Here is a 57,671-nt window from a genome sequence, read left to right on the forward strand (position 1 = left end):
TGAAAACAGCCAGTCCGTTCCCGGGGGGCCGACATGGTCTCGCAAAAGTGTAGCGGTATTAGGATCAGCTATTTAGCAAAAGATTTATATCGGCCGGATGAACGGTTCTCAAACGTCAAAATTTAACATAAGACTACTTTCCGGCACCGCCTGAGAGTCACTCAGTGCGATCCTGTGGCCAGAGGGTCGTTTCCGGCACCTTTTTCCGGCCAGAATCCTGAAATACGGCCATGAAGATAACGGTGCATCTGAATTATTATGCGGTGAGATTTACTTTACACCGATTAGTGCTCGCAGATGCTGGAAACGTCCGCTTTTGGCACGGAGCGGGCCGTTATTGTCCAATATCGGACTGTATCAAAAAGCGCACGTTGTAGCTTCAGGGCACGGTACGCTCAGCTGCTGTATTTATAAATAAAGGTATCGTCAATCACTCCAGCGCTGTCCAGTCGATCAGAAGCTAATATGGCTTCTAGTTTGAACCCACACTTTAATGCAACAGACTGACTGCGCACGTTACGTCTTGCAGTACGAATTTCGATTCTTTTAGCGTTAAAAAATTCCGAGGCTATTTTTGTAGCCATCTTGCATGCTTCAGTCATTATGCCTTTTCCCATCGCATCCGTGGCAAGCCAGTAACCGATCTCGAAATAAGGAATAGCCCGATTCCTTATGAATAAGCTAATACAACCCAGTAGTTCCTCTGAGGTACTGTCAATAATTAATAGCTTATACTCTTCTTTGTCATTTAGGAAATTATCTGCTGCATCAAGTATATTATTCCTGACTGAAGAAAGAGAATGAAAGCCTGGAGACCAGAGCAAAAATTCATGATGAAACGGACTAAATTCATTGAGTTTACGTTGCATTTCTTCTGAGCGACTCAGGTCAGGAGTCGTCAGATAAAAACGGACGTGTTGCAATAAACAAGCAGGAATTTCATCAATGCGCATCTTTATCGTTCCATCTATATAGACTTTTTATTTAATTAACACACACCGAAAAAAAATGCATCCATTTTATATAGCTCATGCCCTTAAAAAATGGATTACACAATGACCAATGGGAGCAATGCACAGCTAAAAGTATTACTTAAAACGTTAATCCATGGGTGTTTAACAAGGTCCGCTCCTGGTACATACTTGCCGTTCACCCTTACACATCCTTCCCAAATCCCGGCATGTTGTATTCATCTGTGCAGGCTAATCGTTTCCAGCTTGGCCGGATTTAGATGATGATCCGGGTTCTGGGGTTTTCGGATCTGGCAACGGACAGGGAGAAGGAACGGCCCGGTGAAGCATAAAAAGCAGACATTGAGCAGGATTGTCACCTGAATGCAGACATTCAGCCTGGTCATGTAAAAAATGGCAAAGCGCCGGTTACGGCTTTACTGGTACAGGATACCGGGGACTCACCACTGCGGAGTGAAGGACTGACACAAATTAACTTTCCATTCGTTGAAAAGTACAGAAAAAGGAAACCCCGGTTTAACCCGGGGCATCATATTTTACAGCTATCCGGCATATTTAACTGTTACCACCATCACCGCCATTCCCACCATCACCGCCATTACCACCATCGCTTCCGCCATCCCCTCCGCTTCCGCCGTCACCACCGTTCCCGCCATCCCCTCCGTTGCCACCATCACCGCCATTCCCGCCATTGCTGGCACCATCACCATTACCGCCATTGCCTCCCTCACCACCATTTGCGCCATCTCCTCCCTGACCACCGGGTCCGCCATTTCCGCCAGGGCCACCATTGACGCCAGGGCCGCCATCTCCCCCACGACCACCATTTTCTCCTGGACCGCCGGGCCCACCGGCTCCGCCATTTTCTCCAGGTCCTCCGTTTGTTCCAGGAGTACCATCAACCAGAACCATCCCATGTGAAGGATGTTCAGTTACAGGGGATTTGCTCAACACACTGGCATGAGCGAATGACGTTAACGATAAATATATAAGAGCAGGAAACGCATAAACTATTTTCAGACGCATAACATACCCCTTGTCTTAAATATATATTATCTACACATATTAGGTATTAATCCTGACATGGGGCAGCAGCCCCTCCTTTACCGGCAGCGCCGCCTTTTCCGCCTTTCCCGCCTTTTCCGCCTTTTCCACCATGTCCACTTTTACCATCTTTACCTGGCAACCCATCTTTACCCGGCTGGCCACATTCTACGGTTATAACTTGAGTTGAGATATTCTGATCGGTTAACTTTGCACTTTTAACAAATTGAATATCTGTATTTTCCTGAGTCGTTGCATGTGCTGAACTTAACAGAAACAGTTCAGTCCCGAATAAAAAAATGATCATCTTAACGTTTATTTTCATGAGGTATAATCCTGATTGGTTTAATCACAAGAAACTGCCAGATCTGAGGATCTGGCAGAGAAGATGCTGTCAGTGATTAATCACCGCCATCACCGCCATCACCGCCTCCGTCGCCATTATCACTCCCACTTCCACCGCTGCTTCCATTGCCATTTCCGTCATTGTTTCCGTTGCTACTGCCGTCATTACTGCCGTTTCCGTTTCCATCGTGATTACCGTCGTTGCTGCCGTTTCCGTCGTTACCGCCGTTACCACCATTACCGCCGTTCCCGCCGTTCCCGCCTGTACCTCCGGCACCGCCTGCACCACCTGCACCTCCGTCACCTGTAAGAATAATTAAATGATCAGCAGAAGATACATTCATGTGGTGAAAAGGTTCTGATGCACGAGTAAAACCAGCAAATGCGATCAATATAAATAACGAAATTTTGCTTACCTTCATAACTAAAACCCCATATATAAAAGTTTTCATTTTTGAAAGAAAGAATGCGGAGTATCTCCGCAGTAAAAACATAATCATAAAAAAGTGAATTTGTTTGTTTTGATGTAAGTCATTATTTCTATAGAAACACAAAAGTGATAAATTACATTTTCGTGAACTTTTCATGAAATGACTTTTATTTTCCATTCATATATGTATTCAGATACCCCCCCTGACTTGCCCTTTTTGTAAAGAATTTTTGCACGATTTATTTTTAAATCGCAGTACAATGCACTCAAAATAAAATTCAAATAATAAACTATATTTAATTAAAATAATGGTGGAAGTTTCAGATTCAGATTAGTTAACGGATGACTGGCCTTCAGATAAGTCTTATTAAAAGAATAAGAAAAGTGATCTACTCAAAATAATTCCTATCCCCATGCAGTTAGTAGGTTTTTTTCCTGAACATCTTCTACTGACAGGAACCAGTATTCTCTCAGTCATTTATTTCGCAAACTGCCTTTAAATGACTCAACATTCCAGCGTCTCTGCATAGGCTATCCATCTGCACCGGTGTTTCGGTTCCAGCCCAACCAGATCCAGAGCATGTTCCGGGTTTGACAGAAACCGGATCTGCGGGGTTTAACACACAGGGCAGAATGGAGGATTTCGGATGAAAGGGAGGATTTGAACATGCAGGCGGTATTTCAGCAAAAATCTTCATGGGCGCGCGTCTTGGATTTTAAATGCTCACCGATCGCCAGGCACCCGCCGGCTGCAGCGCGTACTTTGCGCGTTTCCAGCATGGCTTCTTGTCCGCTTTGAGCGAGGAGCAGAGCATTCAGCTTCCGCTCATGAGCAGACAAATGGCTTTAAAAATATGAGGAATCTGAACTCTATATAAAATGCTTTAATTCCTCAGCACTTATGTTAGCCAGCATTGAGGCTTTCAAATGTGAGGATACTGCAAGATACCTGGATATCAGGTTGAACCCTGCGGTATACCCCAGCCATCTTGGCAAATCTCCGGTTCCGAAAAACCAGGCATTATGGTCATAATCAGTGCGCTGCCAGCTGTCGTGCAATTGTGAAGTGCAAGACTGGACTATATCTGAGCTGAGCCTTTCCCAGATTTCAGGTTCACCGCCAAAAAGCTCAAGAGAAAAATGCCCGGCCAGCCCCTCAGAGACTAAAGCCTCCCCTAAAGTTGAGCCATATCCAGGCCCTTGCCATCTTGCAGCATGGTGCAGTTCATGAGCAAACATACGCTCAATAGAGTGCGCATAGTTTTTGCAGAATGCTTTATTTTCAGGATCGACAGTTATATAGACAATGCCAGCTTCAGGACAAAAACCGGCATGCCCTTTTTCAGGGATAACATACTTCCCGGCTTTAACCACCACATCCAGTGAAGGAAGCGGCATCAACATTTTGGCTTTTACGTAGGTACTAGCCAGGGTGGTCTGAAGCCATTCAGAGTGAGCGGTAAGTTGTTTCTGAGCATTCAGTATATGAATGGTTATTTGTGTTATGTCAGCATCACTTAGAATCCACAGTAAACGTCCGTATATTAGCAGAAATATAACGAATGTCATGGTGATGCTCAGCAGTGGCTGGCAGACCAATAATCAGGGGTGCCCGCTTCTGGCACATACTTGCCGTTCACCCTTACACATCCTTCCCGAATCCCGGAATGTTGTATTCATCTGCGCAGGCTAATCGTTTCCAGCTTGACCGGATTTAGATGATGATCCGGGTTCAGGGGTTTTCGGATCTGCGCTGCAAAGAGAGGGGAAGAACAGTGATTTAAAATGAGTCATGCTTAATCAATTCTGATATGATTATTAACAGATAACCTCTAATCACATCAGCAATGATGATTCACAAATGACACTTAAGAATACTATGACAGACAACGCGCCCGGACTGAATATTCACGGCGGACTGCCGGAGACGGCTGAAACTGCACGCCGGACATCGCCCCTGCAGAAACGGATACTTATCGTGCTGGCCGCCCTGAGCCAGAAAAGGCCGGGTCCGGTGGCCATCAGTGATCTGAAGAACATGCTGGAACGTGGTTCCGTTCAGCCCGTGTATGCAAATAACCTGCGTGGTTCCTGCAAACGGATGAACGCCGCAGGCTGGCTGCGTATCCTGCGTGCTCCTAATCTGCAGCTGGCAGTTGAACTCACTGATTCCGGAACTGATGTCGCCTTACCGCTTTTAAACAGCGAGCTGGAAGCCGTGCAGGCACAGCTTCGCGCAGCCGGTGTCCGTGTGCTGCATGAACGGTCGGAGAGCAGTTACCGTCCGGAACATAACATCATGCTCGACGGCAGAGAATATGCCGTGTGGCGGGGCGATTTCGTTGTCCGCCTCGATGGCACGACCTGCCTGCAGCTGTGGCACCGTGACGGCAGGAGAACGGTATTCAACGGCGATCCCGTGCAGGTAGCTGAATGGTATCAGACCTGTTTTGAAGCGGGCCTGCCGGTGAGGTGCCAGGTGAATCAGGGACAATAACGGGGTCCGCTTGGAAAAAGGAAAATATCCTACGCTAAGCCTGTTTTTTGTACAGGCCACTATCTATTGAGCGTAACGAACGGTATTTCCCCAATCCCAGCTTAAGATTGGTTCGCCAGACGTAATCTCCGCTCAGATTGATATGTTCCCATCCCAGCGGCGACAGGTGAGAAATCAGTTGCTCATTAATCGGGATCCCTTTTCGTCTCAGGGAATCAATGGCTCTTTCTATATATACCGTATTCCACAGTGAGATCGCCGCAGTCAGTAACGTCAGACCACTGGCGCGATAGCTCTGATTCTCCAGTCCCCGATCTCTGATTTCACCCAGCCGGTGCATAAAGACCGCTCGCGCAAGGGCATTACGGGCCTCACCTTTATTCAGCCCCGCCTGTACGCGTCGGCGCAGTGATGGATCGCGAAACCAGTCCAGCATAAACAGTGCCCGTTCAATACGCCCGATTTCCCTCAATGCCTTTGCAAGGCCATTTTGTTTAGGGTAACTGGCCAATTTTTTCATCATCAGCGATGCTGTAACTGTCCCCTGTTTTATCGAGCTTGCGAGGCGAAGCACCTCATGCCAGTGCGTCTCAATGTCTTTAAGATTCAGAGGGGTTGTGGATATCACAGACTGAAGTCCAGGATACCGCTCAGCCTTTCCCTGAATAAAAAGCCGCTTGTCGTGAAGATCCCGGATCCTTGGCGCAAAAGCGAACCCCAGCAGATGCATCAGCGCGAAAACATGCTCCGTAAAACCAGCGGTATCAGTGTAATGCTCGGTAATTTCCAGATCACTTTCGTGATATAGCAAACCATCAAGTACGTGAGTTGAGTCCCGCACGCGGCTGATCACTTTGGTGTAAAACGGGCTGTACTGGTCCGAAATATGCGTGTAAATCTGCACGCCTGGCTCCTGACCATATTTCAGATTGACCTGACCAGCATAACGCCCGTGGCTACCTACCCGAAAATTCTGCCCGTCGGACGAAGACGTTGTGCCATCGCCCCAGAATGCCGCCAGATGCCGCTGTTTCTGAGCATTAACCAGCTCAGCCAGTGCTGCTGAATACGTTTCATCCCTGATGTACCAGGCCTGAATCCCCTCGAGTGACGATTTTGTTGTTCCCGGACAGGATTCGGCCATTTTTGTCAGTCCCAAGTTGATCCCATCGGCCAGGATGGTGGTCAGTAACAATTTTCTGTCTTTCGGTCTGACGTTATTATTTTTGAGATGTGTGAAATGGTGGGTAAAACCGGTCCAGCCGTCCACTTCATCCAGCATTTCCGTAATTTTAGGGTGCGGCAACATACCGTAAACCAGATTGGCAAAAGGGGATGCTGCTGAAGGGACACTGTTATCCAGCGGGGTAATTTTCACACCTTTATCCGATATATCAACATCGGGCAAATCACCGGCCAGCGCCATCGCATTCACTTCCTCAAGGCGCGATGCCAGAAGCGTCATGCGGCTCTTGATGTATTCATGGCAATCGGTCGGAATGGCAAGGGGTAACTGATTATCCCGGAGTGATTTTTCAAAATCGCCTGACGGGATCAGATAATCATCGAAATTCCTGTAGCGACGCGACCCCTTTACCCAAATATCGCCAGAACGTAAGGCTCCCTTCAGCTCATTCAGCACGCAAAACTCGTAATATTTGCGGTCAATACCGGAAGGAGTGATCACGACCTTTCGCCAGCTCTCAGGAATGAACCCGGTTGGCGCGGATGGCGGGACTTTTCGGAGCTGTTTCCGATACATCTCCCTGACGGTATCGAGCGCGTCACTGAGCTGTATTGAGGCGGGCGCAGCCCTGAACTGCAACGCTGACAGCATCCGGGGGGCATATTTACGAAGGGTACTGTATTTTTCTGTGATCAGATGAAGCGGGTCGAAGTTATCCTTACGTGACAGAAACCGCGTTTCCTCCACGCTGTTGATGAATTCCTGCCAGGGAAGGACATCTTCTATTGCTGACCAGGGGTCTTCACCGGATTCTCTGGCGTTAAGTAATGCCTGTCCGACGGTAACGTACTGCTTCAGCTTGCTCTGAATAAGCTTTCCCGTTTGCTGAAGTCGTTCGGCCTGCGTGCGTTTTGCCCTGCTGAACAGGCTACCCAGAATACGTTCGTGCAGATCAATAACTTCGTCAGTCAGGGTGGCCCTGGCTTCCGATATGATACAAACCAGCGAGGCATAACGGCGGACATCCGTGAATTTAGCCAGATCCCGGCTACTCATTTTCCTGCCTTCGCGTGCGAGTTTCAGTAGCCGGTTCTGGTGTACGGAAAGCGCAATGCCGTCAGGCAGTGCCAGTGACTCAATCGCATTTAGCCGATCGATATGTTGCAGGACATTTTTACCATTAATTTTCCCCGGAGGCTGGAGCAGCCAGGCCAGCCGTGAAGGTTGTTCACCCTCAGAGACCAGCAGACGGTCCAGTGCCGCTTTATGTCCCGGTTCAAGCTGCGCGGTAAGCGCAGAAAAAACGGCCCTGTCGGCAAGCGTTGTTGCTTCGGCCAGGGTCCGTTCGATGACATCAACAGAAGGGAAAATGACGTTATTATTGTGGAGCCAGGAGAGCATTTCCTCCGCGAGTAAAAAACCTCTGTCAGTTCGCATGGCGTGGGGATAAAGATGGCGAATGCAGGCTTTTTGCAGCGCCCGGTTGAAAGGGGATAATTCCAGGTAGCGGTAGAGTTCAGCCAGATGTTCCCAGCGGGTGACCTCTCTTGATGCATATTCGGCCCATAAATCAGGCTGAAGCTTCAAATGGGCCGCGAGCCGTGAAACTACCCCGTCGTGAGGGGACATATTTTTGTCGGGAGGAAACCCAGGCCCTCGCAAATAGCAGAGTAAAACAGCAAAACCCAGGCGGTTTGCAGGTCTGCGGTGTTTATTAATAAGCGCGAGGTCATGTTCACTCAAAAAACACATTCGCGTCAGAAGAACGTCATCATCCGGCACAACTAACAAATGTTCTTTTTCGTCACTGCTGAGTATTTGTCTCCGTGGCATAAATGCTTCCTATGCATATAGTTTATTTGAGTTATCGCTTTACACTGACCGAAACCGGTCTGTTTCGTACACTCATTTACGAATATGTACGAAAGTAAGTGAAATTAATTTCGGACATGCATTATAATTCGTACATCTATTTCGTACGGAAATTTGCACTATGTCACGGGTTTTTGCTTATTGTCGGGTCTCCACTCTGGAGCAAACAACAGAAAACCAACGCAGAGAAATCGAAACTGCCGGTTTTGCTGTCAGACCTCAGCGAATAATTGAGGAACACATCAGTGGTTCAGTCGCGGCCAGCGAAAGACCAGGATTTATCAGACTGCTTGATCGCATGGAAAATGGTGATGTACTGATTGTCACCAAACTTGACCGTCTTGGTCGTAATGCGATGGATATAAGAAAAACCGTCGAACAACTTGCAGTGTCTGACATTCGGGTACATTGCCTGGCTTTGGGGGGCGTGGACCTGACCAGTCCGGCAGGGAAAATGACCATGCAGGTGATTTCAGCCGTGGCTGAGTTTGAGAGAGATTTGCTGCTAGAGCGTACGCACTCTGGTATTGCGCGGGCAAAAGCAGCCGGAAAGCGGTTTGGACGTCCTTCAGTGCTGAATGAAGAACAGAAAACTACGGTGATTGCACGGATTAACTCCGGGATCAGTATCAGCGCCATTGCGCGTGAATTTAATACCACCCGACAAACCATACTCAGGGTAAAGGCAGGGCAATAATGATCCTGAGTTCACAGCTAGACGATCTGCTATGTGCCAGAAGCAGACTTTTTCTTTAAGTCTGAACTGGCAAAGTTCTTCCAGTATCAAAACCGTTAAGCCGTGTGTGCTGCAAAGCGGTTTTCAGGTAATCCGGGGCTGAAATCAGATTCAGATTTGAGCAGTGCACCGTCATGTTCAGACAGCGCAGTGAGTCCCACAGAAGCCGTGGTGCAATAGAGACGGGTAAAACCCTCACCGGCGAGCGTCGGACAGGTGCTCTGGATTCCAGGTGACGTCAGAATAGCGTCTGTGGTCCCATCCGGGCGGTAACGGACAACACGGTTACCCCCCCATTCAGCATTCCACAAATAGCCCATCGCATCCACGCAGGAGCCATCAGGCGCACCGCTGCCTTCAGTTTTAGTGAACACGCGCTGGTTCTCCAGCGAGGGGTAATCACAGCACATTATCCGACCCTGCATTGAGTCACAGTAATAGAGCGTGAAACCATCGGGGCTGAAACAGAGGCTGTTCGGTATAGCGACATCGGGCAGTGCAAGCGTCTCAACAGTCAGCGTTGCCGCGTTGAGTCGATGAAACTTACCGATGACTTTAACGGGATAACCGTCATCCATCGTCCCGAAGATAAAATTACCGGCACGGTCACATCGTCCATCACCTATGCGGGTGCCGGTGTCTCCCGGTGAAGCGGCCACTGGGGTAATTAACCCGCTGTTGAGATCATAGAAAGCCAGCCTTGACGCGAATCCCATCAGCAGAATGTGAGTTTGTTCAGTCAGTGCAAAGGAGCCAAGGCGCTCAGGCAGCGACCAGCGCATCACAGCATCATTGCCTTCTTCTATGGCGAGCAGTTCACTGGCTTCAATGTCAGTCCAGTAAAGCCTGCGGGTTCTTTCACACCACAGCGGGCACTCTCCGAGCGTATTCCTGGCCTCAGCTGCAATTGAAAACATGATAATCCTCCGGATATAAAAGGTCGTACAGTACGATGGCAAAAGTGGATAACGCAGTTACTGCAGAAAACGTGCAGAGAGCCGATCGCCGAAAAGCATGACGGCAAGTCCGATCAGCATGACAACCATGCCCCCGAGCCTGAGTAACGAAACCGGACGCCGTACAGCGCCCAGCAAGCCAAAATGATCAATCATCTGAGACGAGAGTAACTGTCCGACAATCGCCAGCCCGAGCAGAGCTGAAAATCCAATTTTCGGCGCAAGCACGACATAGCTGAACAGTGCACATGCACCTATCATTCCGCCTGCCAGACTCCAGAGGGGTTGCGACGGGATCGCCGCCAGCGATGTCATCAACCCACCCCGCAGCAGCGCATAAATCCCCAGACTGAACGCACCCGCCGTAAAGGAAAACAGCGCCGCAGTGACCGGGTCGCCGCCCAGTCCGCGTGCCAGCTGGCTGTTCAGGGTCGTTTGCAGGGTGATCCCCAGACCTGCGGCAAAAGCGATTACGTAATAGATCATGCCCATGCTTTTCATCCTGGTCAGTCGGCCTGCATCAGCGGCAGGAAGGCGTCAGCAAAAATGTCAGGCTGGTAGCCAGAGGCTGCAAAAAGGTGCTCACGCGACTCATCAATCGCCGCACGTAGTCGCGCGCTGTCTACGCCCAGCACCTTACCGTTCTGTTTAACGATGCGTCCGCCGATCATGACGGTGTCGATGTTGCTGCGCTCGGCGGCATGAACCACCGTGCCAAAAGCATTGCCGGACGGGTAAAGATTGAGATCACTGACGCTAATCAGCACCAGGTCGGCTTGTTTGCCTGGCGTCAGGCTGCCCACTTTGTCCAGCAGCCCTGCACAGGCAGCGCCATCAAGAGTCGCGGCTTTAAGGAGTTGCGCCGCCGGAAGCGTTTTCAGCGCATGTTCAGAATCGCAGCACTGCTGCTGATGCATGCCCATCACGCGCTGCAGGTAAAAGGCGACGCGCATCTCCATAAACATATCGGTGCTGTACGACGTTTCGTTGTCTACGCTCAGGCCAGGGTTGATGCCATGACGCTGCGCGGCCTCAATGGCGAACATCCCGCTTTCGATTCCATAGTGCGAATCTGAGCGCGGGCAGACGTTCACCCGGACACCGGCCTCCCGCAGAATTTTCCATCCCCGGTCGGGCAGCGCCGTGCAGTGATTGAAAATATTGTCCGGACCCAGCAGCCCCTGCTGATGCAGCGATTCAAGTTCAGACCCCATCTCAGCGCCAAAGAACTCAGTAACAATCGACAGTCCCAGCCTGCGGGCCTCGGCCCACAACTCCGGCTCCAGCTGGGCCATGACGGCGAGAGAAACCAGGCTTTCAGGGTTGTCGGTGAAATACTTATCCTGCAGACGCTGCCAGTTTCCCGGCCAGTGCGCTTTATCCCATTCGCCAGCTACCGGTGCGCCGGAAGCATGAATGGCACGAATGCCGGTATCAAGCAGGGCTTCGACGGCGGCATCGGAATGCGCTGCGGTCCGGCTGTTGTGCGAGTTATCGATCATCGTGGTGATACCCGCGTCTAAAGCGCCCAGCGCCGTCAGCAGGTTGCCAACATAGATATCGGCAGGGCGATAATATTTAGCGAAGGAGAAGTGTGTGGCGTTGCTGTAGTCGTCCAGGCAGGTGGCATTTGGGTTAATGCGGCGCAGCTGTCCTTCCCATGCGTGACGATGAGAATCGACCATTCCCGGCATGGCGATCATGTTGGTGGCATCAATGACATGCGCACCCGGCACATCAAGGTTCTGGCCCACGGCGGTAATCGTTGAGCCGTTGATGAGAATATCGCCGCGCTCAATGTTACCGACGTTCTCGTCCATGCTCAGTATTGTCGCGCCACGAATCAACGTAGCCTGTGAAGTGACATTCTGATTGTTAACAATATTTCGGATGTAGTCGGTCATTAAATCTGCCTCTGTCCTGATTAATGGGGAAACGATACGCCACGTCATTAGCCTGAAAAAGATGCTTAAAGCGTTTTCATAATTCATAATTCGCGAATAATCACACTCACTTTTACCCAGGAGCAGGACGATGGATCGGATTCAGGCTATGCAGGTTTTTATAAGAATTGCTGAAGCCGGAAGCTTTGTGCGCGCGGCAGAGACACTGTCACTGCCAGCGTCCACCGTCACCAGCACGATTAAAAATCTGGAGAAATACCTGCAGGTGCGTCTGCTTAACCGGACGACGAGGCGGGTCAGACTCACTCCTGAAGGCCTGCAGTATCTTGCGCAGTGCCGGGAAATCCTTTCACTGATTGAACACACGGAATCCAGCCTGACCGATTCCGTCAGGCAGCCCCAGGGGCGACTGCGGATAGATATGCCCGGTGGGATCGCCCATTTTATCGTCATGCCGAATCTGAAAGATTTTTACCGGCTCTATCCTGATATTTATCTGATGATTGGCGTCAGCGACCGGCAGGTCGATCTTGTTCAGGAAGGTGTGGATTGCGTCATCAGAACCGGGGAATTAACCGACTCCACGCTGGTTGCCCGACCCCTTGGCCGGTTTCGCTGGGTGACCTGCGCCTCGCCGGACTATCTCAGGGAGTACGGTATCCCTGAGACGCCGGAAGCGTTGTCGCAGCATCGGGCAATCCATTACTTTTCCGGTTCGGGAAGACGGACCAATGAACTGCGTTTTACGCGTGGCACTGAGATGCTTTCCGTTCCGGTAGAAGGAGACGCAGCCGTTAACGAAACGGGACTCTACATCAGACTGTGTCTTGAGGGTTTTGGGCTGGCGCAGCTTGCTGAGAATGTGATTTCGGAGAATCTGCAGCAAGGCAGGCTGGTCGAGGTTCTGGCGGACTGGCAACCACCTTCAGTGCCGGTGACGATGCTCTATCCGCATCAGCGTTTTCTCTCTCCCGCAGTGCGTGCTTTTGCTGACTGGGTCGCCGGGCTTTTTAACGATGGCGCAGGTCAAAAACGGTCTTCTCTGTAAAAGGTTGCCTTAAGTAGCAGGGATATTTATCGGAACGATAATGGAGAGTATCCGCAGCAGGAGAACAGAGCGCTCTCCCGCTGTGTAGGCAAATTCAGCCCGGCTGCAGTGCCGGTTCCAGGTGTGCATTTCGTCCGGCAGCCATTCCTGTGCAGGCACCAGCGACCGCGATCGCTGCGGTCATCAGTAATGGCAGTGTCCAGCCTCCGGACAACTCCTGTACTTTACCCAGCAGCAGCGGACCCATCGCCGCCATCAAATAACCGACGCTCTGCGCCATACCTGACAGCGCGGCGGCGTCACCGGCATTTTTGGTACGCAGCCCGATGAAAGTCAGGCCCAGCATCATGCTGGCACCCGAGCCGAAGCCGAGAAGTGCAGCCCACAGCATCGCCAGATTCGGCAGGTACAGGATGCCGATAAAGGACGCAGCGGTTAACAGGCTGACGCCGGCAGCGGCTGCTTTCTGATCGTTGAGGCGACGCAGCGTAGCCGCCAGAATCAGGCCGGGAATGGCGGTGGTCAGTTGAAGAATGCCGTGTACTTCACCGGCCTGGGCTGAGGAGAGTCCACTGTCCGTTAGAATGGCGGGTAGCCAGCCAACAGCAACATAAAACGGCATCGCATTCAGGCCCATAAACAAGGTGACCTGCCATGCCAGAGGCGAGCGCCAGACCGCGACGGTCGCCGCTTTTTTCTCACCCTCTCCTGGCAACTGATGCTTCATCTTTAACTGGGGCAACCATAAAAGCAACGCAAGCAGCGGTGCAATAACCAGCATGGCTAACGCGATGTTCCAGTCCCAGCTTTGCGTCAGAGGAATAACAACGGCTGAACCAATAGCACCAGCAGCGCCCATGGTGATGGAATACGCCCCCGTTACGGAAGCCACGTTTCCGGAAAAGTCACGTTTGATAAGGCCAGGCAGCAGGACATTGCCGAGGGCTATCCCGATACCTATCAAAATGGTTCCGCCATAAAGCGCCCAGACACTGCCTGTGGAGCGAAGCAGGATGCCCGCTGAAATCACGGCCAGGGCACCAAAAAGGGTGCGTTCCAGACCGAACTTCCTGGAGATAGATGCGCTCAGGGGAGAAAAGGCGGCAAAGGCCAGTAAGGGCAGCGAGTTCAGAAACCCAACGGCAGTCATACTCAGCCCAAAATCATGGCGAATGTGTTCTAAAACGGGTGCGATAGCGGTAAAGGGAGCGCGCAGATTAATGGCAATAAAAAGGATACCGGTCACAAGTATGACTGAAGGCCACTTGTTCGTAGTGTGGGACATAAATTTTGCTTTCTCTGGAAAAAAGAAAGAGTTTAAAGTATGCATGAGTTACAGAATATAGATAACCTGACAACATATAGCTAAATCATGCCAGTTAATAAAAAACCGGTGACCTCACCGGATGAGTTTAATGCCGATGCTTTCAGTCAGGCTGCTATCGCGCTGCATGTATCATCGTCAGGCGAGTATGCCGGGCAGAGCCCGCACGCTCACCGTAAGGGACAGCTTATTCTCTCTTTGCGCGGTGCAGTGAGTTGTGAGGTTCAGGATGCGCTGTGGCTAGTTCCACCGGGACATGCTGTCTGGGTTCCGGGTGAAATCCCCCACAGTTGCCGGGTCACGAAGAATGCAGATACCTGCTTTCTGTTTATCGAACCCGGCGCGGCAGCGATGCCGGAAATCTGTTGTACCCTGGCGATTACTTCTCTGGTCCGCGAGCTTGTTCTGTATCTGGCAGAGCAGGGACAGGCTTATTCTACTGACAGTAAAACTGCCAGGCTCGCAGCGGTGCTGCTGGAGCATATTCCGGATGTGCCGGTTGAAGCGCTCCATCTTCCCGTATCCGATCATCCTAAAATCCGGAATATGGCGGAGGCACTTTTTAATGAGCCTGATGATCGGCGAACGTTAAAGCAGTGGGCTGCACATCTGGTCACCAGCGAACGATCGCTGGCCAGGCTGATAAAAGAGGCGACAGGAATGAGCTTTGGTCGTTGGCGTCAGCAGTTGCATTTAATGATTGCCCTGAGCCATCTGGCTGAAGGTCAGTCCGTGCAGCGGGTAGCCGGAACGCTCGGATATGATTCGGTCAGCGCGTTTATTACGATGTTCAGAAAAGCGCTGGGTAAATCACCTACGCAATATTTTTCTTCCCTGGACTAATGCAATAAAACGCAAATCGGATTTTTACAAAGACAGTCAGCGTCCGCTTCACGCCCTGAGACATTCGACAAGCTTTTTATGGCTTCAGTAAGGGCGAGTGTCGCGCTTCGAGAGCCAGCAAATATTTCGCTTCGTCGTAGCGGGTTCTGGTCTTCCAGCAGCGGTAAATGATCCTTATCCATTTAAACGCTAGAGCCCGGATTGCTGATTGGTGAGATTTTCCTTTTTCTCGCAGTCCCTGATAATAAAGTCTGGCCCAATATGATGAGTTAACCGTCTTGGCAGCCCATTCAACGAAGGTCTGCCTGACGAACTTCGCACATTGCCATCTCCAGTGAACCCAGGATTTCTGGCCACTTCTTTCTGTCACCGGGGCAATACCTGCATAGTTTTGAATTTCTTCAGCGCTGTTAAACCGGTCACGGTTATCACCAAGTGCAGCAAGCATCCGTGGGGCCATACACGGCCCCATGCCCGGAAGGGATTTGAACAGCCCCGCATCTGGCAATGTGTCAAACAGCGTTTCAATTCGTTCGTCATAGGTTTTGATGATTTCACTCACGACTTTAATTTGTGTCGCCAGTGCTGTTGCCATCAAAGCATTAGCCTCTATAACACTCGGGTCAGTCGTCAATGGGATCGCGTTATCAATACTCGCAACACGTTGCTCGGTAAGGGCCATTGCGCGGCCACCTTTGGCATTCAGAAAGTTGCGGATCGTGTCGCGCCTGGCTCGTTTCAGTTGTTGCAGACTGGGCCACCGTATAATCAGTTCACACAACAGTAAGCTACCCCGATGTGAGAACCACTCCAGGGGCTGAGGATAATACTGTTTAAGCGTGTTGATTATCCGGTTCACAAAACGGCGTTTATCCTCAACCAGCTGACGACGCTGCTCAACCAGTAGCTGGAGTAACCGGATATCCGCATTGTCGGGTTCAATGGCTTTTATCTTTTGGGGATAACGCAGCATTAACTCTAGTGCCAGCTCGGCATCCTGCGGGTCATCTTTAGCGCCGCTGGGCGAGAAGGCTTGCCGGTAACGAGCCAGGGACAAAGCGTGGACGGGGAAAACGGTGATAAACGGATATTTCTGAAGAGCATACACCACGGGTCCCTTCTTCAGATCGAGAGCTATAGCGATCCTGCCTTTTACCTTCTGGTGTAACTCGGTAAGCCAGGCATCAAGCGCTTCTGCTGTATGTTCAATCACATGGAATACGCGTTCACCGTTTTTAAACTGAACACAGACATCGTGTTTTTTATCTGCCCAGTCCAGACCTACGTGTGCAGCAAATTGATTAGTCGCAGTCATCACCAACTCCTTTCATCGGGGATTGGTATGCATTCCACGCTCTTCGAAAGAAATATAGCCAGCAGTTTATCTGCATGCCCTGAGTATTCGTTAGCGAACGTGGAGCACCTACTGGTTCGAAAGAAAAGCGGCGATCATCACATGATTCTCGCTCAATATTCGTAACCAGTAAGCGCATACCCTGAATCACTTCAAAGTGTAATTCTCAGGGTGCGAATGACTATATTTCGCTCACAACGGACCGTCATGCCAGCTCAAAAAACAGGCTTAACGTAGGATATTTTCCGTTTTCCAAGCGGACCCCCTATACTGGTTGTCGGGCCTGACCTGTACTGAGCAGAATTTCATCACCAAATCAGGTATGCAGCATTATGCAGCCCGGCATAACGTCATCGTTGTTGTCCCGGATACCAGTCCCCGGGGTAATAATGTCCTGGATGCCGACAGTTACGATCTTGGCCAGGGGGCCGGTTTTTATCTGAACGCGACGGAACAGCCGTGGAATGTTCATTACAGGATGTATGACTATATTCTCAGAGAGCTTCCGGATGTCGTCATGAATCATTTTCCTGCAACGGCAAGAAAATCTATATCCGGTCATTCTATGGGAGGGCTGGGTGCTCTGGTGCTGGCTCTGCGAAATCCTGGTGAATATGTGAGCGTATCAGCATTTTCCCCGATAGTATCGCCTTCTCAGGTGCCATGGGGGCAACAGGCATTTAGCGCTTACCTGGGTGAAAACAGAAAAACGTGGGAAGCCTACGATCCAGTCAGCCTCATTTTAAAGGGTGAAAAATTACCAGAAATCTTCATTGATCAGGGGCTGAGTGACGCCTTTTATGAAGAGCAACTGCGCACCAAAATCCTTGAGAGAGTATGCAATGAGATGAACGTCAATGCGTCGTTCCGATATCATACTGGATACGACCACAGCTATTATTTCATTTCCAGCTTTATTGGTGAGCACATTGCTTACCATGCCAACAGGCTCAGGCTGTCAGCATGAGTTGATTTCCAGCCTCAGAAAATGTGCTTAATTTTCAGGCCTGAACAGGGCCTGAATCCTGCAGACCTGAGATGTACTGTAACCGGTGGCCTCAGCAGTTTCTCTTATGCTCAGTGTATGGAAATATAGGGGCCAATCCAGCCCCGGGGCGACATTTCCGGGAGACAATCAACTGGAAACATTTTAATGTGAGAGTTTATGCAGGTCACAGCGTATGTATTACCACATGCCATTGGAAGAATGATGCATGCTACCTTTGAGTGTGGAATAACCAGAAGCCTATTGCGCCGGAGGATGCCTTGCCATGTTGACCGATCTCAGCAGAGATGAAAGTAAAAAACTTGCGGCAATCGACTTGTTGAAAAATCCTGACAAGGGCCGGGATGATGCGTTAAAAAAATATACTCATCTAATATGCCAATTGCTGAACATGCCGATGGGCTTTGTTTCTGTTCTCGATGAAGAAAAGCAATACATCAAATCAGCCCAAAATGTTGCCGTCACGGAAATCAGCCTGAACGAGGCATTTTGCGTACAGACCCAGGAACAGAGTAAGACATTCATTTGTCATGACACTCATCAGCACCCTACCTTTCGTGACTATCGCGCGGTGAAAGAGGCTCCATTCATTCGCTTTTATGCAGGCTGCCCACTTAAAACCCAGGATGGAGTATCCATAGGTACCTTGTGTATCCTCGATACTCAGCCCAGGGAACTTTCAGACGAGCAGCTCGATCTTTTTGAAAAGATTGCAGGACTTATATCGGATTTTCTGGCCTCGTGGCACTCCGTCGGCTACCTCGATATAGTCACGCTATTACCAAACCGGCAGCGACTACTGAAGGATATAGAGGTTTCAACTGAAGGCGCATTCAGGCTCGTTATTATTGATTGTATTGATATGCCATTAGCCTACGAAATGGCTCGCTCACTCGGTATGACTGCCGTAGAAAATGTACTTCGTAATATGGTCGCAGAGCTGCAGATCCGCCTACCTTTAGAAGGGCCGCTCTACGCTGTGGCAGTTGGACGATTTGCCTTTTTTACCCATAAGGAAAAAACTCGGACATTAGAAGATATATCTCAAAGCCTTCAGGGGATCCAGGCCAGGCTTACCCCTGAAGTTCGCCTTGATCTGGATATTCACATGGGTGACTCCGGGCTTTGCGATAAATCTCTGACATCGAATGAAATTCTGCGCCGTGCAGTCAGCGCATTGCATGAAGGGATAAGTCAGGGGCGCCGGTTTACAGTTTATGATGACGCACTGGATAGCCGTAAGAAGACTGATTTCAGCCTTCTTACTGAAGTTAGACAAGCGCTAAAAGAAAACCAGGGCTTATATCTGGTTTATCAGCCGAAAATCTCACTGGTGACAGGGCGTGTAACCGGAGCCGAAGCTTTGCTTCGATGGAAACATCCTAAAAATGGCGAAGTGTTGCCGGGTGTGTTTATTCCTCTGGTCGAAAAGACCAGCCTGATGCGTGAGCTCACAGCATGGGTTATCGATCACACTATTGTGCAACTGAGTGCCTGGCAAAGCCGTGGACTTTATTTACCTGTGTCGATTAATCTGGCTGCCAGTGATTTTTCAAGACCAGATTTCTGCGATGAGCTGGAACAGAAAATGCTGGACGCGCGTCTGGATCCCGCCCTGCTGGGGGTGGAGTGTCTGGAAACCGAGAAGATGCTGGAAAGCCCCGCTGCACTTATCGGCCTGGACATGCTCAAACAACGCGGATTTAAAATATCTCTGGATGATTTTGGTTCCGGATACAACAACATTAATTACCTGCGACAAATCCCGATGGACATCATCAAGCTTGACCGCTCTATTGTGAGTAAGGTTGCTGGCGACAATGCCAGCCGCATTATTGTTCGCAACGTTATCGCACTCCTCAAGCAGCTCGACTATATCGTTCTGGCCGAAGGAGTCGAGGATGCCAGGAGCGTTGATATTTTAAGAAGGCTGGGCTGCGATGAAGTTCAGGGCTATTATTTTGCCAAACCGATGACCCCTGATGCTTTTGAAACCTGGTATCACGGCAGAGACGAAGCCTTAAAGTGAACGAGTATTAAGTAAATACGTATGCTCACCTGCCCGTAATATATAAATAAGAAGGGAACTGGTCACCCTGACCTGCTCTCCATTGATTATCAGAGGCCGATGTTAGTCATGCATCCGGGTAATCATTACAAATTCTCACTTACGCTTCTAGCTCTTAGCAGTCTTAGAGACTGTCATGGCATATTACCAGGCGTAGAAACCCTGCGAGGGTAGGGTTATTACGCCTTTGCTGTTGAGAAAGGTAGTTTAATTTGCAACCGACTTCACTCCCATTGATTAGTAAGCGTCAACTCAGCACCGTCTGGTTAAATTCGCCTCTCCCTGTAATTTAAGCGTCCACTTATTCTAATTAGGTAGACACCTGATGACTGACTTAAAATTTCTATCACGCCAGCGTTACACATCCGCAGTCGCATCTTGCGGGGTTCAGCGGGGTGTTGCAGGCGGACGCGTACGCCGGGTTCAACGAGCTGTACCGCGAAGGCCATTTAAAGGAAGCGGCGTGCTGGGCGCACGCACGGCGCAAAATCCACGACGTGCACGTGCGGACGCCCTCTGACACCACGACCGAAGCGCTGTGCCGTATCGGCGAGCTGTATGGCATCGAGGCGGGCATCCGGGGCAAAAGCGCGGCGGTACGGCTGGCCATTCGGCAGGAAAAAGCGGTACCGCTGCTGACCGCGCTGGAAGGCTGGCTGCGTGAAAAGCAGAAAACGCTGTCACGGCACTCGGAGCTGTCGAAGGCGTTCGCGTACGCGCTGAACCAGTGGGATGCGCTGAAATACTACGCGAGCGACGGTTGGGCAGAGCCTGACAACAATATCGCGGAAAACGCGCTGCGGACGGTGAGTCTGGGTCGGAAAAATTACCTGTTCTTCGGGTCGGACCACAGTGGCGTTCGTGGTGCGCAGCTGTACGGGTTAATCGGGAGTTGCCGTCTGAACGGCATCGATCCAGAGAGTTATCTTCGTCACGTGCTGTCAGTTATCGCCGACTGGCCGGTCAATCGCGTGGGTGAGTTACTGCCGTGGCGCATCACGCTGCCCGGGGAATGATCTCCAGGCCATCCTGTCAATACGGCGCTCGCTGTACACTTACGGACAACATATTTATCGGATCCGAGAAAAGGCTTTATGATGAGCGCCGTACCACGCCCGGCCGCTGGCTGGGCTGGTACACTTTTAACGTCAGCAAAAAATAAAAGAAAGCGAGGAGTTCACGTCTTTTTATCTGACGGTCGAAGACGGACAGGCCCTGCCTGATTACCGATCGGGACAGTACGTGGCGCTCCCTGTCTTTATCCCTGAACTGGGCTATAGCTTATCCGGCATGCCCGGGGCCGGTTACCTGTATATTTCCGTGAAACGCGAAGATACGCATGCGGAAGGACAGGATCCTAGTTATGTCTCATCAACCCTCCATAATGTCGTCAGTGAAGGCGACACGGTAGACCTGAGCGCGCCGGCGGGTCACTTCTTTTTATTGAACCCCAAATAGTGAAAAAAACAGATACGTAAGTGCGAGCATTACTATAAATGGATGATACTGACATCAGACCATTTTCCTGCCATTTCCCGTGTCGGGGCATGATCAGGCCAGTGTTCATAATCCATTCCACACAATGTACGGGAGAAGTATTTCAGATCGTCCCGTTTTGCGAAACCAGCCAGCTGAGAACGATTATTGAGGCGAACATCCATAATACGTTTCGCTCCTGATTATTTGAGTCGGGTAAAAAGTGTTCCGCAGAAGATTGTGTGAAGCCAATGGTGAATATTCTCATCAGATTATCTTTTACCTGTTCACAACAGTGTTAATAAGCGCCGTATGAAAATCATGATCCCGGCACGCTATTTTGTTATCCATTACTGACAAATTTCTCGTTAGTACAAGTATCACAATAAATATAATATACCTGCGGGAGATTACTGATACAGAACACGCCGGGAATGTGCCGCCATTGAAGCAATGACGACACAGCCCTTTTTAACCGTTCCGTGAGAGTTCCCTGGCAATATACTGTGCGGTACGGCTTTCTTTGACCTGCGATACCTGTTCGGGAGTTCCTGCGGCAACTAGGCGTCCTCCCTCATGTCCCGCTCCAGGACCGATGTCGATAACCTGGTCTGCCTGAGTAACCGCCCGCATATCGTGTTCAATCATTATCACCGTATTTTCTGCATCAACAAGCCGCTGCAGCTGCACAAGGAGACGGTCGGCGTCTGAAGCATGCAGGCCGGTTGTCGGTTCATCTAGGATATACAACGTGTGGCCACGTTGGCTACGTTGTAGTTCGGTTGCCAGCTTGATCCTTTGCGCCTCCCCTCCGGATAACTCGGTTGCTGGTTGTCCCAGACGCAGGTAGCCCAGACCAATTTCACTCAGCAGACGGAGGGGACGAGCCACTGGTTCTTCAGTCGCAAAGAACTGACTGGCTTCATCCACCGTCATATGCAGGACCTCCGCGATATTTTTGTCCTGCCAGCAGATCCTGAGAGTATCCCGGTTATACCGCGCGCCATGGCAGGTCGGGCACGGTGCATACACGCTCGGCATAAACAACAGCTCCACGCTGACGAATCCTTCACCTTCACAGGTTGCACAGCGGCCTTTTGCCACATTGAAAGAGAATTGACCCGCATCGTAATGATGGAGTTTGGCGTCAGTCGTTCCGGCAAAGAGCTTACGAACAGGATCAAACAACCCGGTATATGTCGCCAGGTTTGAACGGGGGGTCCTGCCTATCGGTTTCTGGTCAACCTGAACCAGACGCTTTACCAGTCCGGTATCACCGGTCAGGGTACCGTACGTTTTCTCCGTTACGGATGGCCCCTCAGCGTCGCTGGCTTCGGAAAGCACGTCTTCTGGCTCACCGCCAAGTGAAGAAAGCACCAGTTCCGGTAAGGCCTGGGCAATCAGACTGGATTTACCGGAGCCAGAGACTCCCGTCACGGCTGTCAGCACACCCAGAGGAATATCAACATCGATCCACTTAAGATTGTGGCGATGGATCCCCTGCAGTTTCAGCCACCCGGATGGGATACGGGCAAAAGATTGTGGTGGCCGGACTTCATCAAATAAATAACGCGCGGTACGAGATTGGGTGACGGCTTTCAGATCTTCAGGAATACCACTGTAGAGAACATGTCCCCCCTGTTCACCAGCAGACGGTCCCACATCAACAAGCCATTGCGCCCGTCGCATCAGGTCAAGATCATGTTCAACGACAAACACCGAGTTGCCGGCATCACGAAGGTTCTCAAGCGCATCGTAAAGCGCTTTACTGTCTGAGGGGTGCAGACCCGCAGACGGTTCATCAAGAACATAGACCACACCAAACAGCATCGAACTGAGTTGCGTGGCAAGACGCAGTCGCTGAAGCTCTCCGGCAGATAGAGTTGGGGTTGCTCTGTCCAGAGTAAGATAACCCAGCCCCAGCTTCTGCAACTGATACAACCGGGCCATGACACCACCGGTCAGCCGTTGTGCCGCCAGTCGTTTCTCTTCCGATAACGCCGATGTCCGGCGGACATCGGGTGTCACGGAATGGACCGCTTTTCCGGATGCAGCACGCTCTGTCAGATCCCGACGGGTGATATCCCTGTCGGCATCTGCGCCGGCGTGGTGGGCACTGAAATCCCCCCGGGAGATTGGAAGGAGCAATTCCGCCAGCTGGTCTAAGGGCATCTGCATAAATTCACCAATGTCCACACCGGCAAAGGTGACGGACAATGATTCTGACTTCAGCCTTTTCCCGTGACAGACCGGACACAGCTTGCCTTCCATAAAACGGGAGACTCGTTTTCTCATCAACGCGCTTTGCGTGCTGGCGAAGGTATGTAGCACATAACGACGTGCCCCGGTGAAGGTCCCCATATAACCCGGCGTCATTTTTTTCCTGACGGCTTCACGCGTATCTTCCGGACTCAGTCCCGGGAAAACCGGTACCGTGGGGGTTTCTTCGGTAAAAAGGATCCACTGACGGTCTTCCGCTGGCAGATTTTTCCAGGGAGTGTCGATGTCATACCCCAGCGTCACCAGAATATCCCGCAGATTCTGTCCGTGCCAGGCCGGGGGCCAGGAAGCAATAGCCCTTTCACGGATACTAAGTGAGGGATCGGGCACCATCAGTGTTTCAGTTACCTCATAGATATGGCCCAGACCATGGCAAGAAGGGCATGCCCCCTGCGGCGTGTTGGGAGAAAAATCCTCGGCATACAGCATCGTCTGTCCGGCAGGATAAGCGCCCGCCCGTGAGTACATCATTCGCACCAGACTGGATAAGGTGGTCACGCTGCCGACAGAGGAGCGCGCGTTACTGGCACCGCGTTGTTGCTGAAGCGCAACGGCTGGCGGCAGTCCGTCAATGGCATCCACATCCGGAACCCCGACCTGATCAATGAGGCGACGAGCGTAAGGGGCAACCGATTCAAAGTAGCGCCGTTGCGCCTCAGCATAAATGGTGCCAAAGGCCAGTGAAGACTTACCCGAGCCTGACACACCCGAAAAAACAACCAATGCGTTGCGCGGAATGGAAACATCCACCTCTTTAAGGTTGTTCTCGCGAGCACCGCGAATCACAACTGAATTGCTGTCGTCAGTCAGGATGGGATGATAACCGAAAAGTTTCTTTGCCATAGAATTTCCTGTGTTAGGTGTGTCCGCTCTTAATAAGGCCACCTCTTGTGACGGTATCTGGTGGTGTGCCGGACCGCTCGATCAGAAAGCCCGTCGAAAAAAGCGTTTGTGTGACCGGAAACAGATTGCTGTAGCTGGGCCCGGTGGTACCATGTGGGACACCGCTGAAGTTTCAGCGGTACCCTGCGGATCCGCCTTCTGTATGAGAACTGGCTGGCGGCGTACCCGGGACCGGAGATTTGGCTCCCGTGATAATGCGGGCTCCCCAGTACGCGACGCTGTGGTTCCAGACCCAGCTGATGGCGACACTCAGGCGGTTTCGGGTACCAATTAAAAAATACAGATGAATAATCTTCCAGAACCACCACGCCAGTGCTCCTCGGAAGTACGTCAGGGATCCGGTGATCAGTAGTGGATCACCGTACGAATAGATCTACCTTCGTGCATCAGGTCGAAGGCTTCATTGATGTCATCCAGACCCATGGTATGGGTCACGAAAGGCGCCAGATCGATCTCACCTTTCATGGCGTCTTCTACCATGCCAGGAAGCTGGGTCGGCCTTTAACACCACCAAAAGCAGAGCCCTTCCATACACGACAGGTGACCAGCTGGAACGGGCGCGTGGAGATCTCTTTACCGGCGCCTGCGACACCAATGATAACTGACTGACCCCAGCCGCGGTGCGCGGATTCAAGCGCAGAACGCATGACGTTTACATTGCCGATACACTCAAACGTGTGGTCAACACCCCAGCCAGTCAGCTCAATGAGAACGTCCTGGATAGGTTTGTCATAGTCTTTCGGGTTAATGCAGTCTGTTGCCCCGAATGAGCGGGCCAGTTCAAATTTCTCAGGGTTGGTAGCGATGGCAAAGATACGCCCCGCTTTTGCCTGACGTGCACCCTGCACCGCTGCAAGGCCAATGCCGCCCAAGCCAAAAATAGCGACCGAGTCACCTGGCTGTACTTTGGCGGTATTGTGTACTGCGCCGATACCTGTCGTAACACCGCAACCCAGAAGACACACATGCTCATGATTCGCCTACGGATTGATTTTGGCTAAAGACACTTCAGCGACAACGGTATATTCACTGAAGGTGGAGCAGCCCATATAGTGGAAAAGCGGCTGACCTTTGTAAGAGAAACGGGTGGTGCCATCAGACATGAGTCCTTTACCCTGCGTAGCACGAACAGAGATACACAGGTTAGTTTTGCCGGATTTACAGAACAGACATTCGCCACATTCTGCGGTGTAAAGCGGAATAACATGGTCGCCAGGTTTAACGCTAGTGACGCCTTCACCCACTTCCACAACAACGCCGGCACCTTCGTGCCCCAGAACCGCCGGGAAGACACCTTCCGGATCGTCACCAGACAAGGTAAATGCATCGGTATGACAGACACCGGTGTGGGTTATTTTTACCAGAACTTCACGTTTACGAGGTGGTTCCACATCAATCTCAACGATCTCAAGCGGCTTACCAAGTCCAGATGCAACAGCTGCACGTGATTTTATATGTCATTTCCTTTCATTACAGTTTAAGACCCCATCAGACATCTGCCTGGCAGAGTTAACGGAGATAGGAGCCGACTATCGAAATGGTGTCGTCGATTGACTGGACTGACCCCGCCCCGGTAGACGATCCTGCCCTATAGTTTGAGCATAGGAGGAGCGTATGGGTACACCACGATTTACACCTGAATTTAAGGAAGAAGCCGTCCGTCAGATAACGGAACGCGGTTATTCCGTCGCCGAAGTTTCTGACCGGCTGGGCGTTTCAGCACACAGTCTCTATAAGTGGTTACGGGCTATTAAACCCGATAACAGCGAGCAGCATGCCCGTGATTTACTGGAAGCGAAAAGCGAGATCCTGAAGCTCAGGGCCCAACTGAAGCGCACTGAGGAAGAACGGGACATACTGAAAAAGGCCGCGCGGTACTTTGCAAGGGAGCCCGACTGAAGTACCGCTTTATCAATGAGCACCGCACTGTATGGGGTGTCATGACGATGTGTCGGGTGTTGTGCGTTGCCCGGGCCGGGTTTTATGCGTGGCTGCACAACCCGGTCTCCGCGCGGGATAAAGATAACCAGCGTCTGCTGACGCTTATCCGTGACTCCTATTCACTGAGCGGAGGCGTATACGGTTACCGCCGGGTTCATGGCGACCTGAACGAAATCGGGGAAATCTGCGGTAAAAACCGGGTGTGCCGTATTATGCAACTGAACCGGATTAAAGCCGTGCGCGGCTATAAAGCTCCGCGTCGTATCGCTGGCAGACCTTCAGTGGTTGCGCCTAATCGTGTGCAGCGGCAGTTTACCGTTGTCCGGGCCAATCAGGTCTGGGTCACCGATATTACTTATATCCGCACCTGGCAGGGCTGGCTGTATCTGGCGGTGGTTATCGATCTCTTCGCCCGTAACGTGGTTGGCTGGTCGATGAAGCCCACTCTCTCTCGCGAACTCGCGCTGGACGCTCTGATGATGGCCGTGTGGCGTCGAAAACCGGACGGCGAGGTTATCGTACATAGCGATCAGGGCAGCCAGTACGGCAGTGACGACTGGCAGCGCTTCTGCCGGGCCAATAACCTGGCGCCGAGCATGAGCAGGCGTGGCAACTGCTGGGATAATGCAGTGGCCGAATCGTTCTTCAGTTCGCTGAAAAAAGAATGGATCAGAAAACGCATTTATAAAACCAGGGATCTGGCCCGGGCGGATATCTTCGATTACATTGAAGTGTTCTACAACCGGGCCCGGCGTCACAGTCACCTGGGTGGCGTCAGTCCTGAGGCCTTTGAAAAGGCCTCGCCGTGAGGACAGCGAATGTCTATGGGAATGGGGTCACTCCAGTATCGACCAGTCATCAAAAACTGACGGTGCAGATTTCCGAGTTCAAAATTGCCGGAGTCCGGGATGACCGGATTTTTACCGACATGATGTCCGGGGCAACGGACGAACGCGAGGGACTGCAAAGGCTGCTTGCCCGCGCCGAAAAGGATGACATTATACTTTGTACTAAAATGGACCGGCTTGGGCGCAATACTGCGGACATGATCCACATAGTGGATGCTTGCCATAAGAAAGGAATATCCATCAGGTTTCTTGAAAATGGTCTGAGCACAGAAGGTACAATGGGTAAAATGGTTATTCAGATCCTTGCGGCCGTTGCAGAAGCAGAGCGTGAACGCATACTGGAACGAACTAACGATGGCAGGATAATTGCCATGGCGGCCGGAGTTAAGTTCGGACGAAAACCCCATCAAAAATCAGCAGTGGCCAGAGAACTCATTTCCAGGAAGATACCCGTTAAAACCGTTATGGAGAAAACGGGCATATCCCGGGCGACGTATTTTCGTCTGAAAAAATGCGCACCGGGTGCTGATGAATAAAGCAGAGCGGCTGATTTTTTAAATATCCCGCTGATTCACTCTGGCCGAAAGTTGTGCTGCATTTTCTTTACGTTCACTGTAACGATCGGCGAGATACTCGTTGTTGCCGCGCAGGAGTAGCGTGAATTTCATCAGTTCCTCCATCACATCCACTATCCTGTCGTAATATGAAGAGGGAAGCATACGGCCTGTGTTATCGAACTGCTGCCACGCTTTGGCTACCGATGACTGGTTAGGGACAGTAAACATGCGCATCCAGCGTCCCAGGATGCGCATCTGGTTCAGAGCATTGAAAGACTGTGAACCCCCGCTGACCTGCATGATTGCCAGCGTCTTCCCCTGAGTGGGCCTTACGGCGCCTTCAGACAGGGGGATCCAGTCAATCTGCGCTTTCATAATTCCGGTCATGGCACCGTGACGCTCCGGGGAACACCACACCATACCCTCAGACCAGCGAACCCATTCTCTGAGTTCCTGCACCCTGGGATGCGAATCAGGCGCATCATCAGGCAGGGGTAATCCTGAAGGGTTGAAAATCCTGACTTCTGCGCCCATTGATTCAAGTAGGCGCGCCGCTTCCTCTGTCGCCAGCCTGCTGTATGAGCGTTCACGCAGTGAACCGTACAGCATCAGGATCCTGACGGGCTGCCTGACTGCAGAGACAGTGAGCCGCTCCTCAGTGATTTCGCTATCAAAAATCCCGACATCAATATTGAGTAACGTGTTCTTTATCATGTTCAAAATCCCTTATATCTGCTTCCCGACTCTTTGCCCCTGGTCGTCAATTACTGCCTCGCCGTCTTCTTTGATAAACGCGCCCTGCTGAGGGTCGGGGAGAATATCCAGAACCGCTTCCGACGGGCGGCAGAGTTTTGTGCCGAGCGGCGTCACCACGACCGGGCGGTTGATGAGGATGGGATGAGCGAGCATGGCATCCAGTAACTCATCATCGCTGAAGCGGTCTTCAGCCAGCCCCAGCTGCTCATAAGGCTCCGTGTTTTTACGCAGCAACGCGCGCACGCTGATACCCATGTCTGCAATCAGCTTTTTAAGCAGGTCACGCGACGGCGGTGTCTCCAGATACAGGATGATGGTCGGCTCCGTGCGCGTATTGCGGATAAGCGCCAGAGTGTTACGGGACGTGCCGCAGGCCGGGTTGTGGTAAATGGTAATGTCGGTCATGAGATCCTCCGATCGGGGCTGCAGTCTGGCGGCCCGTGGGTTTCAGGTTAAACACTCAGGCGCAGGGCCAGCGCGGCCAGCGTCACGAAAAGTACCGGCAGGGTCATCACGATGCCCACCCGGAAATAGTAGCCCCAGCTGATGGTGATGTTTTTCTGTGCCAGAACGTGGAGCCACAGCAGGGTGGCCAGGCTGCCGATGGGGGTGATTTTCGGGCCGAGGTCGCAGCCGATAATGTTGGCGTAAATCATCGCCTCCTTCACCACGCCCTGAGCGGCACTGCCATCAATGGAAAGTGCACCGATCAGCACGGTGGGCATGTTGTTCATGACCGAAGACAGAAAGGCGGTCAGGAATCCGGTACCCAGCGTGGCTCCCCATATGCCGTGCTCTGCAAAGCGGTTCAGCAGCGAGGAGAGATAATCCGTCAGGCCGGCATTTCGCAGGCCGTACACCACCAGATACATGCCCAGCGAGAAGATAACTATCTGCCAGGGCGCACCCTTCAGGACCTTACGTGTATCAATGACGTGCCCCTGTCGGGCAACCAGCCAGAGGATAAACGCCGCCACGGCGGCCACCAGGCTGACCGGCACGCCGAGCGGCTCAAGGGCAAAAAAGCCCGACAGCAGCAGAAGCAATACCACCCAGCCGGTTTTAAAGGTTCGCATATCGCGGATGGCTTCCTGCGGGGCCTTCAGCTTCGCCAGGTCATAGGTGGCCGGAATGTCCCTGCGAAAAAACAGGTGCAGCATAACCAGCGTGGCGGCAACCGAGGCGATATTCACCGGCACCATAACCGAGGCATATTCACTGAATCCCAGCGTAAAGAAGTCCGCCGTAACGATGTTCACCAGGTTCGACACGATAAGCGGCAGGCTGGCGGTGTCCGCAATAAAGCCGGCGGCCATCACAAACGCCAGCGTGGTACCGGAGCTGAAGCCCAGCGCCAGCAGCATGGCAATCACGATGGGGGTGAGTATAAGCGCCGCGCCGTCGTTGGCAAACAGCGCGGCCACCGCCGCGCCCAGCAGCACAATCCAGGTGAACAGCAGCCGGCCCCTGCCGCCACCCCAGCGGGAAACGTGCAGGGCCGCCCATTCGAAGAAGCCGGACTCATCAAGCAGCAGGCTGATAATGATAACCGCGATGAACGTCGCCGTGGCATTCCACACAATCTGCCAGACTGCCGGAATATCCGCAGGATGCACCACGCCGGTCAGCAGCGCCAGCCCGGCCCCGATCGTGGCGCTCCAGCCAATACTGAGGCCCCGGGGCTGCCAGATAACCAGCACCAGGGTCAGAACAAAAATTGCGCCCGCCAGAAACATAACCACTCCCTTTTGCAACGTGTCCGGTTACTCAGCGAAATGAGTGAAGAGTAGCCGCCAGTGAAATATGAAATAACGTATATGTATGAATGATTTTTTTTACAGGCAGACAGCCCGACCGTTGGTGGCGGCATTATCCTGAGCGGCCTGCAGGCATAACGCACGGATATCGTCCCGCTGACACTGGTAAGCCTGCTCAATAACGGCAGCGGCCCAGGCGGGCATGTGCGGTGACAGCCGGTAGTGGATCCACTTTCCGTCGCGGCGGTCAATAAGCAGCCCTCCCTCCCTGAGTAACGCAAGGTGTCGTGATATCTTGGGCTGCGACTGTCTGAGGGTTTCCGAGAGTTCACAGACGCAGAGTTCGCCTTTTTCGCGCAGCAACAACACGAGGCTGAGCCGGGTTTCATCAGAAAGATTTTTAAACAACTGAAGCGGGGATGCGTTTGTCATTTGGCCTCCTGTCAATACAGAGACGCAGTGTCTCTTCACAATGCAATGGCGTCAACAATAAATATGAAAAAGTGAATGTGTTTTATGTGAGGGTTGGCCTGCGTCACTGGCAGAAGCAGGGATGCAGGGTCCCGTATCTGAAGCCAGGCGTGTGTGAACACGGCGTTGACGCCTTCCTGATTTCGTTTATAGTAAAACGCTGTTCTGGTCGTGTCCGGGCCCTGTGCCGGCACTTATCAGGCCTCGCCGCCGGTCCTGAAGGCCCCATTCAGACGGCATAATCCGGTCCTGAAGGCAGACATCCGCCGTAAAGGAGAAATAAAAATATCATGCGTCTTACGCCACCCTGAGTCGTAACCCCTCTCTGTCGCACTGAGTAAACTCAGTCGCGCACTCAAAAACATCCCGTCTGCGGATGTGCTTTTTCATACAAATTTTTTTCCCTCACGGGCTGACCGTATTCAAAGGCTTCTGTCAGCGCTCATCTGAGGTCAGTAGTTTCAGTCCCGTAATCCCGGCCAGAATGAGAAAAAAACAGAAGATCCGCAGCGCACTGCGGTCTTCGCCCAGCATGGTGATGCCATAAGCGCCCGTACCCAGCGCCCCGATCCCCACCCATACCGCATAAGCCGTACCCACGGGAATAGTCCGGGTGGCCAGCGACAGAAGGTACATGCTCAGGCAAATGAATACCGCGCAAAAAATGCCTGGCCATAACCGGGTAAACCCGTCGGTGCGCGGCATGGCCGCCGCGTAAAAGATCTCACAGCATCCGGCAAGCAATAAATATATCCAGCCCAAAACTTCTGTCCTCAGTGTTAACGAAATGCGCCATTTTGCCCTGTGGTATGTCTTTTCTAAAAGCCATTCGTCACCGGCATGGACGGATAATTATCCATCAGCTGCTGTTCAGGCTTTTCAGGGTAATGCGGCTCAGAGCAGCATCTGTCTGCAAATGGTGTCCTGTGTAATCATTCCCCATCACTACCCGTGTCAGTTTACGTTGCCAGCCCTTACTGACAGATATCTTTACACGCGGCCGGTTCGTAAGTTTTCAGCAATTTTCTGGAAACAGTTTGAGTAATTTTTCTCAGAATGGAAACGTACCCTAGCCCCGCCAAGGCTTCGCTTTACGATAATTTACCTGAAGGCGGCCATTTGCCTGACGGTGCATGATAAAATGTAACCACAGACTGACCGCATTTAACTTATTAATTTAATTATCTAAATTTCTTACATCAGTCAATCAGGCTGTGCATTGCATTTTTGGAGTGCACAGTCTCTGGGTTGCCTGATTCACAATTCGTAAGTCAACATCTCAGGGGGAGATTAAGTGACAGAAAACCCAATCGGATTAACCAGTAAAGTTATCAAGCCCGTTTCTAATTTTTTCTGTTCACCTGTAGCGGGCGGTATTGTGCTTATTATTGCTTCGGCAGCCGCTATCATCGTGGCCAATTCGCCCCTCAGGGAAGGTTATGAAGCACTCCTGAAATACAAAACAGCCGGCCTGTCCGTTGAGCACTGGATAAACGATGCCCTGATGGCCGTGTTCTTTATGATGGTCGGGCTGGAAATAAAGCGTGAGCTTGTCACCGGCCAGTTAGCCACCTGGAGCCAGCGTGCGTTGCCGGGCTTTGCCGCACTGGGTGGTATGGCCGTACCTGCCCTGATTTACGTGGGGTTTAATGCCGGTCATGACGAAACCCTTTCCGGCTGGGCCATCCCGGCGGCCACGGATATTGCTTTTGCGCTCGGTGTACTCGCCTTACTGGGCAGTCATGTGCCAGTCTCGCTAAAAATTTTCCTGTCGGCGCTGGCTATTCTGGATGACATGGGGGCGGTGGCTATCATCGCGCTCTTCTATACCAGCAACATTTCGCTTCTGATGCTGGGTGGTGCAGCGGCAATGGTTGCTCTGCTGTTTAGCCTGAACCGTGCCGGCGTGACGCGCCTGCTGCCCTATCTGCTGACGGGGGGAGTACTGTGGTTTTTCATGCTTCAGTCAGGCGTGCATGCCACCGTCGCGGGTATCCTGCTGGCGTTCTTTATCCCGCTGCAAACCAGGAATGCGGCTGATGAAGTGCCTCTGGACAGGCTTGAGCATGCCATCAACCCCTGGGTCACGTTTATGATACTGCCGCTGTTTGGCTTCGCCAATGCGGGCGTCGCGCTGTCGGGCATGACGATGAATGACCTGTTGTCGCCGGTTCCGGTAGGCGTGGCGCTGGGCCTGTTTTTGGGTAAACAGGCAGGTATCTTTGGCCTGTCGCTACTGGCCGTCAGCCTGGGTCTGGCGAAACGACCAGAGAAAAGTACCTGGTTACAAGTTTATGGCGTCTCGGTACTGTGTGGGATTGGTTTTACCATGAGCCTGTTTATCGGCAATCTGGCCTTTACAGGCAGCCCTCTGCTCGTTGATGAGGTCAAGGTGGGGGTTCTGGCAGGATCCATACTGGCCGCTCTGGCCGGTATTTTGATACTGCGCTTTGCGCCTTCGAAGCAAGTCCGGTAACGTATTATCTACAGGAAAATCCCCGTGACAACGGGGATTTCTTCATACTGTCAGTGTATATTCTGAAGAGAAAATTGAAATTATTTAATTTTATTATAAATAAATAATTACCTTTCTATCTTTCACATTTTACAGGCGGAGCCCCGTTCAGATAAGTCAGGATAAACGCTGGCAGATTAGTTAAAATAATATGTTATTCAGGTAAATAGTCGGCTAGCGTGGTTTTTTACACGACTGGCCCTCTAACCCCGTTACCGATACGCAGAAAACTGATTGCAGAATCACCCATATCCGGGCCAGGTTTTAAAGGAAGCCGGCAACCTCAGCCAAAGGTAACTCTGTCGCTGAATGCCGGCGGAGGCCCGCCGCAGGCGGTTACAGGCCAGCATATCCCGCAATCCACCCCTTTCCCTGCCAGACCCAGCTGGACCTGCAGCGACTCCGCGATTATTTACTCCTGAACTGCGGTGATTTGGCGGTGAGCTTCAGCTCGCCGGGAAATCTTTTCCGCAGTGTTAGCGGGCGCCTTGCGGCCGCTTACAAGGGGTAATTCGATTTAGTTACAGCATCCATCTTTTTTCCTGTCCGGGGCCTTTGGCCCCGGGCGGGGAAAACCGGTGGGTAACACAGAGGCACGGCGCCGATGTTCGTCTCTTTCCCGTGTCAGGGGTCACTCTCTGTTTGTTGTAACTAATCTGACTGCCCCGCACCTGGTGCGGGGAGGTGCTTATATTTTCCTGCCAGCGGCGCTGAAGTCTGGGTATCGGGGGTTTATGCCTTGAACGTAGTGAAAGGAGCTATCCCGGATGCAGCGTTAGCTGCTCCGAATACTCCCTTTTTAAAAGGGCATGTTTAGTTCAGAAATAATGTTCGAAATTAAGCATTACTGCGGAAGAGGTTTCGAAATTAATCTGGTGATAAATCTGTCGTTCGAATTTAATCGGTTATTTGATAATGTCTTCGAATTTAACTGAGTATTTAATCACCGTTCACAGGCATTTTTCTGACGGTGATACTGGAAAACCTTACAGGATACGAAGTTTGCCGCCGGTTACGGACGTGCGCCGCCCTGCCGGACTGCCTTTTGCGGCAAAATTCCAGCACCTAAACCGCGATATACGCGGTTAAGTTAAAGGTGGTGTATCAGAGATGTATGCCGGCCTGCTCAAGCAGAAGGGCGTAATAACGCTCAGGATCGGAGAGATGAAGCTGCGGATGCAGTGCCTTTACCGTACGCTCTGCCTGCAGCTGCTGCGCGGTCGTACACTGGCCACTCGCCACCCAGCGCATCCAGCCGGTACGGTTTGGCGTATTATCACGTTTTGCGGCGCGCAGCTGCAGCAGGTTGTCGCTGTGACGGTCGATCTGAGCGCCCAGGTCGTTCTCCAGCTGGCGACGTTCAGCACGCAGCTCCGGACTGACCACCCAGCGTTTTATCTGACGCAGGCGGTTTTTCAGGGAGTGGTGTTTCTCGATATCCATGCCCAGGCGAGCCATGCGTAACAGATGGCGTTCGTATTTCTCTCGCAGTGACTGAGCCACACCTTTTGTAACCGCCCACTGGCGGTATTTGTGCAGCCACTGACGGATATCTTCGACAGCGATCCCGCGTGACGTAAAGCAGCGTTCGGTCAGGAAAATACGCACCGGTTTGTTCTGACCGGAGTCCGTGTCCCTGTCGCGGTGTACAACGACATAGTCCAGTTCTTCCAGCACCCGCAGCGCATGAAGCGCCACGTCATATGCTTTACGTCCGCTCTCATACACATGCAGCGCGTTCATGCGTCTGGCCACGTCTTCCAGGGGAAGCATGACTTCAAACATGTAGTCGCTGTCCGGGCTGTAATCGCTGTTGGCCGCGAGTACCAGCGAAAGCGCGGTGAGCGCTTCCCGGCTCTCTGAACGCGGTGTGATACGCATCGGTTTCGGGCGGAAGGACGGATCGAATATGCGGCCATAGGGTGTGTAGCCGGTACGGCGCAGGGCGATCAGATCGCTGTTACGACACCAGTCGTGCTGACGGAAACAGGCCACCACTTTAGACGCGGTTCCGCGCGGGACGCTGCCGGTAAAAACAGGCGTCAGATGACGATGTGTTTTTGATGACCCACGGCGAAGCCGGTTAGACTCCCCACGGCGGGACGGACGGTAAACATCCTGATGATTTGCTGCTGATGATTCAGGCACAGCCCCCTGCACTTATGTTGCGCAGAAGGAGGGGCCGTTGCAGGTATTGAGTTTTCCTGTGCATGGCACTATACTCCTCCACATAGGACAACAGTTCTATGTGGATTTTGTGGCCCCGTTAATCTTTCCTACCCGCCAAAGTTGAGAAGATTATCGGGGTTTTTGCTTTTCTGAAGCCTGTCAGCCAGTTACTTCATTCCCTGCCACCTTTCGGCGTGGCCCGCCAGAATTCATTAACGCTCTGCAATGTACCACTCAATCCTCGTGCAGGCAATATGGTAACCCCTTCACGCTACGTTCCGGATCAGCTTCCAGTGAGAGTTCTTTCTCAATAAGATATTCGACCAGTGCAGCCTGCGTCATTCCCTTTTCCTTACAGAGCTTTAACAGACCGTCTTTGTAGGCATTACGCATATACAACGTGACTTCTTTATGCGTGTCTTTTTTTCGCAAAAGAGAAAGACGTTTCTTCTCTGCATCTGAGAGACGGTTACCTTTGCGATAAAGCCGTTTGGCTTTTGGAGGAGATTCAGTGTTCAATGCCTGCGACATTTCTTCTCCTGCAGAAAATTTATTCGTCATTTCCGAAGGATACTACAGTTTTAGAAGATCGGCGACTGTCCTGAATCTGAAGTGAGACGCACGTTGGCGCGTGGTCTGAAGATCGGCGCAGGCCCGGCCAGTTGCGGGAAGTTAGCTGGCAGGTTTCCCGATTGCCCTGAATATGTTCTCAATCACGACTGGTAAGTATCAGGTCATGACGGTGTCGGGATTTCTAATCCCTGCAGCGTCATGATCCGCCAACCGCAGGGCGGCAGGAATTGTCTTCAACCGCCTCTGGAGATGATCCGGCGGCTGACCCGTTATCGCGCAATGAGAGAAAATGGATAACCTGCTGCTGCAGCTCCGCCCGGTCATAACCCCGCAGAAGGGGAATATCCGCCTGACGCATGACTTCGTTGAGCAGAATATCGCGCCGGCGACGTGCTGGTTTGAGGTGAGAACGGTCGTCCAGCTCGACGGCGGCCACTACGGTGAAGGTTGCCCGGTCAACAATCACCACATCGCAGTGCCACTTCGAAACCAGGCTGAAGAGTTTCCACCATGCCTTGCTGCGGGGACGCACGCCAGAGGATATCTGAACGATATCGGCAACCCTGACCTGCGGGCACAGATACCACCGCCCGGCGTCCGTGCCCCTTAGCAGTTCATGGAAAAAATGTGTCTCCCGGTCGGTCAGTAATTGCCCCCTGCGGCTCCATAAGGTGTTCCTGGACATCATCTGTTCGGTTTCTCCCGGTCTGACGCCGGCCTCTTTCAGCGCTTTCAATAACGGTGGCTGTTCCTGCTCCTGGCTCATAACTTTCAGTATCATGAAAGCGGCCACAATAATGACGACAAGGATCAGCATGGTTGTCATGCTCATGGGTAACTCCTGAGTTGTTTGAGGGTGTAACAGACTGCTGCTGTCAGAACGGCGCTGATGGCCAGCGCCGCCCTTCAGAGTTTCAGCATTCAGGAAAAAAACAATGAGATGGGGTAATCTTAGTAGTGGCAGGCGGTGTTTTTTCAGTCACCTTTTCCCGTTAAAAGCAGATTCACCAGGCTGGTATCCGACATGCACTGCCTGACCAGATTTGCTCCGGCTGCGAACGCAGCAATATTAATGACAGACCCCAGCCACATCGCCGGGTGCTCCACTGCCATCCCGGTGACTGGCGGGAATATCAGCGCGATCGTCACCAGCGCACCGATAAGCAGGTTCTGCCTGCCGCTTCTGACAAACCGCCGCCCTTTCCGCCGTACCAGATACGGATGCAGAAGCAACGTCACCGGCATCATGGCCGGTCGGGTACGCATATTCTGCAGCGGCCTGGTTTCGCTTTCCGTTAACCCGTGTTCGCGGATAAATCGCGAAAGGTGTTCCGTTGTGATGCTGTCAGTCACATTCCCGGCCGCGCCGTAGGTGTCGCGGCTCCAGCGCCTGAGAAGGCAGCCTCTTTCACTCAGCTCAGGCAGCATGACGAAGAGAACCAGCAGGGCCACCGCTGCGGTGACAATAACGAGAAATCCGCTCATCGATTACTCCAGTGTTTTCTGTGGTGCAGGTTTAGGCTCCGGTTCGGTATGAACCCGTTCGTGTCGCACGATATTCACTTCATCGCTGCGAAAATCACGGTCATGCAGAACGTCATCCGTTTTATCCTGCCCGTACCGTGCCAGCAGGCTGTCTTCCAGCTCACGCTCTGCGATGTCTGCCAGTCCGTGGCGGTCTTCCTTCCCGCCGTTGCTGTCCATCAGTCCAGTGTTTTCTTCAACACGGTGCTGTTTATCCTGCTCCTCTTTTTCTTCTGTACCCAGGGTATTGCGGATAGCCTTCTCCAGTGCTTCTTCATCCTTCACCTGCAGCTCCTCGCCAGCGGATGCGGCTGCTGTCTCCGGCGCACGGCTTTCGCTCTCCTCTGTGCGACCGGATGCCAGGACCACCGGGCTGTCGGGGTTTTTCTCCATCAGTGTCAGCGCCTGGCTGATATCTTCGGCCTGCAGTATTTCACCGTGTTTTTCACCGCGCTGCAGTACGATCCGGTTACCATCTCCGGCTCCCTCATAATGTGCCTGACTGAAGTCAACCTGTCCGGTTGCCGGCGATACCGGGACATGCCAGTTACCGCGCTGTCTGCCATTTTCGTTAATGACCGGCCAGATAATTTCCGGTGTTTTCCCGGACAGAAACCGCGCGTCCGCCATCAGGTCACTGTCGGTGCGCTGCGCCAGCCGGGTGTCTGCCACCGGCTGGCTTTTATCCCACAGCATGACTTCGCGTTCAGCGAGGTTATCTTCCGCCCGCATCACCACGTCATGCACCGTTTCCCGTTTACCGCTGTTACTTTCAACCTGCTTTGTCCATCTCTGCAGATTGTGCGCGTAAACCTGCACGTGTTCTTTCGTCCTCGACAGCTGTACATAGGCGTTATCCAGTGTCGCCATCCTGCCGGTTGACGCCAGTGCAATGACATAGTCCACAGAGGCACCCTGGGAGCTGTAGTTCGTGACAGCGTAGCCATAGTCCATATGCTGATCCGCGAGCGACCGGTTGGGATTCAGGATCAGCGTCCGGCCGCCGGTATCGAGGGTTATCTGTCCGTCCTTTGTCACCCCCGTGACGGTGCCCTTATCACTCGACATAATTCCCCGCTCACGGTCAGTGGCCGTCAGACGTATTTTTTCACCGGTGCTTATCTCTGCGGTCCTGGACGTGTACACGGCCACGCTCTCTTTACGCAGTTCCGGAGGGGAAAGCCAGCGGTCATCAGCGCCTTCCAGACCGTGCATGCGGACGATACCGCTGTCCTGGTCAGACTCTCCCACTTTGTAATACTTTTCCCCGATCCTGACCGTGTTATCCCGGTTAGTCGTCCAGAATGAACGGCGTCCGAGATCGGCATTGCTGTTACCCACCCGGATAAGCTGATTCACCACAGTGCTTTCATCCCTGTCCAGCACGCGCTGTTCAATCAGCTTTTCATGTACCTTCTCATTCAGCCTCTGGCGGTCACTGTTCAGCGGCGTGATTATCAGTGTGTTATCCCGCGCTTCCGGTGCCCTGCCGGCATAGTCATCAGCGACGAGGGAGTAAATGTCGATGCGGGGAACATCGATCTCTTTTTCCGACAGCCCCATTTTCACGCCTTCTTCGAGCGCCTGTTTTTCAGCGGCAACCTGAAGTGCATGCACGTCAACAACACTGCTTTCAGGGACAACCGCGTCACGCTGCCTCGCCACCACCTCCGGGCTGACATGCTCTGCCACGGAAAGGGCTTCTTTGACATTACCGGCGATGATCGCTTCAACAGCCGGTCTCAGTGTCGGCGTCTGACGCACAATCTCTTTCATGACGGCCACATCTGCCGCGCTGCGCTCCAGTGTCAGCGCGAACGGTGCACCGGACTCCAGCGATTTGAGCTGATCCTTGTCGCCACTCAGTACCGCCCGGCCTCCTCCTTCCGCGATAACCGTCAGCAGAGAGGCCATCTGTGCGTTGCCGTTCATGGAAGATTCATCGATAACAAACAGCGTGTTGCTGTAGTCGCGTGCTTCCCCTGCTTCCTGCCACTGGCTGTTTTCACTGAGGAAGCTGGCGATGGTCTGCGCGGGGATACCGGCACCGTTCAGTTCACTCACCGCCCGGTGAGTGGGTGCCAGACCGGCAATAACCGGCGGATTCTCCATACTGTTGATTGCTGCGGCCACCGTACGGAACTGTGTTGTTTTTCCCACCCCCGCATAGCCCTGAATACCGATGATACGGTCACGGGATGTGAGGATAAGATCGGCGGCCTGACGCTGACCACCGGTCAGGTTCCCGGACTGATCTGCGGTCAGGCCACCGGGAATAAGCGGGCGGACAGCATTTTTTCCTTCCGCCACATGGCGAAGGATGGTCAGCTCATTGTCGAAGTTGTCGCGGGAAATAAACAAACCGGCAGCACCCTGCTCAGGACTCAGCGGGATGATTTCTCCCCGCTTCTGCAGCAGACTCATATGCAGCGACAGGTTCTCCGCCAGAATCACGTTATCAGTGGCAATCTCAGCCCGGATGGCGGTTTCACTGAAGGTCACACTAGTGCCTGTCACCTTCTCAATCGCCAGTCGGACCTCACGTTCATTAAGTGACATTTTTCGCGCGCCCAGTGCCCGCAGCGCATCCGTCAGATCGTCCTGGCCGCTCAGGGATTTCAGACTTCCGGTGATGGTCACCAGTGGTTTATTTTCCTCCAGACGTTTTGTCATGGTGTGTTCATCAAGACTGGTGAAAGCAGTGACATTGTCACCACTTCGTTTCAGCATGTTGATGGTGGCGTCACTGACATCCCGCCCGCTCAGTACGGCGATGACGCTCCCCTGCGCGCGGCGGGTTGCTCCAAAGGACTCCGTGTACCCGTAGTCGGCATACAGCGGCGCGTCAGGATTCACCTGCACCTTCTGACCGCGGCTGTTGCTCATGACCAGCTTATCTTTAAACAGCCATTTTCCCGGTTTCAGACCGATGACCGTCAGCGATTCACCTGTACCTGCCCTGACGTGGATATCGGCCGATGCCCGCAGTTGCTCCCCTTCACGCAGCTCCAGCGTTTTTTCACGGTACAGCCGGTAATGACTGTCGATGGCGCTGATTTTCAGTCCCACGGTCTGGCCTTTTTCGTTCGTCATCGTCAGCCGGTTGTGCTTCTCGCTGACGCCGGTGATGGTGAAGTCTTCTTTTGTGCCCGGCGCCAGGTGATGTTCCAGTACCATTCCTTCGCGGTATGCACTGCGATCGTTGCGGCTTGTTGCATCCAGCCAGACCGGCTCCCGGACAGTGACCTGCGTCAGCACCCGTCCCAGCGTACCTTCCTCCTTCATCACGTCACGGATTTTACCGGTCAGCTGTGCCCGGACCTGCCGGTTTCCGGCCTGTGCAGTGACCTTTTCACCCAGCGCAGCCTTCTGCGCATAGTACCGGGCAGCCACCTCCATCCGGTCATCCACGGTGTCTTTCTGAACGAGCGTCACCGATACGGCATCACCGGCCGCGCTCGCCGTGAAGCTTTTTACCCCTGAAGCTTTCAGCACCTCCGTGGCAAAACCGGTGGTGCGCCTGGCGTGGGTGTCGGCCACCACCACGGTGCCGCCCTGTTGACCGGACGTCTTCAGGACATCGTGCATCGCCGTGGTACTGAAACGTTCGGCCTCACTGACCAGCACCAGTGCATTTTCCGGCAGCGGGGTCTCTGCCAGTTCTGCGGCCGTGGTCAGGGTGACGCGGCGGGAGCCGTCAAACAACGTTTTCTGCCGTTTAAGACTCCCACTGTCTGCCGCCACCACGACGAGGGGTCTGTCGTTTTTCTCTGCCAGCGCCACAACCGATTCACTGAACTGTTTCATATAAGCCTGGCCGCCCCGGACATCCACCAGAGTCACCAGGCGGTTTGCCTCCGCCAGCTGCGCCATCGCTCCGCGCTCCCCGGAGGGTGACTGCAGTCCTCCGCTTTTCTCTGCCAGCCCGCCTGCGACCTCAGCCAGCCGTTTTTCGTCGCGCAGCTGCGCCGCTGAGGTGAACAGGGTCTGCTTCGTATCAACCGCCAGTAATGAACCCCGGAAAATGGCGTCATCGATGGCCATACGCACGCTTAACAGTACGCCGCCCTGAATCGGCACATGCGTCAGCACGCTGGTCAGGACGTTGTCATAGGTAAAGCGGACGTTTTTCGCCGACAGCCGGGCGACAGCCGCGCTGACTTCTGCGGCCATATCCGGACGTTCAGTAAGCTCCGCCCTGAATGACCGATCGCCCCGGCTCTGATTTTCGCGGCCTCCGGTCAGCTGCTCAGGGTCAGCTTCCCGCTGCTGCTGACGGCTGGTATCTGCAACCGTATCGCGGAAAGTGGCCGGGTCAAAACCGGTATCATCCAGCGTTTTTTTCCAGTGTTCCCTGACCGATTCCATGTCACTGAACTCTTTTTTGTTCCGGGTATCGAGTGCCGCCACGCTTTTCTGGCGGGCACTGGCATCTGTCCCAACCGCATCGAGAATATCCTGCCTGCGACTGGAAAACTCTTTAACCGGCACACCCGTGATGTCCCATTCTCCGCGTTCGCCGGTCGTGGTCACCGGATACCCGGCAGCCTCGATATCCTGACGCAGAAATGCACGGTACAGCGTGCCGAGACTCACCTGCTCAGACCAGACCTGATCGGTAAAGCCCTGCCGGTTTTTGGTGTCGGACGACAGGGTTTTCCAGCCACTTTCTGCCAGCGTGACATTGGCCACGACAGCATGCGTGTGCAGCTGTGGATCGAGATTGCGGCTTGTGTCATGCAGAAAACGGGCAATCACAAGGTTACCGGTCCGCTCCATCCCTGACACACCGTCCTGCATGGTCCGGGTGGTGGCCAGCTTTTCCACCTCGTCCAGCGTTTTATCCACTGCGCGGTTGTGAGCCTCCACCAGATAACGATCGCCGGTCACCAGCGCCAGCACGGACACACTTTTGGGTGCCGAGAACGTCAGGTCATAGCCCGGACGATGGCGGTTCACGTCCCCTTCCATCCGAGTCAGGTCCGTGCCGTCGGGCAGACGCCCTTCCAGAAGTTCGGTGAACATTTCCCGGCTGACCGGGCCGTCAAGTCCCAGGGATTCTGCGCCGGTGCCATACCATCCGGTGGCCTGCTCACCAAGGAAATAATAATTATCCTCGGCGGTATAGTAGGCTCCGGCCTTTGATGCACTTTTAACTGTCGATACTGATAGCATTTTTCACCTCAAAAACGATCATCCACAGCCATGCTGTCATGATGACGGACATCATCGACGACCAGCTCCTGCGCGGGTTTGTCCTGGTCCGGTTCAGCCTGGGCCGCTTCAGCTTCCTGAGACACATCGCCGGCTGACGGTGTCGGAGGCGGCAGTGACGCCGTACGACCGTCACTGGTGGCGTCTTCGCTGGCAGGGGCAGCATCAGGAGGTGGGGAACTCTCAGTAACGGCGGCATCGCCAAACAGCCGGCCGACAATCCGACTGGCTATATCGTTTTCACCGGCGTTGATCCCCTCCTCCAGTTCGGCATCAAAGAGGTCATCGACCGGACGGTCGATACGGCCGGTGGCGATCTCCCGGTAGATCTGGCGGGTCAGGCGCATACGCACGGCAGGCCAGCTGCCGGGCAGGGTGATGTAGCACTCCAGATCGTCGAGGCTCTGTATATCGGAATAGCTCACCAGGAACTCATTGGTTTCATCTTTGGAGAACTGCACACCGTCGCGGATGATGTCCACGCCGTAGCTGTACTGGTCGCGGAATTTTTTGTGCTGTTTCTCACCGATTTCACGCTGCACCCATTCGGCCACCGTGCCGCTGGGCGCACGATAGAACATGCGGGTATTGAGTAAATCCCAGATGGACTCGGCAAAGTTGGTGCCGAACTGCTCTTTCAGCTGCGGGAAGTTCTGCACGGCCACAACGGAACATCCGCCAAATTTGCGGGCCTCGGCCAGAAACTCCGGCAGTATCGGCAGCTTGTGCAGTGACGGAAGTTCGTCGAGGAACAGCCAGACACGGCGCTCACGGGACGCCGTCAGGCTGAGTATTCCGGTCATACACATATACAGCCAGGCGGTCAGCAGCGGTTTAAGTGAGTTGTGGTTCTGACCGTCACTGGAGATGAAGATCCACGGATTATCGCCACCGGCATCTTCCGTGTGCATCCAGTCGCGGATATTGAAAGGATGGCGGCCCTGCTCATCCAGCCCCTGCAGGTAGCGCAGCGAACGCGCATAGGTGGTCAGGATAGTGCGCACGGTCATGGCCGTTTTCTCGATGCTGCCGTCAACCAGGTTGGCACCGTCAGTGTCTTTGAGGTATTCCCTGAGTTCAGCCAGGCTGATCGACATCAGTTTTTTCAGCAGACCGGCGATGCTGCGATCTTTTTCCCTGGCCATGCGGCGGGCGGTGGCCACAAACAGGGCACGCGCGGAGAGCACCCAGAACGGATCGCTTCCCCCCTGGCTGTCCGGCAGCAGAGAAGTGGCGAAGTTCTCAAAGTCTGCAATGGTCAGACACTCTTCCCATAGATCCCAGGGTGCGCAGCGCGCATCAAACGGGTTGAGGAGCAGGTCTTTATCCTGCCGGTAGAACAGCGGGATGAAGTTGTTGCCCTTGTCGTACACAATGACCCGGTCACCCCGCTCGCGCAGCTGCCGCATCAGGTCGTTGAGCGCCGTACTTTTACCGGACCCCACCGTACCGTGCAGGCCAAAGTTCTGCATTTCGGAGTCCTGCAGGATATGCAGGCCGCAGATACTGATGGGCGACATCTTCCCGGCCTTTTTGAGCAGCCGGTTAAGGTCTTTGTAGGAGTCCGCCATCACGCGACCGCCGGTGACTTCGTCCGCGCGCTGTTTTTTCCCCTTGTTACCGAAGAACCAGGTGATGCCCAGTATCATCAGCACAAAGCTGAAGGTCGAAATACCCCAGCCATAAAAGGCGGCATCCCTGACCTGATCGGCTGCGTGGATGAAATACGGATCGTTCATCACCTGGGACGCGGTGTGATGGAAGCGGACAACCTCGCCGCTGGCCCTTTCGTAACTGAAATTCCAGCCATACCCGTCAGCACCGGACATCTTATTTAACGGGATAACCGTCCATTTAATCAGCCAGTACGCTGAACCGTGGATAAACGCCTGCAGTGGCAGACGGATGCACATCCATAAAATAAAAATGCAGGCTGAAAACAGGATGACCCAGTAAGAGGCGATATTCATGATCTGCATGAACATGCCGATCATGTATTTCGTGACCTGCCCGCCCTGAGTAAAGTCGCGTGCGTTAAGACTCATTTTCATGGTCCTTGTATAAGGTGATTAACTGACCGGCAACGGCGTGAACAGACAGCCGCGTTCGCAACCCTGTTTAAGCGGGAAGTGTTAACTGAGAAGCGATGCCGGAAAAAACTGAGGGTGTCAGGTCAGGCCCATGCGTGAACGTGCCTGGGATAAGCGCCGTAACATTCCGCCTCCTCGCCTGAAACAGGTTTCAGGACTGTGGCGGGCGGTGCGGTTAAACGATGACTTCGAATAAGGGGATACTGACCTGCCGGCGGAAAAACGCTTTCTCCTGCTCCGCCAGCGCCCTGAACCGGTCTGAATAACGGTTAACGGCATTCATCAGGTTGTTGGTATTGGTAAAGAAAACCGGGCATTTATCCGCCACGTCTTCCAGCACAGGCTTAACTATCTGCTCAAAGGCATCCTGCATCCCTTCATGCGTCAGATCGTCAGCAATCAGGGCAACCTGCTCCTGCAGGGTACAGACCGCCACACCCGGATAATGAGGAACCGGTTTAACCGTATCCGGGTATTCACAGACCCTGCAGGGGAAAGCGTCATCAAAGTCTGGCAGCCTGTCAGTCCATGACCGGTCTCTCTGCAGTCGTTCCGGCTCAACGGTTGCAGCAGTGAAGAATTCCGTCTGCTCCCGGATTATCCCCCGGGGATCGACTTTCCGCCATATGGCTGTTTCCCTGCCCGAAAGTCTGTCTGCAGCGGTGACCGTCATTCTCGGCTGGCAGGCTGCCGGTATCCATTCCTTCGCGCAGGCGGGCGTTTTCACCCCGAATGGCTTACTGGCCTCGCCCATCCATAAATGAATGCAGTCGGTCGCCGCATCGTCTGTCCCCTCAATATGCATATGAACACGATGAACGGTAAGACTGCCCTGCACGTTCCAGCGGGTAATGACGGTGATATCAGATACCGGCTTATCGGTGTTGAGTAAAATACCCTGCACTCCCCGGCGTCCCTTTTTACGGCAGACATAATGAATGCGTTTATTGGGTGACGGAAAGCGAACGGTGATTTCCCTGTCGTTCTGTAAAAGAATATCCAGCTCAGGGATCTGCACATCGACCAGTTCGATACTTACGTTCGCAAAGTTCAGAAAAAATGAAGGCGTTAAATGAATATACATAATTACCTCTGACAGATGCCTTTTAACCCTGACCTCACGGCCAGAGTTAAATTGTTTCAGGTTAAAATTCTTGATGCGTTTATGCGGCGGGGTAATGTCTTTTTTCTACTGCTTTTGTTATCTCAACGGCTTTTGTCATCCGGAACACAATCATATCCACGTTACAGGCTGAAATGGCAATAATCGTAAATATCAAATCACCGGCAACAAGAGCAACGATATTCAGCTCTGTAGACAGGGCGATCATTCCTGACATCGCGATTATCACAAACCATAACAACCCGTAGGTCTGAGTTCTTGATGATATTTCCTTTGCCAGCCTGAGTTTTCTTAACCGGGGTTCACGGATTGCCGCGAAAAAAGGATCACAGCTAAACATAAACCTGATGAAGTAAACCCACTGCGCAACACCAAATATCAGGATGCAGAACCACACATATCGACTCAGCCCAAAGTCAGGTGAGAAAAAAGCACAGATAACGAAAAAGAGATACAAAGTAAGATGATACTTAATCCTGCTGAGTGTAGTGAGGAAGGAGGCTCTCCTCACTACAGGCTCCAGCATCGCCTCAGAAATCAGAACGACATCATGTCCTCCTGTAGATACTTCCTTGTCAGAAACCATGTTAGCTCCTTTTTGAAAAACTATCTTTTGCAGCAGAAATCGCACCGAGTAAAGATGAAATTTGAAAGCGAGACATATCCAAATTGAATATAATCAACCCCAAAACACTTATAATTAAATTACCAAACACCAAGGCGCCAATATTAAGCTCAGTTGATATCGAAATTAAACCAAGCAACACAATACCAAAAGCCCAAACCATACTATAACTTTTGATCTTACTACGAACCAAAACCATCAGCTTAAGTTCTTTTACCTTTGTGTCACGTACCATAAAAAATAAGGTTGCATAGCTTGACATCAATGAAACCAAGAGAAACCAATGCATCACACCGAAAGCAGCAACCAAAAAAAACACCCCACTACCTTTGTCTACTTTCGGTAGAAAAAAGGATAGGGTCGCGAAAAAAACATATAGTGCAATGTGATATTTAAGCACCCCCACAATCCGTTTTAGGGATGGTATTTCCCTATCAGAGGATAGTATGGACTCAACTATTTTCGCTGAATCGCTTTTAACCTCACTGTAAGTAATATTCATAATACCACCACCTTTTTGAAAAATTTTTATTTGTCATCATTCAAGAAGTCTTTGTAGGTCTTAGCATCTTTCAAGTTATACGAAGTCAAATCCTGATGTACATCAGCCGCATCCTTGTTGTTAGAGAATATTTTATCAGCTTCTTTAAAATCTTTCTTCTGATTATCCATGCCAGACTGACTATTTTCACGGCCATTTCCCATCTCATATTTAGCATAATCTTCCCTTCCCTTGACAGCATCAGATATCTCGTCAACATTTCCCTTTACGTTGATATTGATATTATTCCCGACGATACGACCGTCTATTTTTGCGTTTGTATCATCCCAGTCGCTGCCGGGCTGTGCGTTGTTTGCCGGTGCGTGCATACCTTCACCGGTGCGACCCGCATTCTGTGCATAGTCTCCCTGTATACGGCCCTGCAGTTTCTCCTGCACAAATTGCTCTACCAGCGCTTCCCTCTGCTGCTGCACATTTTCATCCGAGGTGTTGGTCAGCACTTCACGCGCATCGTTAGGTGCATTTTTCTGTACCCATTCCACAAACTGCTGATTGTAGTTCTCACGCGCACTGGCGCTGAGCGTATCGGTTTCAGATGCCATTCGTTGCAGCTCATGCGTGTGCGACTGGCTGGTTGAATACTGCTGGAACTGACTGTCTGAGGTGTTAATACCCGTGGAAATCTGGTTCATCAGCCCGGCCGCGTTGTTGTCAACGTGCTGGCCGTTGTAACTCATGTTGTAGTTACGCAACACATCCATCCCCTGGCTGAAGTCCTGTGCTTCCCGTGCGGAGACAGTGTGCGAATTATCCTTACCGCTCTGGCCACCTTCTGATACCTGAGAAGTGGAGCCGGTCTTACCATTCATGTCCACACCCGCATGGATATCACCTTTCACTGATACACCGCCTAGGAATGTACCGGCTTTGCCCCAGATAGCATCACCTGAGTTAAAGTTAACAGAGCCTCTCGCACCGGCATTTACTGACATACTGCGGGACTTATCTTCCAGCTCTGAGTACGCCTGGGTCAGACTGACGTTGTTCCGGCTGGCATAATCCTGCGCCACGCTCTGCATACGGCTGACCCGTTCAGAGTCGTTCACGCTCATACCGGTAGAGGCGGACAGCGTGGCGGTATCACTGTTACCGAACTGCTCATGGAACTGGCGCAGCTGCGAGGCGTTCTGCTGCACAGAGTGGTTATACCCCTGCTGCGCGGCTTCGGTCTGGCTCATGCTGTCCCGCGTCATTTTCTGGGCCGCGCTGGCCAGATGCCGGTCAAGATGCAGATCAACCGGCAGACGACTCATGGCGCCCGTCGAATCATAGACGGTCCCGCCGGCAGCGGTGCCGGTTTCCAGTGCGCCGTTCGGCAGCTGCGTCGTGTTAAGCCCTGCACGGAATTCCCGGTTCAGGTTGGTTTTGAAGCCGTTGACGTTATCAACCTGCACATTACCCACGCTGTGGTTACCGGAAGCCACTGCCGCAGAGTCGCCTGCAGACGCGCTGCTGAGCGCGCTGCCGAGGCTCGAACTCAGACTGGCAAAGCCCTGGCCGAGGCCGGTAAACAGACGGAACGCCAGGAACGGGATAGACAGCATCAGCCAGCCCGCGATACCGGCCGTCGTGCTGCTGGTTTCCATCAGCCGGCTCACGTTGGACAGCGTGGGACCGGTAGAGTGATAACTGTTCTGCGTACTGAAGTTCACCGCAAAGTTGAAGATGGCAAACATCACCGGCCACAGCATCAGGCTCCCCATAAAGTTCAGATAGCTTTTGATGACGGACAGTGCGAGTTCCCGGATAAACAGCGCCAGGATCATCAGCGGGAAGATACACACACAGAACAGCATCAGCACGGTGTGCAGCTGCGGCAGCACTTCGGTTGCGATGGTGTAGCTCACGGCATGGGAAAGCCGCAGTTTCATCAGCGACGACTCCGAGGCGATATCCACCATCGAGGCGGTGTCGTTCATTCCCTTAACGTAGCTGTTCATCCCTCTCCTCAATCCGGCAACCGCGATGTTCTGCAACATGATGGACTGAGCGGATTTACTGCTGTCAAAAAAGTAATTATAGGAACCGGCCAGCTGGTCGGCATATACGGTCTGAGGTGCGGTACTGCCGGGCAGCATTTTCGCCGCATGAGTCAGGAATGTGGTCCCGGTGGCATTACTTTGTGCCTGCAGCAGCGTTTTCAGTCTTGGTGCCGCATCACGGCAGTACATGAAGTTAGCGCCTGAAGAATCTCTCCACATTATTCCGCGCAGCGGGCTGGGTTTACTGAAAATCACCGACTGGACGTCAGCAGATTCCATTACGTCCTGATAGGTATATTTCTGATTCAGCATGATATCGGGAACCACACACTGCTTTGTGTATTCCACCAGGTTATAGGACAGAACCGGATCGCGGCTTTGGATGGTAAAGCTGTCCTGCATCAGTTTGGAGGCGAACAGCATCCCGGTTTTGGTGTAAGCCCGCTCGTCCGGGAAATGGAACGTATCTTCATACAACGTTGCCAGCGTATAGCCGGTCCCGGTGACCAGATACAACGGTATAGCAAGTCCAATCGGGACGTTATCGACCCGACCAATCGTCTGTGGCGCGGTCAGGTCATTAACCACCACGGTCGTTTTGGGCGTCAGCAGCAGCGTGGTGACCAGCACAAACGTCAGCCCCCACATGAACATCACTTTCAGATCGTGAGTTTTCAGCCAGGTCAGGATACAGAATATGATGCCCAGCAGTTCCGCTATCCACACCAGCGTTTTCCAGCCGTCATTCTGCATGATGGTAGCCACTGCGTTCAGCCCCATTGTGATCATGCCGCCACCGCTGGCGACCCACATATCAAGCGCCATTAGTTACCCCCGAACTGGTAGTTGGACAGGATATTGTCAGACACGGAGGAAGAGAGCTGCTGGCGTGTTTCGGCCAGACTGCGATCGTATTCCGCCAGTCCACTCTGCTGCACCTGAATGCGGGCCACGCGCGCGCTCAGTTCATTGCGGACCTGCCGCAGGTTTTCACGAAAATGTTTGTTCTCTTCATCAGTATCGAGTGAACCTGCGGCACTGGTGGCCGCTACATCGAGCAGCCCGTTGATGTATGACATCACCATGTCAGCCGCGATGTACTCCGCCAGGCTGCTGACCACGCTGGAATCCATCCCCACGGACGCGGAGTCGATGGTGTAGCGCAGGATACGCACGCGGGTGCTGCTGATAAGCGCCTTTTCATTTGCCGTCAGGGCACTGTCGTTGCGTGATTTTTCGAAGATTTCATTCAGCATGTCGCGTACGCGACCGGTCATCCCCTGTGCCTCCGTCAGCGTCAGTTTGGAAATCGTCGGCTTCAGGCAGGACGTGGTGTCATTGCAACGGTAGACCTTCTCCGTGCCTCCGTTCAGCAGCGTGTTGAACATCGACTCACTGCCGCCGCGTGGCTGCAGGAACGTCGGATTACCCTGTGCGTCGTAAATAACCGTACCGACCATCGACATCACGAATTCTTTCAGTGCTCTGTCATTGCTGAAGAACTGATTGAGCTTGCTGAATGTTTCCCACGTCAGGTTGCGGTTACGCGGGATGCGTTTTTTCTCCTCCTCCGTCGCCTTGTTATAGACGTTGTTGTTCTGCCCGCCCACGCCACACCCCTGACGTGAGGAAGCCCAGTCAGAGAACACATCGTGTTTGTTGCCCAGGTCCTGGCAGATCTGCTGGCTGGCAGCCTGGGTTTTTGGCCACAGCCCGCCAACGATAGACTGCGCAGCCTGGCAGGTGGAGATATTCATGTTGTTGACGTCGGAAGACAGCTTCTGCAGATAGTCCTTCACGCTCTTGCACTGCGGGCAGATGGTTTCCAGACCAAGGTCAAAGGCATAGCCCACGGCGTTGGACATAATCTGTTTACCCATCACCTTGATCGCATCGCCGTTGATAAACGAGAACGACCCCAGGTACGCATCGATACCGCCACAGCCCGATTTGATATCCGGCAGGGTGACGGATATCAGCTGGATATTACGCACCGGCGTACGCACGAACAGGTTACCGCCCGTCAGGTAACCCGCTGACTGGCCCTGCCAGGCCGCCGCTTTGGTGACGTTTGCCCCGCCGCCGCCCATGTCGTTAAAGAACTTGTTGATATCGGTCTGCACATCCGCGTGAACGCCGGAGCAGACAGCCATCAGACTGCCCCATAACACGGCAGCTTCTCTGAGTTTATTCATTGCGGATGTACTCCAGAACGGTGCTTGATTGCGGGTACGGCGACAGGGCCGGGACCAGCCCGGCGTGGCGCGCCATTTTCGTGACCAGGATAAGCGTGTCTGTCGTATCCGGTAACGCGATTTCTTTGGAGGACAGGCGGATATCATCCGGGGTAACACGGGGAACGCTGAGTGCATCACTCCAGATGGAGAGACACAGAAGATTGCCGTTCCCCTGATGCATCACCAGCTCGGTGACCGCACGCCCGGCGTGATAGCAGTTAACCACCATCCGGTTCACGTCAGTCAGCCAGGCCATCAGATCGCTGACAACACTGTCACTGAATTCATCATCCATCACTTCATCTGACACAGAGACATAGAAAAGCCGGGGACGGGTTGTCATCACAGCACCCCCAGACGATCGGCGAGGGCAAACGACTCATCGAGGCGCTGCTTTAACGTGTCTTCGGTCAGTTCCCCCTGGGACAGCGGGATGGTGACCAGGGACTGCGTGTTGATGATGAAATCGGTTGGCGTGGCCTGCGGCAGTTCGGCAAAGAAGTCTTTCAGGATGCCGTCATTCACCGGCAGGACATGAGGAAACACCGCGTCACCCACACCGTCAAAGCTGTAGACAAACACCCCGATCCCAAGCTGCCCGGATACGGCTTTCAGGGTCGGATTGAACCGGTGGCAGTACGGGCAGTCAGAGCGGATAAAATGCACGATCTGCCAGTGGCTGATATCCACGCTGCGCCCGTCGTTGAGGTGGAACCAGACCGGTTTCAGCGGCGTGCGGTTAGCGCCGGGCTTCTCACTGCGTCCGGCAGCTGGCGGTTCCGCTGTCTGCGCACCGGTGTCTTTGGCCTGTTCCAGGCGGGCGATATCATCGATGGTTCCGGCCGTGGTGAGTACCGGCACCACCATCAGCAGTACGGCGATAAGGCGTGTAAACATGTTTCAGTCCTCGGGTTTGAAGTCGGTGACGACGTTGAGCATGCGGCGGGCCAGGTCATCCTGAGTGATGAATCCGTACGCCAGCGGCTGATATTTTTTGGTGCGGGGTTCGACCAGGTAAATCGCCGGGAAATGCGAAATCTTCATTTTCTGTGCCTGACCGCCGTCCTGACGGGTGTCCGGCAGGTCGGCATTGACCCGGCCATCGACCGTGACGGGAATAACGGGCAGGCCGTACTGCTCACTGAACTCTTTCACCACCGCGCCCAGCCGGTTATCCAGTGGTTCATTGCCGCGATAAAAGAAGAACACGCCGTAACGCTGGTTCACGTAGCGAATGGCCTGCTGCTGTTTCTGCCGCTGCTGCGTGTACTGAATGTTTGCCGTGCCGTTGTAAACCGGGTGCTGCAGGCTGTAGTCCAGCTCCGGGTTTTCCAGCAGAACCTTCTCCCAGCGCGAAGCAAACAGGCTGGCCTGATTCACCATCCAGTCCTGCATCACCTTGTAACGGCGGATGTTCTCCGTGGTCGGGTGGAGCATCGCTTCATTCATCAGGTTGTCGCGGAACGCCTGCAGGCGTTTCATCCGGGCGGTGGGGCTTTCCTGTGGCGGTGGCGGCGGTTGCGCCTGACGCGCATCATCATCTTTCTGCACGGGCTGGTTGTACCAGTACCAGCCCACCGCCGGATCGTAGTTGTAGCCGTCAGGCTCCGTCTTCTCTGCCGCACACAGCGGCAGGGAGGCGATCAGCAGCAGCGCTGTCAGTCTCTTCATCCTTACCTCCCTTTGGTGTTCAGGCTGTTCTGAATATCTGATGTGATGCGCTGATTCAGTTCGTTCTGGTCAGGCAGCTTCACGTTGCTGTTCAGCTCGTTGTAGAGATCGGTGAAATCGATATGGTCGAATTTGATGGTCTGCAACTCAGTAACCTGAATGCCCCGGCAGTCCGGGCTGTTCGCCGATCCGAAGCCGACATGCAGCTGGTCACGTCGTCCCTGCTCCTGCACGATGCGGGCAATCTTGTTATCGAAGACGCAGTAGCCTTCTTTTTTCTGCAGGCACACACCGAGGACTTTTTTCGAACAAAAGGTGCCGACGCTGACGGTCAGGAGTTTCTCTTTTGCCTGACCAATCGCTTTTTCTTCGGTGTTGCAGTGCGCCAGTCCGGCGCTCTGTCCCCAGCCCCCGCTTTTGCAGCAGTTGCTGAACCCGGCAGCGCTCTGGCGGCAGAACATCGCTTTTCCGGTGAATGCCCGTGCTGAGTTGGCGTCCATACCCGCAAAATCTTTACCGGCTGCGGCCAGCGCGGCGAGTTGCGAAACGGCTTCACTGAAATTCTGGTTCTGCCCGGCCTGCATGCTGGCGCAGCTGCCGTCAGAGCAGTAAAACTCGGAGCCACACAGGTAACCGGTGCTCTTTTCCGTATGGGCGCACTGGTAAGTCATTTTCTGGTACACACAGAGATTGCCGACTTTCTGCGTACAGGTGCGGGTGCCCTCGCTGCAGTTCCGATCCTTTATCAGCGCCTGGCAGGTATTGGTGTCGTTCTCGTACACGCTCCAGGTGGTGGTGTAACCCCAGCAGTCGCTGTACAGGGTGTAAATCGCGCCGCCAACGGTCACGCTGCGGTTACCGCCCGGTTCGCTGCAGACTTCGCTCAGCTTCACCGCATCCCCCATGCTGGCCGGACAGCTGTCGGTCCAGTCAATGGTCGCTTTCACCGTATCGCGCACGCCTTCCATCGGGAACGTGGCCCGGAGAACGTATCGCCCGTTCGCCAGAAAAGTCTTCAGGGTGTTCTGGTACGACCCGCCGTTACCTGATGTATTCCAGCGGATCTGCAGGCTGATAACCTGCCCTTTTTTTACTGACTGTTTGCTGATATTCAGGCTGCCTGAACGGTTCAGGTCGGTTGTGACATTCTGTCCCAGAACACGCACTGAAAAATTGAACCCCCCGCCGTGATAGTCAGGTGCTGAGGGTTGTAACAGCTCCCACCTGCCGCTGCTGATGGTGCCGTCTTCCGGTACAGTGACGTCATACTGTATCCACCAGTCATTCAGATCCTTTGCGGAGACATCGCCGGCGTTCAGGACCAGCTGCGTGCTGTAGGTTTCGCGGCTGCCGGTGGTGCCGATGGTCGCGCGCCGGGTACAGGTCTGTTTCAGCTCCGTGGCCATCTCACAGCTGTGCGTGGTCCAGGTGGTTTTACTCAGCTCCTGCGCGACACACTGTTGACCGGTCAGGGACTCTGCTTTGCTGCGGATATCATCCGACAGCTTAATCATGTCGGAATCAGCGCTGATGTTGTCTGCCGGGTTGTTAACGTACGATTCACGCGCAGACTGGCCCAGGTCGGAGGTGCTGAGTTCCTTCTGTCCCAGCACGTCCATATTCGTGTCGGTCTGCGTGCCGCCCCCGTAATACGACTGCTGCGGCGCATCCGCGCTGTAGTTCTCGAAATAGTTATTCGGGTCGCCCGTGGTGGTGCCGGATGCCGCCTTTCCGGCATTCACACCTTCCTGATTTGCGGTGTCCATCGGGGCCGCCAGCGCGCTGACTGACGCGCAGGCCAGCAGCATTCCCTGCAGCAGGGTGCGGGTTACGTTTTTCATCGGGTTCCTCGGATGGGGATAAAATCTGCCCGGCTCTCCGGGCAGATGTACGGTGACAGGGCTACGGCTTCACGCCGCTGCACTCTCCACGGCGGTTAATCATCGTCAGTGCCTGGTCCAGCGCGATATCGCCGTAGATAATGTCGAAGTGCTCACCGCACTTTCGGACCAGCGCCGGAACCTGATCCACGCCGTACTTTTCGAACCGTATCGGGTCAATCTGCACGCCCTGCACTTTGTAGGTGGTCACCAGATGCATCATGAATTTTGCCGTCTGTTCCATGCTGTCACCGACCAGCCCCCGGAAGTACACCGGTATTCCCGCCTCCTCCGCCGCCTGGATAAGCAGCGCCAGCTTTTTCTCCGGCACTGACGAAGAAAGGAAGTAGGCCTGTTCATTCTGCGTGTCCTTCAACTGCGTGGGTTCCGGACCATCTCCGGCGCGGGCATGGCCTGCTGTCAGCCCCAGCGCCAGCAGCAGGGTGATTGTCTGTCGTTTCATTGGTTGGTCCTCACAGCACAACGCAGTTGCGCTTTTTCCAGATCAGATACCCGTAATTTTTCTTCGACACGGGCATCTCTTTGCCGGTCTGCCAGAGCATGACGTTACGCCCGAACGGATGGCAGTTGGCCACGTCCGGTATCGTGTTCACCATCTGATAGCGATAGCGGCTCTTTGGCATGATGGCGGTCGGGTACTCGTAGCAGACCGCGCGGTTCTGGCCCACGGAATCCATGATGAGTCCTTCACGGTGCAGCTTGAAATCCATGCGTTCTGTCAGCAGTGCCGCACTGTTCAGGCCGCTAGACTCATTGACGATGTTGCCGGTGAACGGATACATCGAGCCGTGAGAACCGGCACACCAGAACAGTGCATCGAGCGGTTTACCCGCCACCGATGCCAGCGCATCAGCAGCACACGCCATCTGCGCAACCGGGTTGGCAAACAGCATCACTTCCGGGTTAATAAACAGCGAGAGATTGTCGTTATGCCACATCGGGTCCAGCTCGGAGAGATAACCGATATCGTACTCACCGCCCTGCATGCACATCGCGGATGTAATGATGTTGAGCCAGGAGATAAGCGGGTATTTGTACCAGTGAACGTTGTAGAACGTGCCCGGGTGTTCATTGGCCGTCTTTGTTCCCGCGCCGGTCGGTGCGCCGGGGATCGGGATGGTGAAACCGCCCATATTGACCATGCAGCCCGGCGCCCGGGTGACATCGGTCATGGCGAACGGCTCCCAGAAGCCAATCGCAATACCCGGCCGTTCAAATACCGGTGGCGGCACAGGGCAGAACTGGATCGGCGATGACGGATTCGGTGTGTCCGGCAGTTTACCTGCCGAGACTTTCACGTTACCGATACTCATGGGAAACAGACATTCCCAGCACACATCGGTAATGGGATTCACCCAGCGGCCATCACAGGTGGGGTCTTTCGCCTGCGCCGGAAGGCTGAACCACAGGACCATGATCAGACTGACTGCGCGCCACCCCATATCAGTTCCCCCTGGCTTTGTCGTACGCCGCCTGCAGGGTACTCAGCTCAGCGGCTCCGCCGATAAACGAGACGTTACCGGCATTTGCGCCCTGCACCGGCATGACGATAAAGGCCGGTGTACCCTGGATTTGCAGACGTTTTGCCAGTACCTGATTGGCTGCCAGCCCGCTGCCATCGGCAATGTTCTCAGGCAAATCCTTCACACCGGCTTTTGCTGCTGCAGCACGGATATCGTCTCCGGTCAGCTTTCCTTCGTTATGTCCGGTGTCATAAATCGCGGCATGGTAACGGTGGTAAGCATCCGCCCCTTTTTCTCTGTAGACGGCCAGGCCGGTTTTCGCGGCCTCAATCGAAGCGGGCCAGCGGTTACCGAAGATTGGCCACTCTTTATAGATGTAACGCACATCCGGGTTATTGCTGATGAACTGCTCCACTACCGGGGCCACTTTCGCGCAGTAAATGCACTGGTAGTCAAAGAACTGGATGACCGCGACTGCACCTTTCGGATTCAGTACCGGCGATGTCGGCTCATTCAGCAGCGCGTCCTGGTTCTTCAGCACGGCACTGACTGCCTGACTGCTCTGCTCGTCCTGCGCCTGCTGCTGCAGTTTCTGGCTCATTTCAACCAGCAGTTCAGGATGTTCACGCAGGTAATCAGCCGCGATGGTGCCAATGGCTTTTTCCTGTTCAGGAGTAAACGTGCTGCTGGCAGCAACGGCAACGCCTGCAGAGAACGTGGTCACGGTCAGGGCCATCAGTGCGCTGAGTAATGTTTTTTTCACAGGGAAATCTCCGGGTTGTGGGTATCAGACGGCAGGTTGTTTTCACGTTGAACGGCTGACGCGGGGAAATACGAAGAAAGGCTTCTGTTCATATCCCCGTCGATAACCGTGACTTCAGATCCATCAATCAGTACACGCTGTGGCTGAAATTGTTCTGCTGTTGTTTTCACAAAATTTCTCCGGTAATTAACGGTCTGGCAGACCGTATTCAGTAATGGCAAAAAGGGGTTTTCCCGGTGCCTGTTTCACTTCCGCCGGGACCTGGCGGATACCAAATTTCGCGGTCAGGGTGCCGTTCTGGTCAAAGTAAACCCGGCTGCCCAGCGACATGGCGCTGTCCCGGATATTGCCGTTGACCAGGATTATCCGGCTCGATGTGGTGGCCGGGCGCTGCTGCTGCATCCAGGTTATCTGCCGCTGATCATCCGCATCGATGAAGTACAGCGTTTCATCGAAAACAGGGATGACGTCGAACGGGCTGACGCGTTGCCCCTTACGGGCAAACACCACGCCGTTCTGATCGGCGATATCCCGGTTAACGACAAAGGCCGGGTCATACAACCGGGTTTGTGTTTTCCGGCTGGTCACCAGCCCCTCAACCGGCGGCGGGCGCATCGCGCTTTCCTCCACCCGCTGACGCATTTCGTCTGCCACCTGCTCCTGTGTCTCAGCGCCAAAATGTTCCT

General features: G+C 53.3%; 47 protein-coding genes and 4 pseudogenes (1 of these 51 running past the window's edge). 10 read left to right on the plus strand and 41 right to left on the minus strand.

All coding sequences use genetic code 11. The features are described 5' to 3' along the window. Positions 1-395: 395 nt before the first annotated feature. The 5 genes from OMR58_RS22025 to OMR58_RS22045 form a co-directional block, all read right to left on the minus strand. Positions 396-953, minus strand: coding sequence for a GNAT family N-acetyltransferase (locus OMR58_RS22025; protein ID WP_200563737.1), 558 nt, complete (start codon positions 951-953; stop codon positions 396-398). A 560-nt stretch (positions 954-1,513) separates the two neighbouring features. After that, positions 1,514-1,870, minus strand: a complete 357-nt coding sequence (locus OMR58_RS22030; protein ID WP_264546920.1) for a hypothetical protein — start codon at positions 1,868-1,870, stop codon at positions 1,514-1,516. Positions 1,871-2,043: 173 nt separating this feature from the next. Continuing rightward, positions 2,044-2,340, minus strand: a complete 297-nt coding sequence (locus tag OMR58_RS22035; protein ID WP_264546921.1) for a hypothetical protein — start codon at positions 2,338-2,340, stop codon at positions 2,044-2,046. 76 nt (positions 2,341-2,416) lie between these two features. Then, positions 2,417-2,968 (minus strand): hypothetical protein, encoded by a 552-nt coding sequence (locus OMR58_RS22040; RefSeq protein ID WP_264546922.1) that lies wholly within the window; start codon positions 2,966-2,968, stop codon positions 2,417-2,419. Between the two features lie 692 nt (positions 2,969-3,660). Continuing rightward, positions 3,661-4,296 carry a DUF2268 domain-containing putative Zn-dependent protease gene (locus OMR58_RS22045; protein WP_444861339.1) on the minus strand — a complete coding sequence of 212 codons (636 nt, stop codon included), beginning with the start codon at positions 4,294-4,296 and terminating at the stop codon, positions 3,661-3,663. Positions 4,297-4,768: 472 nt separating this feature from the next. On the opposite strand from OMR58_RS22045, the gene OMR58_RS22050 reads away from it, so the two are divergent. Beyond that, the gene (locus tag OMR58_RS22050) at positions 4,769-5,287 is read left to right on the plus strand and encodes a hypothetical protein (RefSeq protein ID WP_264546924.1); all 519 of its coding nucleotides are present in this window, start codon (positions 4,769-4,771) and stop codon (positions 5,285-5,287) included. A 34-nt stretch (positions 5,288-5,321) separates the two neighbouring features. On the opposite strand, the gene OMR58_RS22055 is transcribed toward OMR58_RS22050, so the two are convergent. After that, a complete protein-coding gene (locus OMR58_RS22055) occupies positions 5,322-8,306 on the minus strand; it encodes a Tn3 family transposase (protein ID WP_264546925.1) in 2,985 nt (994 codons plus the stop codon). Between the two features lie 160 nt (positions 8,307-8,466). Here OMR58_RS22055 and OMR58_RS22060 point away from each other — a divergent pair, with 160 nt between their 5' ends. Beyond that, entirely contained in the window at positions 8,467-9,042 is a 576-nt protein-coding gene (locus OMR58_RS22060) for a recombinase family protein (RefSeq protein ID WP_264546926.1), read from the plus strand. Between the two features lie 95 nt (positions 9,043-9,137). Here OMR58_RS22060 and OMR58_RS22065 read toward each other — a convergent pair whose 3' ends face one another. From OMR58_RS22065 to OMR58_RS22075, 3 genes are read right to left on the minus strand one after another with little or no spacing between them, the layout of a single operon-like run. Next, positions 9,138-9,998 (minus strand): SMP-30/gluconolactonase/LRE family protein, encoded by an 861-nt coding sequence (locus OMR58_RS22065; RefSeq protein WP_264546927.1) that lies wholly within the window; start codon positions 9,996-9,998, stop codon positions 9,138-9,140. A 57-nt stretch (positions 9,999-10,055) separates the two neighbouring features. Then, positions 10,056-10,529, minus strand: a complete 474-nt coding sequence (locus tag OMR58_RS22070) for a DMT family transporter (RefSeq protein WP_264546928.1) — start codon at positions 10,527-10,529, stop codon at positions 10,056-10,058. A gap of 14 nt (positions 10,530-10,543) precedes the next feature. Then, positions 10,544-11,941 (minus strand): amidohydrolase family protein, encoded by a 1,398-nt coding sequence (locus OMR58_RS22075; protein ID WP_264546929.1) that lies wholly within the window; start codon positions 11,939-11,941, stop codon positions 10,544-10,546. A 130-nt stretch (positions 11,942-12,071) separates the two neighbouring features. Between OMR58_RS22075 and OMR58_RS22080 the strand changes: the two genes are divergently transcribed. Beyond that, complete coding sequence (locus OMR58_RS22080) at positions 12,072-12,989, plus strand: LysR family transcriptional regulator (RefSeq protein WP_264546930.1); 918 nt, start codon at positions 12,072-12,074, stop codon at positions 12,987-12,989. A gap of 94 nt (positions 12,990-13,083) precedes the next feature. Here OMR58_RS22080 and OMR58_RS22085 read toward each other — a convergent pair whose 3' ends face one another. Next, a complete protein-coding gene (locus OMR58_RS22085; protein WP_264546931.1) occupies positions 13,084-14,274 on the minus strand; it encodes an MFS transporter in 1,191 nt (396 codons plus the stop codon). An 87-nt stretch (positions 14,275-14,361) separates the two neighbouring features. Between OMR58_RS22085 and OMR58_RS22090 the strand changes: the two genes are divergently transcribed. Then, the gene (locus OMR58_RS22090) at positions 14,362-15,156 is read left to right on the plus strand and encodes an AraC family transcriptional regulator (RefSeq protein ID WP_264546932.1); all 795 of its coding nucleotides are present in this window, start codon (positions 14,362-14,364) and stop codon (positions 15,154-15,156) included. A 76-nt stretch (positions 15,157-15,232) separates the two neighbouring features. On the opposite strand, the gene OMR58_RS22095 is transcribed toward OMR58_RS22090, so the two are convergent. Then, the gene (locus OMR58_RS22095; RefSeq protein ID WP_264546933.1) at positions 15,233-16,471 is read right to left on the minus strand and encodes an IS110 family transposase; all 1,239 of its coding nucleotides are present in this window, start codon (positions 16,469-16,471) and stop codon (positions 15,233-15,235) included. A gap of 304 nt (positions 16,472-16,775) precedes the next feature. Between OMR58_RS22095 and fghA the strand changes: the two are divergent. Continuing rightward, a pseudogene (fghA, locus tag OMR58_RS22100) lies at positions 16,776-17,477 on the plus strand (S-formylglutathione hydrolase); the annotation flags it as partial. Between the two features lie 27 nt (positions 17,478-17,504). On the opposite strand, the pseudogene OMR58_RS22105 reads toward fghA, so the two are convergent. Then, positions 17,505-17,591, minus strand: a pseudogene (locus tag OMR58_RS22105) (recombinase family protein); the annotation flags it as partial. 190 nt (positions 17,592-17,781) lie between these two features. Between OMR58_RS22105 and OMR58_RS22110 the strand changes: the two are divergent. Continuing rightward, positions 17,782-19,545: a sensor domain-containing phosphodiesterase gene (locus tag OMR58_RS22110; RefSeq protein ID WP_264546934.1), complete on the plus strand. Its 1,764-nt coding sequence runs from the start codon at positions 17,782-17,784 to the stop codon at positions 19,543-19,545. 401 nt (positions 19,546-19,946) lie between these two features. Next, positions 19,947-20,600, plus strand: a pseudogene (gene tnpC, locus OMR58_RS22115) (IS66 family transposase); the annotation flags it as partial. Positions 20,601-21,074: 474 nt separating this feature from the next. Here the strand turns inward: tnpC and OMR58_RS22120 are convergent. The 3 genes and pseudogenes from OMR58_RS22120 to OMR58_RS22130 form a co-directional block, all read right to left on the minus strand. Further along, a complete protein-coding gene (locus OMR58_RS22120; RefSeq protein WP_444861340.1) occupies positions 21,075-21,248 on the minus strand; it encodes a DUF488 family protein in 174 nt (57 codons plus the stop codon). Positions 21,249-21,531: 283 nt separating this feature from the next. After that, complete coding sequence (locus OMR58_RS22125) at positions 21,532-24,183, minus strand: excinuclease ABC subunit UvrA (RefSeq protein ID WP_264546935.1); 2,652 nt, start codon at positions 24,181-24,183, stop codon at positions 21,532-21,534. Between the two features lie 405 nt (positions 24,184-24,588). Beyond that, positions 24,589-25,697 (minus strand): annotated as a pseudogene (locus OMR58_RS22130) (S-(hydroxymethyl)glutathione dehydrogenase/class III alcohol dehydrogenase). 160 nt (positions 25,698-25,857) lie between these two features. Between OMR58_RS22130 and OMR58_RS22135 the strand changes: the two are divergent. After that, positions 25,858-26,993, plus strand: a protein-coding gene (locus OMR58_RS22135) for an IS3 family transposase (RefSeq protein ID WP_264546936.1) whose coding sequence is annotated in 2 segments (ribosomal slippage) — positions 25,858-26,104 and positions 26,104-26,993 — 1,137 coding nt in all. Because the reading frame shifts where the segments join, the coding sequence is not laid out codon by codon here. Next, positions 26,990-27,568, plus strand: coding sequence for a recombinase family protein (locus tag OMR58_RS22140; RefSeq protein ID WP_264546937.1), 579 nt, complete (start codon positions 26,990-26,992; stop codon positions 27,566-27,568). The genes OMR58_RS22135 and OMR58_RS22140 overlap by 4 nt, the downstream gene beginning before the upstream one ends. An 18-nt stretch (positions 27,569-27,586) precedes the next feature. Here OMR58_RS22140 and arsH read toward each other — a convergent pair whose 3' ends face one another. The 5 genes from arsH to OMR58_RS22165 form a co-directional block, all read right to left on the minus strand. Then, positions 27,587-28,303, minus strand: a complete 717-nt coding sequence (gene arsH / locus OMR58_RS22145; RefSeq protein ID WP_264546938.1) for an arsenical resistance protein ArsH — start codon at positions 28,301-28,303, stop codon at positions 27,587-27,589. Positions 28,304-28,315: 12 nt separating this feature from the next. Next, positions 28,316-28,750: a glutaredoxin-dependent arsenate reductase gene (gene arsC, locus OMR58_RS22150; RefSeq protein ID WP_264546939.1), complete on the minus strand. Its 435-nt coding sequence runs from the start codon at positions 28,748-28,750 to the stop codon at positions 28,316-28,318. Between the two features lie 47 nt (positions 28,751-28,797). After that, a complete protein-coding gene (locus OMR58_RS22155; protein WP_264546940.1) occupies positions 28,798-30,081 on the minus strand; it encodes an arsenic transporter in 1,284 nt (427 codons plus the stop codon). 99 nt (positions 30,082-30,180) lie between these two features. Beyond that, positions 30,181-30,534 (minus strand): metalloregulator ArsR/SmtB family transcription factor, encoded by a 354-nt coding sequence (locus tag OMR58_RS22160; RefSeq protein ID WP_264546941.1) that lies wholly within the window; start codon positions 30,532-30,534, stop codon positions 30,181-30,183. Positions 30,535-31,008: 474 nt separating this feature from the next. Continuing rightward, positions 31,009-31,335 (minus strand): DMT family transporter, encoded by a 327-nt coding sequence (locus OMR58_RS22165; RefSeq protein ID WP_264546942.1) that lies wholly within the window; start codon positions 31,333-31,335, stop codon positions 31,009-31,011. A gap of 532 nt (positions 31,336-31,867) precedes the next feature. Between OMR58_RS22165 and nhaA the strand changes: the two genes are divergently transcribed. Next, positions 31,868-33,049, plus strand: a complete 1,182-nt coding sequence (gene nhaA, locus OMR58_RS22170) for a Na+/H+ antiporter NhaA (protein ID WP_347710577.1) — start codon at positions 31,868-31,870, stop codon at positions 33,047-33,049. Between the two features lie 1,143 nt (positions 33,050-34,192). Here nhaA and OMR58_RS22175 read toward each other — a convergent pair. The 21 genes from OMR58_RS22175 to traW form a co-directional block, all read right to left on the minus strand. Beyond that, entirely contained in the window at positions 34,193-35,236 is a 1,044-nt protein-coding gene (locus OMR58_RS22175) for a Replication protein (RefSeq protein WP_264546943.1), read from the minus strand. Beyond that, positions 35,229-35,300: a hypothetical protein gene (locus tag OMR58_RS26085; RefSeq protein WP_444861341.1), complete on the minus strand. Its 72-nt coding sequence runs from the start codon at positions 35,298-35,300 to the stop codon at positions 35,229-35,231. Before OMR58_RS26085 ends, OMR58_RS22175 begins: the two co-directional genes overlap by 8 nt. A gap of 191 nt (positions 35,301-35,491) precedes the next feature. Continuing rightward, entirely contained in the window at positions 35,492-35,788 is a 297-nt protein-coding gene (gene repA, locus OMR58_RS22180) for a replication regulatory protein RepA (RefSeq protein ID WP_264546944.1), read from the minus strand. Between the two features lie 238 nt (positions 35,789-36,026). Further along, positions 36,027-36,656, minus strand: a complete 630-nt coding sequence (locus OMR58_RS22185; protein ID WP_264546945.1) for a DUF2726 domain-containing protein — start codon at positions 36,654-36,656, stop codon at positions 36,027-36,029. 149 nt (positions 36,657-36,805) lie between these two features. Then, complete coding sequence (locus OMR58_RS22190; protein WP_264546946.1) at positions 36,806-37,315, minus strand: hypothetical protein; 510 nt, start codon at positions 37,313-37,315, stop codon at positions 36,806-36,808. A 3-nt stretch (positions 37,316-37,318) separates the two neighbouring features. Further along, positions 37,319-42,529 carry a conjugative transfer relaxase/helicase TraI gene (gene traI / locus OMR58_RS22195; protein ID WP_264546947.1) on the minus strand — a complete coding sequence of 1,737 codons (5,211 nt, stop codon included), beginning with the start codon at positions 42,527-42,529 and terminating at the stop codon, positions 37,319-37,321. A gap of 8 nt (positions 42,530-42,537) precedes the next feature. Then, positions 42,538-44,613, minus strand: coding sequence for a type IV conjugative transfer system coupling protein TraD (traD, locus tag OMR58_RS22200; protein WP_264546948.1), 2,076 nt, complete (start codon positions 44,611-44,613; stop codon positions 42,538-42,540). A 220-nt stretch (positions 44,614-44,833) separates the two neighbouring features. Next, entirely contained in the window at positions 44,834-45,742 is a 909-nt protein-coding gene (locus tag OMR58_RS22205) for a DUF6012 family protein (protein ID WP_264546949.1), read from the minus strand. Positions 45,743-45,821: 79 nt separating this feature from the next. Then, positions 45,822-46,367 (minus strand): hypothetical protein, encoded by a 546-nt coding sequence (locus OMR58_RS22210; protein ID WP_264546950.1) that lies wholly within the window; start codon positions 46,365-46,367, stop codon positions 45,822-45,824. A 1-nt stretch (position 46,368) separates the two neighbouring features. Further along, positions 46,369-46,908, minus strand: coding sequence for a hypothetical protein (locus tag OMR58_RS22215; protein WP_264546951.1), 540 nt, complete (start codon positions 46,906-46,908; stop codon positions 46,369-46,371). A 26-nt stretch (positions 46,909-46,934) separates the two neighbouring features. Beyond that, entirely contained in the window at positions 46,935-49,775 is a 2,841-nt protein-coding gene (gene traG / locus OMR58_RS22220; RefSeq protein WP_264546952.1) for a conjugal transfer mating-pair stabilization protein TraG, read from the minus strand. Continuing rightward, positions 49,775-51,145: a conjugal transfer protein TraH gene (locus OMR58_RS22225; RefSeq protein WP_264546953.1), complete on the minus strand. Its 1,371-nt coding sequence runs from the start codon at positions 51,143-51,145 to the stop codon at positions 49,775-49,777. The genes traG and OMR58_RS22225 overlap by 1 nt, the downstream gene beginning before the upstream one ends. Further along, entirely contained in the window at positions 51,138-51,530 is a 393-nt protein-coding gene (locus OMR58_RS22230) for a hypothetical protein (RefSeq protein ID WP_264546954.1), read from the minus strand. Before OMR58_RS22230 ends, OMR58_RS22225 begins: the two co-directional genes overlap by 8 nt. Next, positions 51,530-52,084, minus strand: coding sequence for a conjugal transfer protein TraF (gene traF, locus OMR58_RS22235; RefSeq protein WP_264546955.1), 555 nt, complete (start codon positions 52,082-52,084; stop codon positions 51,530-51,532). Before traF (OMR58_RS22235) ends, OMR58_RS22230 begins: the two co-directional genes overlap by 1 nt. 3 nt (positions 52,085-52,087) lie before the next feature. Beyond that, complete coding sequence (traF, locus tag OMR58_RS22240) at positions 52,088-52,858, minus strand: type-F conjugative transfer system pilin assembly protein TraF (RefSeq protein ID WP_264546956.1); 771 nt, start codon at positions 52,856-52,858, stop codon at positions 52,088-52,090. A 2-nt stretch (positions 52,859-52,860) separates the two neighbouring features. Beyond that, a complete protein-coding gene (locus tag OMR58_RS22245) occupies positions 52,861-54,699 on the minus strand; it encodes a conjugal transfer protein TraN (RefSeq protein WP_264546957.1) in 1,839 nt (612 codons plus the stop codon). A 61-nt stretch (positions 54,700-54,760) separates the two neighbouring features. After that, positions 54,761-55,201, minus strand: a complete 441-nt coding sequence (gene trbC, locus OMR58_RS22250; protein ID WP_264546958.1) for a type-F conjugative transfer system pilin assembly protein TrbC — start codon at positions 55,199-55,201, stop codon at positions 54,761-54,763. Positions 55,202-55,211: 10 nt separating this feature from the next. Beyond that, a complete protein-coding gene (gene traU / locus OMR58_RS22255) occupies positions 55,212-56,201 on the minus strand; it encodes a conjugal transfer pilus assembly protein TraU (protein ID WP_264546959.1) in 990 nt (329 codons plus the stop codon). Between the two features lies 1 nt (position 56,202). Beyond that, complete coding sequence (locus tag OMR58_RS22260; RefSeq protein ID WP_264546960.1) at positions 56,203-56,985, minus strand: DsbA family protein; 783 nt, start codon at positions 56,983-56,985, stop codon at positions 56,203-56,205. Then, positions 56,982-57,155: a hypothetical protein gene (locus OMR58_RS22265; protein WP_264546961.1), complete on the minus strand. Its 174-nt coding sequence runs from the start codon at positions 57,153-57,155 to the stop codon at positions 56,982-56,984. The genes OMR58_RS22260 and OMR58_RS22265 overlap by 4 nt, the downstream gene beginning before the upstream one ends. Positions 57,156-57,171: 16 nt before the next feature. Continuing rightward, positions 57,172-57,671, minus strand: the 3' portion of a protein-coding gene (traW, locus tag OMR58_RS22270) for a type-F conjugative transfer system protein TraW (protein ID WP_264546962.1). 133 nt of this gene lie beyond the right edge of the window; 500 of the gene's 633 nt are visible here — the last part of the coding sequence; the start codon falls outside the window, past its right edge — the gene reads right to left on this strand; it ends in the stop codon at positions 57,172-57,174.

It is taken from the genome of Erwinia sp. INIA01 (genome assembly GCF_025947915.1).
GTDB classification, from domain to species: domain Bacteria; phylum Pseudomonadota; class Gammaproteobacteria; order Enterobacterales; family Enterobacteriaceae; genus Erwinia; species Erwinia coffeiphila.

What these genes read in the sequence shown, in the direction of transcription:
- OMR58_RS22025 (WP_200563737.1), bottom strand. Translation starts at nt 953, where the DNA reads ATGCGCATTGATGAAATTCCTGCTTGTTTATTGCAACACGTCCGTTTT.
- OMR58_RS22030 (WP_264546920.1), bottom strand. Translation starts at nt 1,870, where the DNA reads ATGGTACTCCTGGAACAAACGGAGGACCTGGAGAAAATGGCGGAGCCG.
- OMR58_RS22035 (WP_264546921.1), bottom strand. Translation starts at nt 2,340, where the DNA reads ATGAAAATAAACGTTAAGATGATCATTTTTTTATTCGGGACTGAACTG.
- OMR58_RS22040 (WP_264546922.1), bottom strand. Translation starts at nt 2,968, where the DNA reads ATGGAAAATAAAAGTCATTTCATGAAAAGTTCACGAAAATGTAATTTA.
- OMR58_RS22055 (WP_264546925.1), bottom strand. Translation starts at nt 8,306, where the DNA reads ATGCCACGGAGACAAATACTCAGCAGTGACGAAAAAGAACATTTGTTA.
- OMR58_RS22060 (WP_264546926.1), top strand. Translation starts at nt 8,467, where the DNA reads ATGTCACGGGTTTTTGCTTATTGTCGGGTCTCCACTCTGGAGCAAACA.
- OMR58_RS22065 (WP_264546927.1), bottom strand. Translation starts at nt 9,998, where the DNA reads ATGTTTTCAATTGCAGCTGAGGCCAGGAATACGCTCGGAGAGTGCCCG.
- OMR58_RS22070 (WP_264546928.1), bottom strand. Translation starts at nt 10,529, where the DNA reads ATGGGCATGATCTATTACGTAATCGCTTTTGCCGCAGGTCTGGGGATC.
- OMR58_RS22075 (WP_264546929.1), bottom strand. Translation starts at nt 11,941, where the DNA reads ATGACCGACTACATCCGAAATATTGTTAACAATCAGAATGTCACTTCA.
- OMR58_RS22080 (WP_264546930.1), top strand. Translation starts at nt 12,072, where the DNA reads ATGGATCGGATTCAGGCTATGCAGGTTTTTATAAGAATTGCTGAAGCC.
- OMR58_RS22085 (WP_264546931.1), bottom strand. Translation starts at nt 14,274, where the DNA reads ATGTCCCACACTACGAACAAGTGGCCTTCAGTCATACTTGTGACCGGT.
- OMR58_RS22090 (WP_264546932.1), top strand. Translation starts at nt 14,362, where the DNA reads ATGCCAGTTAATAAAAAACCGGTGACCTCACCGGATGAGTTTAATGCC.
- OMR58_RS22095 (WP_264546933.1), bottom strand. Translation starts at nt 16,471, where the DNA reads ATGACTGCGACTAATCAATTTGCTGCACACGTAGGTCTGGACTGGGCA.
- OMR58_RS22110 (WP_264546934.1), top strand. Translation starts at nt 17,782, where the DNA reads ATGTTGACCGATCTCAGCAGAGATGAAAGTAAAAAACTTGCGGCAATC.
- OMR58_RS22125 (WP_264546935.1), bottom strand. Translation starts at nt 24,183, where the DNA reads ATGGCAAAGAAACTTTTCGGTTATCATCCCATCCTGACTGACGACAGC.
- arsH (WP_264546938.1), bottom strand. Translation starts at nt 28,303, where the DNA reads ATGATAAAGAACACGTTACTCAATATTGATGTCGGGATTTTTGATAGC.
- arsC (WP_264546939.1), bottom strand. Translation starts at nt 28,750, where the DNA reads ATGACCGACATTACCATTTACCACAACCCGGCCTGCGGCACGTCCCGT.
- OMR58_RS22155 (WP_264546940.1), bottom strand. Translation starts at nt 30,081, where the DNA reads ATGTTTCTGGCGGGCGCAATTTTTGTTCTGACCCTGGTGCTGGTTATC.
- OMR58_RS22160 (WP_264546941.1), bottom strand. Translation starts at nt 30,534, where the DNA reads ATGACAAACGCATCCCCGCTTCAGTTGTTTAAAAATCTTTCTGATGAA.
- repA (WP_264546944.1), bottom strand. Translation starts at nt 35,788, where the DNA reads ATGTCGCAGGCATTGAACACTGAATCTCCTCCAAAAGCCAAACGGCTT.
- OMR58_RS22185 (WP_264546945.1), bottom strand. Translation starts at nt 36,656, where the DNA reads ATGACAACCATGCTGATCCTTGTCGTCATTATTGTGGCCGCTTTCATG.
- OMR58_RS22190 (WP_264546946.1), bottom strand. Translation starts at nt 37,315, where the DNA reads ATGAGCGGATTTCTCGTTATTGTCACCGCAGCGGTGGCCCTGCTGGTT.
- traI (WP_264546947.1), bottom strand. Translation starts at nt 42,529, where the DNA reads ATGCTATCAGTATCGACAGTTAAAAGTGCATCAAAGGCCGGAGCCTAC.
- traD (WP_264546948.1), bottom strand. Translation starts at nt 44,613, where the DNA reads ATGAGTCTTAACGCACGCGACTTTACTCAGGGCGGGCAGGTCACGAAA.
- OMR58_RS22205 (WP_264546949.1), bottom strand. Translation starts at nt 45,742, where the DNA reads ATGTATATTCATTTAACGCCTTCATTTTTTCTGAACTTTGCGAACGTA.
- OMR58_RS22210 (WP_264546950.1), bottom strand. Translation starts at nt 46,367, where the DNA reads ATGGTTTCTGACAAGGAAGTATCTACAGGAGGACATGATGTCGTTCTG.
- OMR58_RS22215 (WP_264546951.1), bottom strand. Translation starts at nt 46,908, where the DNA reads ATGAATATTACTTACAGTGAGGTTAAAAGCGATTCAGCGAAAATAGTT.
- traG (WP_264546952.1), bottom strand. Translation starts at nt 49,775, where the DNA reads ATGGCGCTTGATATGTGGGTCGCCAGCGGTGGCGGCATGATCACAATG.
- OMR58_RS22225 (WP_264546953.1), bottom strand. Translation starts at nt 51,145, where the DNA reads ATGAATAAACTCAGAGAAGCTGCCGTGTTATGGGGCAGTCTGATGGCT.
- OMR58_RS22230 (WP_264546954.1), bottom strand. Translation starts at nt 51,530, where the DNA reads ATGACAACCCGTCCCCGGCTTTTCTATGTCTCTGTGTCAGATGAAGTG.
- traF (WP_264546955.1), bottom strand. Translation starts at nt 52,084, where the DNA reads ATGTTTACACGCCTTATCGCCGTACTGCTGATGGTGGTGCCGGTACTC.
- traF (WP_264546956.1), bottom strand. Translation starts at nt 52,858, where the DNA reads ATGAAGAGACTGACAGCGCTGCTGCTGATCGCCTCCCTGCCGCTGTGT.
- OMR58_RS22245 (WP_264546957.1), bottom strand. Translation starts at nt 54,699, where the DNA reads ATGAAAAACGTAACCCGCACCCTGCTGCAGGGAATGCTGCTGGCCTGC.
- trbC (WP_264546958.1), bottom strand. Translation starts at nt 55,201, where the DNA reads ATGAAACGACAGACAATCACCCTGCTGCTGGCGCTGGGGCTGACAGCA.
- traU (WP_264546959.1), bottom strand. Translation starts at nt 56,201, where the DNA reads ATGGGGTGGCGCGCAGTCAGTCTGATCATGGTCCTGTGGTTCAGCCTT.